The organism is Vibrio pacinii DSM 19139, from assembly GCF_000711795.1.
Taxonomy (GTDB): domain Bacteria; phylum Pseudomonadota; class Gammaproteobacteria; order Enterobacterales; family Vibrionaceae; genus Vibrio; species Vibrio pacinii.
Genome location: NZ_JONH01000013.1, coordinates 114,979 through 172,649 on the forward strand (window position 1 = coordinate 114,979; position 57,671 = coordinate 172,649).

General features: G+C 46.2%; 52 protein-coding genes (2 of these 52 only partly in view). 15 read left to right on the plus strand and 37 right to left on the minus strand.

The features are described from left to right. The 8 genes from mepA to queA form a co-directional block, all read right to left on the minus strand. Positions 1-91, minus strand: partial view of a penicillin-insensitive murein endopeptidase gene (mepA, locus tag BS19_RS09675; RefSeq protein ID WP_084185956.1) — the 5' end (the start) only. The gene continues 764 nt to the left of window position 1, outside the view; only the first 91 of its 855 coding nucleotides appear in the window; it begins with the start codon at positions 89-91; its stop codon lies off the left edge, out of view. Positions 92-116: 25 nt separating this feature from the next. After that, complete coding sequence (locus BS19_RS09680) at positions 117-449, minus strand: DUF1904 domain-containing protein (RefSeq protein ID WP_038174959.1); 333 nt, start codon at positions 447-449, stop codon at positions 117-119. Positions 450-545: 96 nt separating this feature from the next. Continuing rightward, on the minus strand, positions 546-1,049 hold the full coding sequence (locus BS19_RS09685) for a hypothetical protein (RefSeq protein WP_038174960.1): 504 nt from the start codon (positions 1,047-1,049) through the stop codon (positions 546-548). An 82-nt stretch (positions 1,050-1,131) separates the two neighbouring features. Further along, a complete protein-coding gene (gene secF, locus BS19_RS09690) occupies positions 1,132-2,079 on the minus strand; it encodes a protein translocase subunit SecF (protein ID WP_038174961.1) in 948 nt (315 codons plus the stop codon). Between the two features lie 14 nt (positions 2,080-2,093). After that, positions 2,094-3,950, minus strand: a complete 1,857-nt coding sequence (secD, locus tag BS19_RS09695; RefSeq protein ID WP_084185957.1) for a protein translocase subunit SecD — start codon at positions 3,948-3,950, stop codon at positions 2,094-2,096. 21 nt (positions 3,951-3,971) lie between these two features. Then, positions 3,972-4,301, minus strand: coding sequence for a preprotein translocase subunit YajC (gene yajC / locus BS19_RS09700; RefSeq protein WP_038174964.1), 330 nt, complete (start codon positions 4,299-4,301; stop codon positions 3,972-3,974). Positions 4,302-4,469: 168 nt separating this feature from the next. Continuing rightward, a complete protein-coding gene (tgt, locus tag BS19_RS09705; RefSeq protein WP_038174965.1) occupies positions 4,470-5,606 on the minus strand; it encodes a tRNA guanosine(34) transglycosylase Tgt in 1,137 nt (378 codons plus the stop codon). A gap of 163 nt (positions 5,607-5,769) precedes the next feature. Then, positions 5,770-6,831: a tRNA preQ1(34) S-adenosylmethionine ribosyltransferase-isomerase QueA gene (queA, locus tag BS19_RS09710; protein ID WP_038174966.1), complete on the minus strand. Its 1,062-nt coding sequence runs from the start codon at positions 6,829-6,831 to the stop codon at positions 5,770-5,772. 387 nt (positions 6,832-7,218) lie between these two features. On the opposite strand from queA, the gene BS19_RS09715 reads away from it, so the two are divergent. Beyond that, complete coding sequence (locus BS19_RS09715) at positions 7,219-7,659, plus strand: CBS domain-containing protein (RefSeq protein ID WP_038174967.1); 441 nt, start codon at positions 7,219-7,221, stop codon at positions 7,657-7,659. A 54-nt stretch (positions 7,660-7,713) separates the two neighbouring features. On the opposite strand, the gene BS19_RS19625 is transcribed toward BS19_RS09715, so the two are convergent. The 5 genes from BS19_RS19625 to BS19_RS09740 form a co-directional block, all read right to left on the minus strand. Continuing rightward, positions 7,714-8,847: a GGDEF domain-containing protein gene (locus BS19_RS19625; protein ID WP_051686519.1), complete on the minus strand. Its 1,134-nt coding sequence runs from the start codon at positions 8,845-8,847 to the stop codon at positions 7,714-7,716. Beyond that, the gene (locus BS19_RS09725) at positions 8,847-9,314 is read right to left on the minus strand and encodes a molybdopterin-binding protein (protein WP_211252997.1); all 468 of its coding nucleotides are present in this window, start codon (positions 9,312-9,314) and stop codon (positions 8,847-8,849) included. The genes BS19_RS19625 and BS19_RS09725 overlap by 1 nt, the downstream gene beginning before the upstream one ends. Positions 9,315-9,584: 270 nt before the next feature. Continuing rightward, on the minus strand, positions 9,585-10,898 hold the full coding sequence (gene aceA / locus BS19_RS09730; protein ID WP_038174968.1) for an isocitrate lyase: 1,314 nt from the start codon (positions 10,896-10,898) through the stop codon (positions 9,585-9,587). Between the two features lie 123 nt (positions 10,899-11,021). Further along, positions 11,022-12,665: a malate synthase A gene (aceB, locus tag BS19_RS09735; RefSeq protein ID WP_038174969.1), complete on the minus strand. Its 1,644-nt coding sequence runs from the start codon at positions 12,663-12,665 to the stop codon at positions 11,022-11,024. A gap of 622 nt (positions 12,666-13,287) precedes the next feature. Next, positions 13,288-14,193, minus strand: coding sequence for a hydrogen peroxide-inducible genes activator (locus tag BS19_RS09740; RefSeq protein ID WP_038174970.1), 906 nt, complete (start codon positions 14,191-14,193; stop codon positions 13,288-13,290). Positions 14,194-14,392: 199 nt separating this feature from the next. Between BS19_RS09740 and BS19_RS09745 the strand changes: the two genes are divergently transcribed. Together BS19_RS09745 and dapD are read left to right on the plus strand one after the other, a co-directional pair. Further along, entirely contained in the window at positions 14,393-15,004 is a 612-nt protein-coding gene (locus tag BS19_RS09745; protein ID WP_038174971.1) for a peroxiredoxin C, read from the plus strand. A gap of 422 nt (positions 15,005-15,426) precedes the next feature. Then, the gene (gene dapD / locus BS19_RS09750; protein WP_038174972.1) at positions 15,427-16,458 is read left to right on the plus strand and encodes a 2,3,4,5-tetrahydropyridine-2,6-dicarboxylate N-succinyltransferase; all 1,032 of its coding nucleotides are present in this window, start codon (positions 15,427-15,429) and stop codon (positions 16,456-16,458) included. Positions 16,459-16,541: 83 nt separating this feature from the next. Here the strand turns inward: dapD and BS19_RS09755 are convergent, their stop codons facing one another. Further along, positions 16,542-16,739, minus strand: coding sequence for a hypothetical protein (locus BS19_RS09755; RefSeq protein WP_038174974.1), 198 nt, complete (start codon positions 16,737-16,739; stop codon positions 16,542-16,544). A gap of 95 nt (positions 16,740-16,834) precedes the next feature. Here BS19_RS09755 and BS19_RS09760 point away from each other — a divergent pair, with 95 nt between their 5' ends. The 4 genes from BS19_RS09760 (at position 16,835) to glpD (ending at position 21,793) form a co-directional block, all read left to right on the plus strand. Further along, positions 16,835-17,368: a TetR/AcrR family transcriptional regulator gene (locus BS19_RS09760; RefSeq protein WP_038174975.1), complete on the plus strand. Its 534-nt coding sequence runs from the start codon at positions 16,835-16,837 to the stop codon at positions 17,366-17,368. Between the two features lie 214 nt (positions 17,369-17,582). Then, positions 17,583-19,103, plus strand: a complete 1,521-nt coding sequence (glpK, locus tag BS19_RS09765; RefSeq protein ID WP_038174976.1) for a glycerol kinase GlpK — start codon at positions 17,583-17,585, stop codon at positions 19,101-19,103. Between the two features lie 181 nt (positions 19,104-19,284). Then, positions 19,285-20,052: a DeoR/GlpR family transcriptional regulator gene (locus BS19_RS09770; RefSeq protein ID WP_038174977.1), complete on the plus strand. Its 768-nt coding sequence runs from the start codon at positions 19,285-19,287 to the stop codon at positions 20,050-20,052. 187 nt (positions 20,053-20,239) lie between these two features. Then, the gene (glpD, locus tag BS19_RS09775) at positions 20,240-21,793 is read left to right on the plus strand and encodes a glycerol-3-phosphate dehydrogenase (RefSeq protein ID WP_038174979.1); all 1,554 of its coding nucleotides are present in this window, start codon (positions 20,240-20,242) and stop codon (positions 21,791-21,793) included. A 57-nt stretch (positions 21,794-21,850) separates the two neighbouring features. Here glpD and BS19_RS09780 read toward each other — a convergent pair whose 3' ends face one another. Beyond that, positions 21,851-23,035 (minus strand): NnrS family protein, encoded by a 1,185-nt coding sequence (locus tag BS19_RS09780; protein ID WP_038174980.1) that lies wholly within the window; start codon positions 23,033-23,035, stop codon positions 21,851-21,853. 241 nt (positions 23,036-23,276) lie between these two features. On the opposite strand from BS19_RS09780, the gene BS19_RS09785 reads away from it, so the two are divergent. Continuing rightward, positions 23,277-23,837: a gamma-glutamylcyclotransferase family protein gene (locus BS19_RS09785; RefSeq protein ID WP_038175057.1), complete on the plus strand. Its 561-nt coding sequence runs from the start codon at positions 23,277-23,279 to the stop codon at positions 23,835-23,837. 131 nt (positions 23,838-23,968) lie between these two features. Continuing rightward, entirely contained in the window at positions 23,969-24,967 is a 999-nt protein-coding gene (locus BS19_RS09790) for a substrate-binding domain-containing protein (RefSeq protein ID WP_038174981.1), read from the plus strand. A 61-nt stretch (positions 24,968-25,028) separates the two neighbouring features. Here the strand turns inward: BS19_RS09790 and BS19_RS09795 are convergent, their stop codons facing one another. Next, entirely contained in the window at positions 25,029-25,910 is an 882-nt protein-coding gene (locus tag BS19_RS09795) for an aldo/keto reductase (protein WP_038174982.1), read from the minus strand. 193 nt (positions 25,911-26,103) lie between these two features. Between BS19_RS09795 and BS19_RS09800 the strand changes: the two genes are divergently transcribed. Then, complete coding sequence (locus BS19_RS09800; RefSeq protein WP_038174983.1) at positions 26,104-26,994, plus strand: LysR family transcriptional regulator; 891 nt, start codon at positions 26,104-26,106, stop codon at positions 26,992-26,994. 48 nt (positions 26,995-27,042) lie between these two features. Here the strand turns inward: BS19_RS09800 and BS19_RS09805 are convergent, their stop codons facing one another. Both BS19_RS09805 and BS19_RS09810 read right to left on the minus strand, forming a co-directional pair. Continuing rightward, positions 27,043-28,431, minus strand: a complete 1,389-nt coding sequence (locus BS19_RS09805) for an MFS transporter (protein WP_051686520.1) — start codon at positions 28,429-28,431, stop codon at positions 27,043-27,045. Between the two features lie 71 nt (positions 28,432-28,502). After that, positions 28,503-29,573 carry a cellulase family glycosylhydrolase gene (locus BS19_RS09810; protein ID WP_038174986.1) on the minus strand — a complete coding sequence of 357 codons (1,071 nt, stop codon included), beginning with the start codon at positions 29,571-29,573 and terminating at the stop codon, positions 28,503-28,505. A gap of 213 nt (positions 29,574-29,786) precedes the next feature. Between BS19_RS09810 and BS19_RS09815 the strand changes: the two genes are divergently transcribed. After that, on the plus strand, positions 29,787-30,794 hold the full coding sequence (locus tag BS19_RS09815; protein WP_038174987.1) for a LacI family DNA-binding transcriptional regulator: 1,008 nt from the start codon (positions 29,787-29,789) through the stop codon (positions 30,792-30,794). Between the two features lie 34 nt (positions 30,795-30,828). On the opposite strand, the gene galM is transcribed toward BS19_RS09815, so the two are convergent. The 4 genes from galM to galE all read right to left on the minus strand — a co-directional run bounded on the left by galM (position 30,829) and on the right by galE (position 35,254). Then, positions 30,829-31,893, minus strand: a complete 1,065-nt coding sequence (gene galM, locus BS19_RS09820; RefSeq protein WP_038175058.1) for a galactose-1-epimerase — start codon at positions 31,891-31,893, stop codon at positions 30,829-30,831. A 4-nt stretch (positions 31,894-31,897) separates the two neighbouring features. Further along, positions 31,898-33,058: a galactokinase gene (gene galK, locus BS19_RS09825; protein ID WP_038174988.1), complete on the minus strand. Its 1,161-nt coding sequence runs from the start codon at positions 33,056-33,058 to the stop codon at positions 31,898-31,900. Positions 33,059-33,133: 75 nt separating this feature from the next. Further along, on the minus strand, positions 33,134-34,189 hold the full coding sequence (locus tag BS19_RS09830; RefSeq protein ID WP_038174989.1) for a UDP-glucose--hexose-1-phosphate uridylyltransferase: 1,056 nt from the start codon (positions 34,187-34,189) through the stop codon (positions 33,134-33,136). A 54-nt stretch (positions 34,190-34,243) separates the two neighbouring features. Next, positions 34,244-35,254, minus strand: a complete 1,011-nt coding sequence (gene galE / locus BS19_RS09835) for a UDP-glucose 4-epimerase GalE (protein ID WP_038174991.1) — start codon at positions 35,252-35,254, stop codon at positions 34,244-34,246. Between the two features lie 510 nt (positions 35,255-35,764). Between galE and BS19_RS09840 the strand changes: the two genes are divergently transcribed. Continuing rightward, positions 35,765-36,121, plus strand: coding sequence for a DUF5329 family protein (locus tag BS19_RS09840; protein WP_038174992.1), 357 nt, complete (start codon positions 35,765-35,767; stop codon positions 36,119-36,121). A gap of 150 nt (positions 36,122-36,271) precedes the next feature. Then, complete coding sequence (locus BS19_RS09845) at positions 36,272-37,615, plus strand: MATE family efflux transporter (protein WP_038174993.1); 1,344 nt, start codon at positions 36,272-36,274, stop codon at positions 37,613-37,615. Between the two features lie 45 nt (positions 37,616-37,660). Here BS19_RS09845 and BS19_RS09850 read toward each other — a convergent pair whose 3' ends face one another. From BS19_RS09850 to BS19_RS09870, 5 genes are all read right to left on the minus strand, one after another. After that, the gene (locus tag BS19_RS09850; protein WP_038174994.1) at positions 37,661-39,775 is read right to left on the minus strand and encodes an alpha-galactosidase; all 2,115 of its coding nucleotides are present in this window, start codon (positions 39,773-39,775) and stop codon (positions 37,661-37,663) included. 24 nt (positions 39,776-39,799) lie between these two features. Next, complete coding sequence (locus BS19_RS09855; RefSeq protein WP_038174996.1) at positions 39,800-42,898, minus strand: beta-galactosidase; 3,099 nt, start codon at positions 42,896-42,898, stop codon at positions 39,800-39,802. Positions 42,899-43,031: 133 nt separating this feature from the next. Next, positions 43,032-44,258 (minus strand): ABC transporter substrate-binding protein, encoded by a 1,227-nt coding sequence (locus BS19_RS09860; protein WP_038174997.1) that lies wholly within the window; start codon positions 44,256-44,258, stop codon positions 43,032-43,034. Positions 44,259-44,354: 96 nt separating this feature from the next. Continuing rightward, positions 44,355-45,206: a carbohydrate ABC transporter permease gene (locus BS19_RS09865; protein ID WP_038174998.1), complete on the minus strand. Its 852-nt coding sequence runs from the start codon at positions 45,204-45,206 to the stop codon at positions 44,355-44,357. After that, positions 45,206-46,018: a carbohydrate ABC transporter permease gene (locus BS19_RS09870; protein ID WP_425425009.1), complete on the minus strand. Its 813-nt coding sequence runs from the start codon at positions 46,016-46,018 to the stop codon at positions 45,206-45,208. The genes BS19_RS09865 and BS19_RS09870 overlap by 1 nt, the downstream gene beginning before the upstream one ends. Before the next feature lie 448 nt (positions 46,019-46,466). Between BS19_RS09870 and BS19_RS09875 the strand changes: the two genes are divergently transcribed. Further along, the gene (locus BS19_RS09875; protein ID WP_038175000.1) at positions 46,467-47,549 is read left to right on the plus strand and encodes an ABC transporter ATP-binding protein; all 1,083 of its coding nucleotides are present in this window, start codon (positions 46,467-46,469) and stop codon (positions 47,547-47,549) included. A gap of 31 nt (positions 47,550-47,580) precedes the next feature. Here BS19_RS09875 and BS19_RS09880 read toward each other — a convergent pair whose 3' ends face one another. After that, positions 47,581-48,489 (minus strand): LysR family transcriptional regulator, encoded by a 909-nt coding sequence (locus BS19_RS09880; protein WP_038175059.1) that lies wholly within the window; start codon positions 48,487-48,489, stop codon positions 47,581-47,583. A 106-nt stretch (positions 48,490-48,595) separates the two neighbouring features. Here BS19_RS09880 and chrA point away from each other — a divergent pair, with 106 nt between their 5' ends. Next, positions 48,596-49,732 (plus strand): chromate efflux transporter, encoded by a 1,137-nt coding sequence (chrA, locus tag BS19_RS09885; protein WP_038175001.1) that lies wholly within the window; start codon positions 48,596-48,598, stop codon positions 49,730-49,732. Between the two features lie 49 nt (positions 49,733-49,781). On the opposite strand, the gene BS19_RS09890 is transcribed toward chrA, so the two are convergent. The 9 genes in view from BS19_RS09890 to BS19_RS09930 are tightly spaced (at most 28 nt apart) and all read right to left on the minus strand, a layout consistent with a single transcriptional unit that may run on beyond the window. Beyond that, complete coding sequence (locus BS19_RS09890) at positions 49,782-50,789, minus strand: tetratricopeptide repeat protein (RefSeq protein WP_038175003.1); 1,008 nt, start codon at positions 50,787-50,789, stop codon at positions 49,782-49,784. 11 nt (positions 50,790-50,800) lie between these two features. Further along, a complete protein-coding gene (locus BS19_RS09895) occupies positions 50,801-51,745 on the minus strand; it encodes a type II secretion system F family protein (protein ID WP_038175005.1) in 945 nt (314 codons plus the stop codon). A 2-nt stretch (positions 51,746-51,747) separates the two neighbouring features. Beyond that, positions 51,748-52,716 carry a type II secretion system F family protein gene (locus tag BS19_RS09900; RefSeq protein WP_038175006.1) on the minus strand — a complete coding sequence of 323 codons (969 nt, stop codon included), beginning with the start codon at positions 52,714-52,716 and terminating at the stop codon, positions 51,748-51,750. 9 nt (positions 52,717-52,725) lie between these two features. Beyond that, on the minus strand, positions 52,726-54,198 hold the full coding sequence (locus BS19_RS09905) for a TadA family conjugal transfer-associated ATPase (protein ID WP_038175007.1): 1,473 nt from the start codon (positions 54,196-54,198) through the stop codon (positions 52,726-52,728). Between the two features lie 28 nt (positions 54,199-54,226). Beyond that, complete coding sequence (locus BS19_RS09910; protein WP_038175008.1) at positions 54,227-55,450, minus strand: CpaE/TadZ family protein; 1,224 nt, start codon at positions 55,448-55,450, stop codon at positions 54,227-54,229. 12 nt (positions 55,451-55,462) lie between these two features. After that, positions 55,463-55,945 (minus strand): TadE/TadG family type IV pilus assembly protein, encoded by a 483-nt coding sequence (locus tag BS19_RS09915; protein ID WP_038175010.1) that lies wholly within the window; start codon positions 55,943-55,945, stop codon positions 55,463-55,465. Continuing rightward, on the minus strand, positions 55,942-56,397 hold the full coding sequence (locus tag BS19_RS09920; RefSeq protein ID WP_038175011.1) for a TadE/TadG family type IV pilus assembly protein: 456 nt from the start codon (positions 56,395-56,397) through the stop codon (positions 55,942-55,944). The genes BS19_RS09915 and BS19_RS09920 overlap by 4 nt, the downstream gene beginning before the upstream one ends. Continuing rightward, on the minus strand, positions 56,397-57,641 hold the full coding sequence (locus tag BS19_RS09925) for a pilus assembly protein TadG-related protein (protein WP_038175013.1): 1,245 nt from the start codon (positions 57,639-57,641) through the stop codon (positions 56,397-56,399). The genes BS19_RS09920 and BS19_RS09925 overlap by 1 nt, the downstream gene beginning before the upstream one ends. 15 nt (positions 57,642-57,656) lie before the next feature. Continuing rightward, a protein-coding gene (locus BS19_RS09930) for a hypothetical protein (protein ID WP_038175014.1) crosses the window boundary here: on the minus strand, positions 57,657-57,671 show its end. Its footprint extends 252 nt past the window's final position; the window shows 15 of its 267 coding nt (coding positions 253-267); its start codon lies off the right edge, out of view; it ends in the stop codon at positions 57,657-57,659.

Consider the following 57,671-nt stretch of genomic DNA (forward strand, 5'->3'; position numbering starts at 1 on the left):
GGATTTGCTCCCATGGCGTGGCATAGACGCCAACGCTTACCAGCGCGACGAGGAAACAAAGACAAAACCACACCGGATGACTGCGCTGCATTGTATTCCCTCGTTTTGATTATTGCTTAATAGTGCTTGCCATTATCATAGTAGCTGCTGGCATTGAGTGCGGTAAAAATAACCGCGACATCGACATCTTCACCACTCAGCTCACGGACTTGCTGAGTGATAATTTGCGCCACTTTATCTTGGATATCTTGACCGCGATCGAACCATAACACCTCAACAAAAGGGTAAGCCGCACTAACCTCTCCTTCATGGTAAAACGTGGTGTAAACATATTCAAAGGTAAAGTCCTCACGTGGACAGGCCATATGAGGTTGTAACTGATCGATAAGTGGTTTAGATAGAATCTGAACGGATTGAGGCTCAACCGCACGAAAGCGTAAATGAGGCATACTAGGCTCCTGTCGTTATATTGAAATTATGATACCAATGTAATGTCGAATGTCTCGCATGGCTTAACACTAAGCACCCGCTTGGCCAATCTTGTCTTAGTCCTGCGCATCATTATGGTAACGCAAAGTGATCATTTCACCATCACTGGTGAGCTCAACTTGTCTTTGCCCTGCCTGCCAAATCAGTACTCGAGGCGTTGATTGAGAAAATCGGTTAATAAATAGAATCACTCTTTTATCTGCCTCTGGACGAGTTAAACCAGTGAGCAGTGTATTGACATCAAGTGACTGCTGGTCAATGGTAGCTTTGATAAGCTCAAAGCCATCTTTACGCAAACCAAGTTGTACTTGAGATAAGCGGTGGGCACTGTATTGAGCAAGAAGTTCGATGTGTATTTGAGTTTCTTCGACCCGCGCCTCCGCGATAAAACTGTCACGGTAATAACTAAGCTCGTCTTCACACCAAGTCATCTCACCACATGCTTGCCAGCCCGAAACAATCGCTTGTTTTAGCGTGTCATCGTCATCGGAGAAAACAATACTCGCGGCCAACACTGACTGAGTAACGAATAGAGTGATAACACAGAGTGCACGCCACATAACCTTACCTGCAAAAAGAAGCCATACCTGTTAAAAAGAAAAAAGCCGCTGATAATCAGCGGCTTTAATAAGCGAATAAGCCTTATGGCATCTCGTCGAACTCTGCACCCTCTTTTTCAACTTGAGGTGGCATTAAGTGTTCTTTGGTGATACCCAACTTCAGTGCCAGTGCCGAAGCAACATAGATTGATGAGTAAGTACCAACGGTAATACCAAGCAGTAATGCGGTTGCAAAACCATGGATCAGTGCCCCACCTTGAGTGAACAGTGCAATAACCACAAACAAAGTCGTACCTGACGTAATCAAGGTACGGCTCAAGGTCTGCGTAATTGAATTGTTCATGATTTCCGGTGGCTCGCCTTTACGCATCTTACGGAAGTTCTCACGGATACGGTCAAAGACAACAATGGTATCGTTGAGCGAGTAACCAACAACGGTTAACAACGCTGCCACGATAGTCAAGTCGACTTCGATCTCCATCAGAGAGAACACACCCAGTGTGATGATCACATCGTGCGCAAGCGCCAATACAGCACCGGCTGCCAGACGCCATTCGAAACGCACCGATACGTAAAGCAAGATACACAGCAGCGACACGATAATCGCTAAACCACCAGCTTCGGTTAACTCATCTCCGACGTTCGGACCAACGAACTCGATGCGGCGCATTTCAACGCTTTCTCCAGTACCGTCTTTGATCGCGGCAAGAATTTGGTTACCCAAGGTTTCACCAGCAATATTGTCACGCGGACGCAGACGCACCATGACTTCACGCGCGCTACCGAAGTTTTGTACCGTAGCATCGCCAAAACCTTTCGCTTCTAATGCGCCACGAATATCTTCTAGATTGGCAGGTTGTTCAAACCCCACTTCAATAAGCGTGCCGCCCGTAAAATCTAGACCCCAGTTCAACCATTTGGTCGAAAGAGTAAAGATCGACGCACCGATCATCAAAATGGAGAACATAAATGCCAGCTTCGACCAACGCATAAAGTCGATCATTTTTTCTGCTTTTAGAATCTGAAACATACTAATTGCCAGCCTTAGATCGACAGTTTGTTGATGCGTTTACCACCGTACATTAGGTTCACGACACAGCGCGTTCCGACAATAGCAGTAAACATAGAAGTTAAAATACCGATAGACAGTGTCACCGCGAAACCTTTAATCGCACCAGTACCAACAGCAAACAGAATGATTGCGGTGATAAGAGTGGTGATGTTGGCATCGGCGATGGTACTAAAGGCATTGGCGTAGCCTTGGTGAATCGCTTGTTGTGGACTGCGTCCATCACGAAGTTCTTCACGAATCCGCTCGAAGATCAGAACGTTAGCATCGACTGCCATACCGACCGTCAGAACAATACCGGCAATACCAGGTAGCGTCATCGTCGCTCCGGGAATCATCGACATCACACCAATAATCAGTACTAGGTTCGCCATCAGTGCCATATTGGCAATCAAGCCAAACTTGCGGTAGTAGAACAGGGTAAACAGCATTACCGCGACCATACCCCAAATACACGCCTGAACACCCATATCGATATTCTGCTGACCCATAGATGGACCAATGGTACGCTCTTCAACAATCGAAATTGGCGCAATCAAAGCACCAGCACGTAGCAATAGTGCCAAATTGTGAGCTTCAGCGGCAGAGTCAATACCAGTAATACGGAAGTTACGACCTAACGCAGATTGAATCGTTGCTTGGTTAATGACTTCTTCATGCTTAGATAAGATGACGCGACCATCTGGCGTGCGGCGACCACTATCTTTGTACTCTGCAAACACCGTCGCCATAAGCTTACCGATGTTCTTCTTCGAGAACGCAGACATCTTGTTACCACCTTCACTATCAAGTGAGATGTTAACTTGCGGACGACCATACTCGTCAACACTGGAGCTTGCATCGGTAATGCTTGAACCACCAAGGATGACGCGTTTCTTCAACACGACAGGACGACCATCACGATCTTGCTTAATTTCGCTTCCAGCTGGCGCTCGACCACTAGCAGCAGCGGCAAGATCCGCTTTTGAGTCGACTTCGCGGAACTCAAGTGTTGCGGTCGCACCAAGAATTTCTTTAGCGCGCGCGGTGTCTTGAACACCCGGCAACTCAACAACAATACGACTCGCACCCTGACGTTGAACCAGCGGCTCTGCCACACCTAACTCGTTAACACGGTTACGCAAAATAGTAATATTTTGCTCAACAGCATAATTGCGAATTTCAACTAAGCGTTGCTCAGAAAAAGTCGCAACAAGAGCAAATCGACCGTCAGAGCCTGATTCAGTAAAGATCATATCTGGGTGATTTTTTTCGAGAAGTTGCTGAGCATCGTCGAGTTGCTGCTGATCACGCAGTAACACTTCCACCGCCTCTTTGCCCGATGGACGAATGGCTCGGTAACGAATTTTTTCTTCACGCAACTCACTGCGGAAGGCTTCTTCTTGCTGACCCACCAACTTTTCCATCGCCGCGTCCATGTCTACTTCCATTAAGAAGTGAACACCACCACGGAGATCAAGGCCGAGTTTCATTGGTGCAGCACCAATAGATTCAAGCCAGTCAGGCGTTGCTGGCGCAAGGTTAAGGGCAACAATGTTGTCGCTACCTAACGCTTCATTGATCACATCACGAGCACTGATCTGAGTATCAGTATCGCCAAAACGTACAAGAATAGACCCATTTTCAAGAGCAATGGATTTATGAGATAAGCCCTGTTTTTCGAGAGCTTGAGTGACAGAATCCAGCGTTGACATATCTACAGAGGCGCCGCGCGCCCCTGTAACTTGAATTGCCGGATCTTCACCGTAGAGATTTGGAAGTGCATACAGCGCAGCGATGGCAATGGTAAACATCACCATCAAATACTTCCATAACGGGTATCGGTTTAGCACAGCGAGGATCCTCTAGCTGTTTTACAGAGACTTAAGCGTACCTTTTGGTAGCACTGCAGTAACGAAATCTTTTTTGATCACAACTTCGTTGTTTGTATTCAGCTCGATAGTGATGTAGTCGTTATCTTCTGCGATTTTAGTAATTTTACCCACTAAACCACCGCTGGTCAGAACTTCATCACCCTTGCCCATCGACGCCATTAAGCCTTTGTGCTCTTTTACACGCTTAGCTTGTGGACGGTAGATCATGAAGTAGAAAATCACCGCAAACATGCCGAGCATGATTAGCATTTCAAAACCACCACCTGCTGGTGAACCTTCTGCTGCTGCGTGAGCTGGAGAAATAAACATTAAAAAATCCTCTATATATTATTTATTGATACTCAAATTGGGCATTCACGGTTTAGATTCAAGTAGTAAAGCGAGCAATAGAGATCGCTCTCTCAAAAATTGCGCGCGTCTGCCTATTTTATTAGCAAAAGCCTTTGGCACAATACCAAAGGCTTTAATTTAAAATCGTTACTGTTGTTTTGCCAATGGTGGTACTTCACGACCACGACGTTGGTAGAATTCTTGCACGAACTGGTCAAAACGGTCTTCATCAATCGCCTGACGGATGCTTTCCATTAAACGCTGGTAGTAGCGTAAGTTATGGATAGTATTCAAGCGAGCACCCAAGATCTCATTACAACGCTCTAGGTGGTGTAAATACGACTTAGAATAATTTTGACAAGTGTAACAGTCGCAATGTGGATCCAGCGCAGTGGTATCTGTTTTGTGTTTCGCATTACGGATCTTGATCACACCGCCAGTCACAAACAGATGGCCATTACGCGCATTACGCGTTGGCATAACACAGTCGAACATATCAATACCACGACGCACGCCTTCAACCAGGTCTTCTGGTTTACCAACCCCCATTAAGTAGCGAGGCTTGTCTTCAGGAAGCTGAGGACAAGTGTGCTCTAGGATGCGGTGCATATCTTCTTTTGGCTCACCAACGGCTAGGCCGCCCACAGCGTAACCGTCAAAACCGATGTCCGTTAGGCCTTTCACCGATACATCACGTAAATCTTCGTAAACGCCACCCTGAACGATACCAAACAGGTTGTTCGAGTTGTCGAGTTTATCGAAGTGATCGCGTGAACGTTGTGCCCAGCGTAGCGACATCTCCATCGATCTTTTCGCTTCATCGTGTGTCGCCGGGTAAGGCGTACACTCATCAAAAATCATCACGATGTCAGAGCCGAGATCTTTCTGGATTTCCATCGACTTTTCAGCGTCCATAAAAATCTTGTCGCCGTTGACCGGATTACGGAAGTGGACACCTTCTTCGGTGATCTTACGCATTTTACCGAGACTAAATACTTGGAAACCACCTGAATCGGTCAGAATAGGACCGTGCCAGTTCATAAAATCGTGCAGATCGCCGTGCATTTTCATCACGTCTTGACCTGGGCGCAACCATAAGTGGAAAGTGTTACCGAGCAGAATCTCAGCACCCGTACCTTTCACTTCTTCCGGCGTCATGCCTTTAACGGTACCATAAGTACCAACAGGCATAAATGCGGGGGTTTGAACGGTGCCACGTTCGAAGGTCAATTGACCACGACGCGCCACACCATCTTTTTTCTTGAGATCGAATTTTAACTTCACGAAGCCTCCGGTTGTCAGAGAAACAGTCTGACATTAAGTTCAGAGCATTAAGCTCTATTGAGGAGCGGTCGCCTTCCATGCGAGATACCAACCAGCCTTCTGGTTAGTGTCCTAGCGTTCTGCTAGCACTCGTAAAAACTATGTTTTAAAACGCTGACTAATGTTAGATACAGCTAGTGGTTTTTTTCTTGATGAACATTGAATCACCATAAGAGAAGAAGCGGTACTTATTCTCGACGGCATGCTTGTAAGCATTCATGGTATTTTCATAACCTGCAAATGCACTGACTAACATGATCAGTGTTGACTCTGGCAGGTGGAAGTTAGTAATTAAACAATCCACTAGCTGGTATTCGTAACCAGGGAAGATGAAAATCTCTGTATCACCAAAGAAAGGGGCTAATGGTGTGCCCTTGTTCAATGCATCTTGCGCTGCACTCTCTATTGAGCGCACCGAGGTTGTCCCCACGGCAATGATTCTACCACCACGAGCTTTAGTTGCATTGATCGCATCAACCACTTGTTGTGGGACTTCAACATACTCAGCGTGCATATGATGTTCAGTTATCTTGTCCACTTTGACAGGCTGAAACGTACCCGCCCCTACGTGCAAAGTCACGAAAGCAAACTCGACCCCTTTGGCTTTGATTTTTTCCAGTAGCTGCTCATCAAAATGTAACCCTGCCGTTGGCGCTGCTACTGCCCCTGGCTTTTGGTTATACACGGTTTGGTAGCGCTCTTTGTCTGAATCTTCATCTGGGCGATCGATATAGGGTGGCAACGGCATGTGCCCAATCTCTTCGAGAACCGTCAAGACGTTCTTGTCGCTGTTAAACACCAGTTCAAACAGTGCATCGTGACGTACAACCATCAAGGCTGAGTACTCGTCGTTTTCACCGATAAAAATGGTCGATCCCGGTTTGGGTGATTTAGAACAGCGCACATGAGCCAAAATACTCTTGTCATCCAGTACACGTTCAACCAATACTTCGAGCTTGCCACCTGACTCTTTACGGCCAAACATACGTGCAGGAATAACACGAGTATTGTTGAAAACCACTAAATCCCCAGGTTCAACCTGGTCAAGTATGTCGGTAAATGTACCGTCTTGTAGCGCTCCACTATTGCCATCTAACTGCAGCAAACGGCTTGCAGTACGCTCAGGTTGCGGATAACGAGCAATCAGCTCATCAGGTAAGTCAAAATGGAAATCAGATACTTGCATGTCACTAATCTTATGTCGTGTTTTCTTTGGTCGTGATGGAAGTCGAACTGATTCTGTCACAAACAGACGACGAGTTTTTCGCAGCCGACTAGTATATTCTGCATACTCGCAATAGCAAGGAAAGAGATGTGAATTATTGTAATCAAATACGATTTTATCCAGTCAGGAAAACTGGCCGGGATTGAGAGTGCTCGATGAGCAGTGAAACAGTTCATATTTCTCTACTGCAACCATATAAATTAGAATAAAACCCAACCAGATCTCACTATATTGCAGCAAAAGTTACTATATTAATAACAGAGACCGAGTAACCGTCTGGTCGAGCATACCGCTTTCCAATGTTGTCCGTTGAGGTTACCAGGCATAAACAAAAATCAGGAGGCAGTCATGATTAAAGTCGAAGACATGATGACGCGTAGTCCACACACTCTACTACGCTCTCATAACCTAGCCGATGCCAAAAGCATGATGGAAGCACTCGACATTCGTCATGTGCCTATCGTCGATGCCAACAAACAGTTACTCGGCGTCGTATCTCAACGAGATGTGTTAGCAGCCCAGGAGTCTAGCTTGCAAAACATCCCTGAAAACCAATCTTATACTCTCGATACTCCCCTGTATGAAATCATGAAGACAGGGGTAATGACCGTGGCACCGCAAGCGGGATTGAAAGAGAGCGCTATCTATATGCAAAAACACAAAGTGGGCTGTTTACCTGTGGTGGATCGCGGAGAACTGATCGGCATCATTACCGACAGTGATTTCGTTGCGATTGCCATCAATTTGCTTGAACTAGAAGAAGAGTCTGAGCCTGAAGAGACGGAATGAGCCACGTACTTACCTGTATTTGGAGTAAGGGTCATCGTTAGGCAACTTACTCCATTAACAGCAGACTAGGCAATTTCTACCACTGTTTTTGGCTTGATACATGCATTTATCAGCTCGCTTTAACAACTGATGGGGCTTAATCTTCTCAGCATAAACTTCAGTACAGCCAATACTCATCGTCAGTACACCACAAGGAGTACCGGGGTTGCGTAAGTTGAGTTCTTGTACCAAGGTTAACAACCTTTGAGCGATTTTTTTTCCTTGTTCTATATCCATCTCATGAAGAGTCACCACCAGTTCCTCTCCGCCATAACGATATAAATTATCATCATGTCGCAGGGCCATATTTAAGGCTCCAACCACTCTTTTAAGAGCGAGATCCCCTTCAAGGTGCCCCCAGTGATCGTTGTATTTTTTGAAGTAATCGATGTCACACATCAATAAAACAAAGGGCTTATTGTTGGTTCGATGATGTTCAATATAATTAGGCAGATCATCAACCATCGCTCGTCGATTTAGGACTCCCGTTAAATCATCTCGCCGGGCATTATCTTTCCAGCGCTGGGAAGTTTCTTTTTCTTCAATGATAATTCTGGCCTGAGCCATATAAAAAAGCCCAAAAAAAATCACGGCAAAGACACTACCTACCACCCCTCGATAAACAAAGTCATGGTAGGCATTTGTTTTGTCCAACAACTCCCCAACCAGAACGCTTCTTTGGTGTTCCTGCTGCGCTTCTATACTTGAGGTACAATCAATCGCGGCAAATAAGTGCTTGCCATAAGTTGAGGGGGAAAGAGGGGTATTGTCTGATTGATTGATGACTTCACCATTCAGTGTATCTAGGTGTTGCAAAGTCTCATTAGTGCATGGATATGTTGAAAGATAGGAACCAAAATTGAGCAGCGCGTAGGCCATATCTAACTCATAGGCGACCTCATCCACTGATGTATTTCCAGCGATAAGAAGCTCTAGCGCATTCAACATATGCTCTCTAGAGCGGAAGGCAAAAGGGCGTTCAGTAATTTTATCTGAGCTCTCAAAAAAACGCAGCACTTGCTCGGTTTGAGGCCGTATTGCGCCTAAGTACAAAAAAATCAACAATAACAGCACACAACAGCAACCCACACCACCTAAAACAGACCCTTTAAGCAGCACACTTTTAATGTTCTTATACCAAGGCTTCATTAATTAGCTTCTATCCTAACCACCATCCAAATCCAATTATTAAAATTCCTTAGATTGCTGGGGTCTCGCCCCTCATAGCTAGACTCAACCAGCCTGACCGGGCCGTGTTGCCTGAGTGTCAAAGGCTGTCCATTTTCATGTGTCACTAATAACCAGTGTTTTTTCAGCCAATCATCTAACTTAACGGCGTAACCGTCTAACGCCGTTAACGTTATAGAATTAGGCACTGCAGGAAAATGCTTTGCCAACAGATCCTCGACATAAACCCCTTTCATTGCAACGTCTTGACTTCGATAGGGAGCATAAATCGTCATCTCCGTATCAGCTTGCTCTCTCAACTCAGCAACCGAGACTCGAACGATCTCATTGTTGGCCACCAGTTCAATCATCTCAGTCGCGGCGTAACCTTTAATAGAGAATAGTAATGATAATAACAACAATATAGCGCGAGGGGCGAATTTACTCATGTCAAGCACCGTAAGAAAACCGTGTACTAATAACAATAGTCAAATATATTCACGTTTGAAAAGTATATTGATACATTTAAATATAATGTTCATTATCAGTAGGGTAAACAGTACGAATATCAGTACTAAATGCAATAAGCCCAAAATAAAAAAAGAGCGGCCTGCACCGCTCAAAAGCATGTCAACGTTTATGCCTAAACAGAATACCAATAGCCAATCACTTGTCAGTTTTAGTCCAACAATGACAAGTGATGGCTAAGCGGCAAGGGATTAAAATTGGTCTTCTTCGGTTGACCCAGTCAATGCCGTCACTGATGAGTTACCACCTTGAATGGTGTTGGTCATCTTATCGAAGTAACCTGTGCCCACTTCTTGTTGGTGAGCAACGAAGGTGTAGCCTTTCTCCGCCGCTTGGAACTCAGGGCGCTGAACTTTCTCAACATAGTGACGCATTCCTTCTCCTTGCGCGTAATCATGCGCAAGTTCGAACATGTTGAACCACATATTGTGAATACCCGCCAACGTAATGAACTGGTACTTGTAGCCCATGTCCGATAGCTCTTGTTGGAACTTAGCAATGGTGTCTGCATCAAGGTTCTTCTCCCAGTTGAATGAAGGAGAACAGTTGTAAGCCAGCAGTTGATCTGGGTATTCAGCGTGGATTGCCTCAGCGAACTGACGAGCTTCTTCTAGACAAGGCGTTGCCGTTTCACACCAGATAAGGTCTGCATATGGCGCGTAAGCAAGACCACGAGAAATCGCTTGGTCGATACCAGCACGTACGCGGTAGAAACCCTCTTGAGTGCGCTCACCCACAATAAAGTCAGCATCGTAAGAGTCGCAATCAGACGTGATAAGATCCGCTGCGTTAGCATCTGTACGCGCAATCACTAAGGTTGTAGTACCAGCGACATCTGCCGCCAGACGCGCTGCAACAAGCTTTTGCACCGCTTCTTGAGTTGGAACCAATACCTTACCACCCATGTGACCACACTTTTTCACTGACGCGAGTTGGTCTTCGAAGTGCACACCGGCAGCACCGGCATCAATCATCGACTTCATCAGCTCATAAGCGTTAAGTACCCCGCCAAAGCCCGCTTCAGCGTCCGCTACGATAGGTAGGAAGTAGTCAATCGCGCCTTCATCCGCTGGAGACTTACCACCAGACCACTGAATTTGGTCTGCGCGACGGAACGAGTTGTTGATGCGTTTTACTACCGAAGGAACCGAATCCACTGGGTATAGTGATTGGTCTGGGTACATGGTTGATGCAGTGTTGTTATCTGCCGCTACCTGCCAGCCTGAAAGGTAAATCGCTTCGATACCCGCTTTAGCTTGCTGCACTGCTTGACCACCAGTTAGTGCGCCCAGACAGTTTACGTAACCTTTCTTAGCATCACCGTTGACCAGTGACCATAGTTTGTCAGCACCACGCTGAGCGATGGTATTTGCAGGTACCATTGAGCCACGTAGTTCAACAACCTCTTCCGCAGAGTAAGGACGTTTTACATTTTTCCAGCGTGGATTGGTTGCCCAATCTTTTTCTAGAGCTTCAATTTGTTGGCGGCGAGTTAAGTTAGTCATCGGTCTATCCCTCTGTTGATGAGCGCTTTTGTGGTCGGCGCTTTGTTTTTATTGCCTTTGGCAGTACTTCCTTCTCTGCCATTGAGCATTCACGTTATTGTCAGGTTGTTGAGTTATTATCTGTTAGTCGAGGTAGTCATAACCTGGAATGGTTAAGAAGTTACTCAGTTCATCACTAGTGGTCAGCTTGGCCATCAACTCGGCCGCTTCAGCAAAGCGTCCCGTTTGATAGCGCGCCACGCCGACCTCTTGTTTCACCACCTCGATCTCTTCGGCAAGGTACTGTTCAAACAGCGCATTGGTCACGATTTGACCGTTATCGAGCGCCTTGCCATGTTGAATCCATTGCCAGATAGAAGCGCGAGAGATTTCGGCTGTCGCGGCATCTTCCATCAGGCCGTAAATCGGCACACAGCCATTACCCGAGATCCAAGCTTCGATGTATTGCAGCGCCACGCGAATGTTATGACGCATTCCTTGTTCGGTAATCGCTCCATCACACGGGGCAAGTAGGTCTGCCGCTGTAATGGGTGCATCTTGCTCACGTGAAACATTTAATTGATTGGTGCGCTCGCCTAATGCCTGATCAAATACCGCCATTGCAGTATCGGCAAGCCCGGGGTGCGCAACCCAAGTGCCATCATGGCCATTGCTCGCTTCAAGTGATTTGTCGTTATAAACCTTGTCGAGCACTTGCTGATTGGTCTGCGGGTCTTTGGCTGGGATAAAGGCGGCCATCCCTCCCATCGCGAAAGCGCCACGCTGGTGACAAGTGCGAATAAGCAAACGCGAGTAAGCATTCAAAAATGGTTTGTCCATCGTCACTACCTGACGATCTGGCAGTACTCGTTCTGGGTGTTTTTTCAATGTTTTGATGTAGCTGAAGATATAGTCCCAACGACCGCAATTGAGGCCAACAATATGCTCTTTGAGTGAAAAAAGAATTTCATCCATCTCAAATACTGCGGGCAGAGTTTCAATCAGAACCGTGGCTTTAATCGTACCAGTATCGAGGCCGAAGTAATCTTCAGTAAAATGGAACACATCACTCCACCACTGCGCTTCTGTATAGGATTGAAGTTTCGGGATGTAGAAATAAGGGCCACTGCCTTTATTAAGTAACGTGGTGTAGTTGTTATAAAAATAAAGCGCAAAATCAAACAGAGCTCCCGGGATAATCTCTCCGTTAAATGTGACGTGCTTTTCTTTTAAGTGCAGGCCACGAACACGGCAGACAAGCACCGCAGGATCATCCTTCAACTCATATTGCTTACCGTTTGCTGGATTGGTGTAACTGATTTGCCCTTTTACCGCATCACGCAGATTTATCTGACCATCTAATACTTTGTCCCAAGCCGGTGACATTGAGTCTTCGAAATCAGCCATAAAGACTTTTACATTAGCGTTTAAGGCGTTAATCACCATTTTACGATCGGTAGGACCAGTAATTTCGACACGACGATCCTGAAGATCGTTAGGGATGCCTTGAATTTTCCAACTGCCTTCTCTGATATCTCGCGTATCTTCAAGAAAGTCAGGCAATTCACCAGCATCAATGCGCGCTTGCTTTTCTTCTCGCGCCGCAAGTAGTTGCTCTATACGACCCGAAAACTTACTGCACAACAGAGATAAAAAGGTTTGGGCTTCAACAGGGAAAATCGTTTGATGTTGTGGCAAAAGAGAGCCCGTAACATCAAGTACGCCTTCGGTATGAAAACTTTCGTGGTCTTGTGTTGTTTTTTCTCTATCAGGCGTGTTGGCAAGCATAATTTCATCCTTAACTATCCGTAATGGGTACAACAGCGACTTTGGACGTTAACCCAGTTACATTTGTAACTATAAAACAACAATCAAACATCCTTACTGACTGCAATTCGTTTTCGTTTTCCGTTTCGTTGGCTGTTAGATTGACTGAGCTGAACGTGCTTTACAATCTAGACATAAGTCTTACTAAACCTGCATTTAAACTATACCAACATACGTTAGAGTAAAAGTACTAAAGTAAACAAAACGTTAAATTCGAAGTTTTATTCCGTGGCGGTTAAGTACTTGATTTGGATCACCAAAACGTAACTAGTTACGTAATTTAATTACAGTAAAATTAGGACTGTAAAAACGTTTCAAACGCACGTTTAACTTTTAATAAAACCAGACAAGGCTCAGTGTGGTTGGTCGAAGCGAGGGTTAGTCTATGGGGTATCAAACAGTAGGAAAAATGAGTGTTGTAAAATTCACACTGTGAAATTTCACAATTTAATGAAAGCTTCATTAAGATTTGTTTGTAAAATTTTACAAGTCAAAGTTTACCAGCAGCATAAAATGCTAAAAAGCACACTAAAACCAGTGTGCTTTTATAAGAGAAAACCGCGAGTAGCACTAAGACTTATCGCTAAAGTAACTCTGACACCACATCAGCTAAGTGATTAAACGTATTCACTCGCGATGAACTTGGTCGCCAAACCAAGCCAATATGGCGATGAGCTTGCTGCCCTGGGGCATCAATAACCACCAAGTTTTGTTTCTCAATTAAACCATGATTAATCGCCATCTGAGGAATAAACGTGGTCCCCATCCCATTCGCAACCATCTGAACCAACGTGTGTAGACTTGTGGCAGAGAATGGATTGATCTTCTCTTTATCGGTTAACTGGCAGGCTGATACCGCATGCTCGGTTAAACAGTGCTCTTTTTCGAGTAAGAACACGAATTCATTCGGCAGATCGGCGTACTTAATCGGAGTACGAATGGCATCCGCTTGATTCTGGCTGATGATCATGCGAAACGGATCACTACCAACAATACGGCTATCCATACCGTGAATGTCGACTGGCAGAGCAAGAATAAGCACGTCTAACTCTCCATGACGCAGTGCATCAAGCAAGTTTGTCGTGGTGTCCTCTCTTAGTAACAGATTTAATTGGGGGAAGCGCTGATTGACAACCTGAACTAACTCACACAATAAGAAAGGTGCAATAGTTGGAATACAACCGACTCGCAACTGCCCTTCCATCTCATCGCCCTGACACAAACGACCAAGCTCGACTAAATCTTGCCCTTTCGCCAGCAGCTCTCGGCCTTGTTGAACGACCTGTTCGCCAGCATGAGTGAAAACCAGTGGACTTTTCTTGTCTTTCTTTTCATATAAAGGGCAACCAATCAACTCTTCAAGGTTCTGTATCCCTTTACTTAAGGTCGACTGGCTAACAAAGCATTTGTCAGCGGCATCGCCAAAATGGCGGGTTTCATGGAGAGTAACCAAGTAATGTAACTGTTTGAGGCTAGGCCACTTATTCATAGAAGTATCGATTAATTATAGTGAGATATTGACCAAGTTAATAAAACACGACTTATCGCTTTTCTCGATTAACTTAATCTATTTAATTCGCTTTTTTACATACTACAATGTGTACTATAGTTTGTCGCGTACAAACACGGACCGAACCAACGCCTAATAGGCGGGTTTGGAACAAACCATATATTTTAGGAGCAAGAAAATGGTACTAGTAGGTCGTCAAGCCCCAGATTTTACTGCTGCAGCTGTTCTAGGTAACGGTGAAATCGTTGATAGCTTCAACTTTGCAGAGTTCACTAAAGGTAAGAAAGCGGTTGTTTTCTTCTACCCACTAGATTTCACGTTCGTTTGCCCATCTGAGCTAATCGCATTCGACAACCGTTTCGAAGATTTCAAAGCGAAAGGCGTTGAGGTTATCGGTGTTTCTATCGATTCTCAGTTCTCACACAACGCATGGCGTAACACTGCTATCGAAGATGGCGGTATCGGTCAAGTTAAGTACCCACTAATCGCTGACGTTAAGCACGAAATTTGTAAAGCATACGACGTTGAGCACCCAGAAGCAGGTGTTGCTTTCCGTGGTTCTTTCCTTATCGACGAAGACGGTCTAGTACGTCACCAAGTGGTTAACGATCTACCACTAGGTCGTAACATTGACGAAATGCTACGTATGGTTGACGCACTAAACTTCCACCAGAAGCATGGTGAAGTTTGTCCAGCACAGTGGGAAGAAGGTAAAGCAGGTATGGACGCATCACCAAAAGGTGTTGCAGCGTTCCTATCTGAGCACTCACAAGACCTAGGCAAAAAGTAATTGCCTGACTCATACCCAAGCTCAACGGGTATGAATGGTTGGTAAATATAAAGCTACTATAAGCGCAAAAAGCGCAGCGCCAATCAGTGATAAGTAAAGTCGAGATAAAGAGCCCAAAGTAATCCTTTGGGCTCTTTTTTTATTGCTCGACATTGATGACGCACTGCTGCACTCTCGCACAGATGATAAGCAAAGTTCGAGGGCATCATTCCTTGCAGGCTCAAGATCAGACAAACAACGATTATTTGACAAACAATATAGTTAAAAAGACAAAGTGTCGCTAAAGAGACAATGCGTATCGGCTTACAGACTTTATCGTCGTACGCTCTTTAAAGTCTTACGGGCTGTTATTATGATGACGCTAACTTAATTTAAGACAGAGCAAGCAGGCTCTCTCAGCAAACATAACATGGAGATTTAACATGGCTTACTTTTCTCTCGCCTTTGGTAGCGCGACCAAAAATCGCGATGAAAAAATCATCGAAGCATTTTTTCCAAACCCAGTCCTTAACCCAACGGATGCTCTTGTTGACGCGGTAGCAAAAATTTCGGGTTACGAGCAAGGCAACCAAGCTATCGAGATCTCAGCAGCACAAAGTGCAGAGCTAGCAACAGCATTCGAAGCAAATGGCGATGCAGCCAACGCCTCTTTCGCAGCAAAAGCCGCGCAATCTGCGCAGCCACTGGTACTTGTTGTTCTGGCAACAGATGAAAAACCAGCTTCGGTTGCAGAAGGCTTCCTTAAACTGCAACTTATCTCGAATCGACTTGTGAAGCCACACGGCACGGTACTTGATGGTATCTTCGGTCTACTGCACAACATCGCATGGACTAACGAAGGCCCAATCGACCTGCCTGAACTTGCTGAACGCCAAATCGAAGCGCGTCTTGCAGGTCGTACTTTAAGCGTCGATTGTGTGGATAAGTTCCCGAAAATGGTCGATTACGTAGTCCCAGCAGGGATCCGTATTGCTGATACCTCACGCGTACGTCTTGGCGCACACGTTGGTGAAGGCACCACTGTAATGCATGAAGGCTTCATCAACTTCAACGCCGGCACCACGGGTGTGAGCATGGTTGAAGGTCGAATTTCTGCTGGCGTGGTGGTTGGTAATGGTTCTGACATCGGTGGTGGCGCTTCTATCATGGGCACCCTATCTGGTGGCGGCACTGTTGTTGTCTCTATCGGTGAGAACTCTCTGCTAGGTGCGAACGCAGGCCTAGGCTTCCCGCTTGGTGACCGCTGTACCGTTGAGTCAGGCCTTTACGTCACCGCTGGTGCTAAAGTTCTAATGCTCGACTCATCAGGTAACGAAGTCGAAGTGGTTAAAGCTCGTGATCTTGCTGGCGTTTCTGACCTACTATTCCGTCGTAACTCAGTGACTGGCCAAATTGAATGTTTAGCCAACAAGACCGCGGTTGAGCTGAACAGCGAGTTACACAGCAATAACTAAACACGCCTGAGAGCAAATACCCAGCCGAACCTAATCAGGTTCGGCTTTTTTGTTTTTAGCTATTACTAAAGCCACGCATATTTTCATAATATACGCTGCAACATTTTGACTAGCTCTGCACGTACTTCCTTGCCACCAATAACGGCCAGAAACACCAAGCCTCCAGGAATTAAAACCAACATCAGTATCGGTCTTAATACATACGAGAAGCACATTAAGCTTGGAATAAATATTAACCATTGCGTCGCTTTCACAACACCTCTTACTAACCAATCTGACATGTTTTTTATCCTAGACTAAAAATGAGCGCGCTCAGTTTGTCAATAAGCAGTGACGGAGGTATTATCCACCTATTGATATTTGGGATGAGAAAAGCATGAGCAAAAGAGAGCAAACTCGAGAGCGAATTTTAAGCGCAGCCTGGCATCTGTTTGAGACTCAGGGTTATCAAGAAACCTCAACTCGTCAGATCGCACGACAAGCAGGTGTTGCGGATGGCACTGTATTTAGTCACTTTGAAACGAAACTCGCGATTTTACGTGAAGGCATGCTAAGCCAACTCACTCGCCTCTCAGAGCAATCTCGACTGGGCTTAGATAGCACTGTAAACAACCAAATCGAGCTGGGAATGCAATTTGCCAACACTTATTACCGCTACTATTTTGCCAATGTAAATCTAAGCCGCGCACTACTCAAAGAAGTCATCTGGGACATGAACTATTATCACTCTTTTAACCAAGACTTATTCGACGCCACTGACCTCTCCACCACCATTGTTAAAAAAATGCCCCTTATACTCGACTGTTATTTCATGACTTTAATCACTCATCTAAGTCATGACGAGCCTAAATTAGATGCCGCGCTTAATGATCTAGAAAGTAAGTACCGCTTATTACTCAGCGACGATTAATCTCATCCCCAACTAGCCAGTGACAGCTCAATCAAACGATTTCGTTTAACATTTTTGTGACATTTTTATGCTCGAACGCTCATTTTGAGTGTTTTATTGTTTTCGTATTCGCCTGAGTATGGAGAATGTACGCCATCAGCCAATCACAATTTATCGGCTTCCTATCGTATTAACTCGCTAAAATAAACATAGGATGCTTAAAAGGACATTTACTATGACTGAGCAAAAATACATTGTTGCCCTAGACCAAGGAACAACAAGCTCTCGTGCGGTAATACTGGATCATGACGCCAATATTGTCAGTATCGCCCAACGTGAATTTACTCAGATCTATCCTCACTCAGGATGGGTAGAGCATGATCCTTTAGAGATTTGGGCGACTCAGAGTTCAACCTTAATTGAAGTGCTCGCCAAATCAGGAATTAGCAGTGATCAACTGGCTGCGATTGGCATTACCAACCAACGTGAAACAACCATCGTCTGGAACAAAGAAACGGGTAAACCGATCTATAACGCCATCGTGTGGCAGTGTCGACGTACCGCAGAGATTTGTGAAGAACTCAAAGCGAATGGTTTGGAGGAATATGTACGTGAAAGCACTGGCCTACTGCTTGACCCTTATTTCTCCGGCACCAAAGTTAAATGGATTTTAGATAACGTCGAAGGCGCTCGCGAAGATGCCAAAGCCGGTAAATTGTTATTTGGCACTGTGGATACCTGGTTAGTCTGGAAGATGACTCAAGGTCGTGTTCATGTGACCGATTACACTAATGCATCACGAACCATGCTGTTTAACATCAATGAACTACGCTGGGACCAAAAACTCCTCGATGAACTCGGCATTCCCGCATCAATGATGCCAGAAGTAAAACGTTCATCTGAAGTTTATGGCCAAACCAATATTGGTGGTAAAGGCGGAACTCGTATTCCAATCGCCGGTATCGCTGGTGACCAGCAAGCCGCGCTTTACGGTCAAATGTGTGTCGAGGCCGGTCAGGCAAAGAACACTTATGGTACGGGCTGTTTCCTTTTGATGAATACTGGCAAAGAGAAGGTCAACTCAACCCACGGCTTATTGACCACACTGGCTTGTGGACCTAACGGTGAACCCGCTTACGCATTAGAAGGCGCCGTATTTATGGGCGGTGCCGCGATACAATGGCTGCGTGACGAAATGAAACTGCTCGCCGACGCCAAAGACTCAGAGTACTTTGCCACTAAAGTTGATTCGTCCAATGGCGTCTATGTGGTGCCGGCGTTCACAGGATTAGGCGCTCCATATTGGGATGCTTGGGCACGTGGTACGATTGTCGGCTTAACCCGCGGCGTCAGCTCTAACCATATAATTCGCGCGACATTAGAAAGCATCGCCTATCAAACACGTGATGTACTTGATGCTATGCAGGCAGACTCGGGAATCGAGTTGGCCAACTTGCGAGTCGATGGCGGCGCCGTCTCAAATAACTTCTTAATGCAGTTCCAGTCAGATGTGCTTGATACTGACGTCGTCAGACCTAAAGTAACCGAAGTGACCGCGCTTGGAGCCGCCTATTTAGCGGGGCTCGCCGTGGGCTATTGGGGTAGTATCGACGAATTGAAGCACAAAGCACAACTTGATCGCACATTTAAACCTCATCATGACGAAGAGAAACGTCGCCGCCGCTATAAGGGCTGGAAGCGAGCCGTCAAATGCACCCAAGTCTGGGCAGAAATGCACAGTGAAGACGATGAATAATCCTCTATTGCTCACATTTCACTTTCTGTAACAGCGCCGAACGGCGCTCTTTTTGCGTCTTACCGCGGATTCTTTGCTTTACTCCCTTCTCTCAACGCGCTAATTCGCGCACAATAACATCAGTAAGCATTTTCGAATTTGGTGTAATGAGCATTGAGGCTGGTTACCCCGGGAGTTATCAGTGAAACAGATCCCACGTCACCAGCAAATTGTTGCCTTGGTGCAAAAACAAGGCTATGTCAGTACCGATGAACTGGTGGAAAAGTTTAATGTCAGCCCACAAACCATTCGCCGCGATCTCAATGAATTAGCGGATGAAAACAAAATTCGTCGTTACCACGGCGGGGCGACGATCCCACTCAGTTCTGAAAATACCTCTTACAATACCCGTAAGAGCATGAACTACAATGAAAAAGATGTTATTGCCGAAGAGGTGGTAAAACACATCCCAGATGGCGCAACACTATTTATCGACATAGGCACAACGCCAGAGGCGATTGCTCGCGCATTAAGTAAGAACCACAAGCAACTGCGCGTGGTGACCAATAACATCAATGTCGCCGCCATATTACTGGCCAACCCTGAATTTAAAGTGATCTTAGCCGGTGGTGAAGTTCGCAATCGTGATGGAGGCATTGTTGGCGAAGCCACGCTCGATTTTATTAAGCAATTTAGGTTGGACTTTGGCATCTTGGGTATTAGTGGCATCGATTTTGACGGATCCTTACTCGACTTTGACTACCATGAAGTGCGCGTAAAACAAGCCATCATAGAGAATAGCCGCAGTGTTTTCCTTGCCGTTGACCACTCTAAGTTTGGCCGCAATGCGATGGTCAAGTTGGGTAATATTTCTCAGCTACACATGCTGTTTACCGATAAACAGCCGCCTAAAGAAATTCTGTCGATTCTTAAACAACAATCCATTCCCTTCCAAGTCGTCGAGCGTTAATTTACTCACAAAGTCATTACCAATCGACAACAAAACAAAAACCTCCATGTTCGTATGGAGGTTTTTTTATGCCTAAAACACATAAACACTCAAAAACGAAAATAGATCGTGATCTTAAACGAAAGGTGATATAGGATAATAATTCGTTCCTAAATGCTCGTTCGCTCACTACAAGGTCAAGAAATTTATGGATACCACTTCTAACGCAGTACACACAGATAAAACTTTCGATTTGATCGTAATCGGTGGCGGCATTAATGGCGCAGGTATTGCTGCGGATGCGGCTGGGCGCGGCTTATCGGTCGGTCTATATGAAGCACAGGATTTTGCCTCTGCAACCTCTTCGGCAAGTTCAAAATTGATCCATGGTGGCTTGCGCTACTTAGAACATTATGAGTTTCGCTTGGTTTCGGAAGCACTCGCTGAGCGTGAAGTACTGCTCATGAAAGCGCCACACGTCGCTCAACCGATGCGTTTTCGCCTCCCTCATCGTCCATTCTTAAGACCTGCATGGATGATCCGTTGTGGATTGTTTCTGTACGATCATTTGGGTAAGCGCACCACATTACCGGCCAGTGAAAGTATTGACCTTAGTCAGTCAGGTTTGTTGAAGCCAGAAATGAAAAAAGGCTTTGAGTACTCAGACTGTTGGGTTGATGATGCGCGCTTGGTGTTGCTTAATGTCTTAGCCGCGCAGGAAAACAGCGCAGAAATTCGCAATTACTGCCGAGTAGAAAATGCCCGTCGAGTGGGTGATTGCTGGCATGTCACGATTAAAAATGGCATCACTGGAGAAACCTTTACCCGTAAAGCAAAAGCATTGGTCAATGCCGCAGGGCCTTGGGTTAAACAGTTCTTTGATGACGGCCTTGAGCAAGCTTCACCGCGTAACATTCGTTTGATCAAAGGTTCACATATTGTTGTACCACGCATTCACGACGAACCTCAGGCTTATATCCTGCAAAATAAAGATAACCGAATCGTATTTATGATCCCTTACCTTGATAAGTTTTCGATCATTGGGACCACCGATGTCGAATACCAAGGCGATCCACGTAGCGTTGCGATCTCAGCCGATGAGGTTGACTATCTTATTGATATCGTCAATCAACATTTCGTCACCCAGCTCAGCACAAAAGATGTGGTATGGAGCTATAGCGGCGTACGTCCACTGTGTGATGATGAATCCGATTCACCGCAAGCGATCACCCGAGACTACACACTTGAATTAGAGGCAGAGCTGGACCAAGCCCCTTTACTATCGATCTTCGGCGGTAAACTCACCACCTATCGTAAACTCGGTGAAGCCGCGCTTGAAAAACTCAAGCCGTATCTGCCCCATATGGGAGCGCCTTGGACGGCCCATCACGCACTACCAGGTGGTAATTTTAGTTGCTCTCGAGAACAATTGGCGAACACACTTCACGCCTCCTACCCATGGATGCCCTATTCGTTGCTGCTACGTTACGTGACCCAATTTGGCACTTATACTTGGCAACTGCTTAAAGGCGCAACCTGTACAGACGATCTTGGCAATGAGTTCTCTCAGGCGGCGCAGGGAGTTTATCAGTGTGAGATCGATTATTTTATTGAGCATGAAATGGCGGTAAGTGTTGAAGATATTTTGTGGCGTCGAACTAAGCTCGGCTTATACCTCTGCGAGCAAGAACAGCAAGCGCTAGCGAAATATGTCGAAAGCCGACAAGCAAAGCCTTTAGTTCAACTGTCTGAAGTTGGCTAAAGCGGAAACTCAATCAGGCTTGGTCGTCACTCCAAGCCTGATTAAACCAATGACTGGTTAACCGGGGTGCCCATCCACGCGTGGCTGAACGAGCATTTTGCCAAACTGAGCAAGGTAGAGTACAAACGCCAGTACCCACAAACCACCACTCAATGTAATCAATTCCATCCAATAACTTGGCAACCAAGTGACACCGATACTGCGCACTAACGCTGCCAACACAATCGCCATAAACGCGACACTCATGTTTGGTCCTTGATAAATGGCTCTGCCAGTATGGCCCATTGTCACGCGAGTTATCATGGCTAATATCACTCCACCTAACGCCCCTATCGCAAATAAATGCACCATGTTGTGACTTGCAAACGGATCAGACAGCGCCCCGCGGAGTATCAAGCTGAGCGGAATACACAGATAAGTAGCATGCAGAGACCAAACCAGAGGTTCACTTAATGTGCGCCACGGCTGCCAACGCATCACACGAACTAAATGAGCGGCACCAGCCAACAACATAAGTCCAGAGCCTAGCTGAGCAAAGGTCATGGGGAAGAAACTCAATAGGAACAGCGCAACCAGCGGGAAGTTGGCGGCCGCATCTAGCCAGACCAAAGGTTTTGCTTGATCAAAATTGAATCGTCTGGCAGTAAAGAAAGGGATCACGCGTCCACCCATCACCGAGAGTAATAAGGTAAACCACCACAACATAGCTTGCCAAACTGCGCTAGAGGGGAAAGGAGGCAGCCCTTTTATGGTCGCATAACTGGCGAAATTGGCGCCTATCGCCAATAAAAACAGCGGTACAAAGAACAGATTACGCCACCCTTTCGCTTTAATCACTCGACTGCCAACTTCATAAGCCGCACAAGCAATAAACAGTGCTTCAATTGAGGCCGTTACCCACAGCGGAACTGGTGTCCAGAGCAATATTCTTGGCGCGATCCATAACGCGACCAACCCTGCCAGTCGATGGCTTTTAGTCCCATTGATCCCGGTCCAGTTTTGTACCGCAGTTAACACAAAGCCCACCACGATCGCCATGGCAAAACCAAACAACATTTCATGGACATGCCACCAAAGTGCAGGAACCTTTAACGCGGCTGGCTGACCTGTCTGTAGCATCCAGATCCACAGTACGATTGAAAGCGGTGCGTAAATAGCGCCAAGTAAAAAGAAAGGTCGAAATCCTAAACGTAATACCGGCGCTATCGCTTGTTCTACTTTGTTGTCAGTAATATTGAGCACTCAATGACTCCTAAACAAAATCAGCTAATAAAAACAAACTCTTCTATCGCAAGAACCATTCCACTTTATCAACCTGCGTCAATCAAGGGTTCACGACTTTACAATGGACTATTCGAGTCATTTTGACTTAAAGTTAACAAGTCATTTTGACTCATTAATGATTATTTACATCGCGACGGTTTGCAAACCCGCTCGCTTAGGTTACAACGTTAAGTCAGCACGCCACGATAAAGGAGACAATATGGCGAACTATATCTTTGGTTACGGCAGCTTGATGAACTCCGCATCTCGCCAGCTTACCGGACAAACCTCACAGGCGACGCCTGCCACGGCCCATGGTTTCAAGCGCTATTGGGGCAAAGTCGATGACAGTTATATCTTGTCCCCTCTGGTCGTCAACAAAGGCCAAGGGCAGGTCAATGGCGTTCTACTTGAAGTCAGTGACCGTGGTCTCCTAGAGTTCGATGTTCGTGAACGAGGTTATCATCGTGTGGTGATTGAACCAGACCAACTTGATGCGCCACTCTCGTTAAGCTCTAGCGATCAAGTTTGGGTCTATATCAAAGATAACCCACAGCCCCCGTGCTCGCTGAGTCCCATCATGCAAACTTACGTTGATACTGTCCTCGCAGGTTGCTTAGAAATTTCGCAACACTTCGCCGAGCAGTTTGTACAACACACCGTAGGTTGGCATTTCCCGCTAGAAAATGACCGTCACCAACCTAAGTACGGCAATCTTGCAGGTGTCACCCCAGCTGATCATCCGACCATTGACGCTCTAATTGCCGACGTAATAGGGTAACGTTTACACCTACTGCAAACACTTGTACAGCAAGTGTTTAACTTCGCAAATTGCACACGTCACTGCTATATAAATTGCCTTATTTACATTATCGATGTTAAATAGCAACAGCAGTCAATTTCGAGGTTAATATGGCCACTATCAAAGACGTCGCCAAAGAAGCAGGCGTCTCTATCGCCACCGTTTCGCGCGTGATCAATAAATCGCCGAAAGCGAGCAAAGCATCCGTCACATCGGTGACTCAGGCAATGGCCAAACTCGGTTATCGCCCTAATGCGGCAGCTAAGGCTTTGGTCAGTCAAAGCAGTAATACCGTTGGCGTGTTAGTTGGCGATGTCTCCGATCCTTTCTTCGGTACGTTAGTCAAAGCCGTCGACAATGTTGCCCATCAACATGGTAAGCACATCTTAATCGGCAATGGTTACCATAGTGCAGAAGAAGAACGTCAAGCGATTGAATTACTGATCAACAACCGCTGTGATGCACTGGTGATTCATTCCAAAGGCTTGTCTGATGAAGAGCTCATCAGCTATGCAAAGGAAGTCAAAGGGTTAGTTTTTATTAACCGCTATATTCCGCAGGTGGCTGAGCGCTGTATTGCACTTGATAACCACAAAGGGGCCTACCTTGCAACTGAGTACCTGATTCGTCATGGTCATACTAAGATTGCGTGTGTTGCCTCATCGCACCAAATTGAAGACTCAGACCAACGCATACAGGGCTACTTGGCCGCCCTCAAAGATAATCATATTGAACTACCATCAAGCTATATTGAATATGGTGAACCAAATAGCGATGGTGGTGAAATCGCCATGACCAATTTGCTAACCAAGTCGCTAGAGATGACCGGTGTCGTCGCCTATAACGATTACATGGCAGCAGGCGCCCTCTCTGTTTTGGATGAAAATGGCATCAAGGTGCCGGATCAAATTTCCATGCTCGGCTTTGACGATGGTTTGATTGCACGTTACATCAGCCCACGCCTGACAACCATTCGTTATCCTATCGCGATGATGGCAGAACGCGCTGCACGACTGGCATTGAGCTTGGCGAAAGAGCAAAACAACCATGAAGAAGCGTTGATGTTTACCCCGACCTTAGTAAGACGAAATTCAGTCGAAAAACGCTAAATAAGAGCAGAAACAACAAAAGGCATGATTTCTCATGCCTTTTGTTATTATCCATTTGGCTTTATGCCACGCCGTGGCCTTTCGAAGCAACCCAGATGCGATACCACTGTTCATGAGTCAGAGAAAGATCTAGAGCACCTGCCGCTGCGCGTACACGCTCAATGTTACCACTGCCAATGATCGGCACTGGCTTCGCAGGTAAACGCATCACCCAAGCAAAGATCACTTGGTCAATTGAGCTTGCGCCAATCTCTTCCATTACCTGAGCTAATGTTTCACGTAGACGCGTCATCTGCTCACTATTTTCAGTAAAGATACGTCCGCCAGCCAAACATGACCAAGCCATCGGACTGACTCGCATGCGTTGCAACTGATCAAGAGTGCCGTCTTCCGTCACCTGTAGGTTAACCGGGTTGATTTCAACTTGATTGGTCACCAAAGGCTGATCTAGGCGAGATTGCAATAACTCAAACTGAGTCGGGGTAAAGTTAGACACACCAAAGTGCTTCACCTTACCTGCCGCACTGAGCTCAGCAAAGGCCTCAGCGGCGTCATCGGCATCCATTAGTAGGTCAGGGCGGTGCAACAGCAGCACATCAAGATGATCAGTGTTGATACGCGACAGCGACTCATCAACCGAGGCAATGATCGCCGCTTTACTGCTATTGTAGTGGTTAACGGTTTTACCTTCACCACGATAAATACCACATTTTGATACGATTTCTATCTGATCACGCATACTGCTATCAAGAGCGAGAACCTCACCAAACATACGCTCACAAGCCGAGTCCGGGCCATAAACCGGGGCATGATCGACCGTGGTAATCCCCATTTCAACGTGCTGTTTAAGAAACGTGTGTTGTTGCTGAGTGGTCATTCCCCACTCCGCCATGCGCCAATAGCCTTGGATCAGCGGAGAAAAGACCGGATGTGACTTTTGCATAATGAAACCCTTTAGTGATTCTGCCGTCGTCTGATAACGCGCCAGTGACTTAACCTCAGTATACTCACTCCTTATAAGGTAATTAAACACATCAAGGCGAAAAGATAATTCGTTATAGAGCACAATTTATCAGGTTTAATTTTCTATATTGAACGATATACTCAGGCAATCCGCCTTCTATTGAGATTTTCCCATGCATAAAAAACACAAACGTTTCGAGCGCTATACGCTTTTTGGTGAAGTGGCGAAACAACTGAGTTTTTCTAAAGCAGCGGATACTTTGGGCATTTCGCGAAGTTATCTCTCTTCGCAAATCAATCAATTGGAACAAGAGTTAAACACGAGCCTATTGATACGCTCAACGCGCAGCGTACGTTTGACGGCTGCTGGTGAGAAAATACTGGCGAAAATGCACATCATTAATGCCTCAATTGTGGAGCTGGAGAAAGAGTTAGAGCACACCAAAAGTGATGTCAGTGGGCTACTGAGTATTACCGCCCCCACCATTTTTAGTCACCGTTTTCTGATCGATATTTGCGCCGAGTTTCAAGCACTGCATCCACAAATAGAATTCGACTTAGACATTGGCTACAACCGTCAAGACTTGACCAAAAGCCCTTTCGATTTAGCTATTCGCGCCACCAACACACCACCTGAAAATATGGTGGCCAAAAAGTTGATGCCCTATCAGCATCTTTGCTGTGCCTCGCCACAATACATCGCCAAGTATGGGGCTCCGAGCCACCCTAATCAGTTAGTCTCGCACAACTGCTTATCTGACCCTCATTTACGTCATTGGCAATTTGAAGCGCAGCAACACATTATCAATGTCGAGACCAGTGGTAATCTCTATATCAGCGATAACCTACTGCTACTCAAGGCGGCGGAACAAGGCCAAGGTATCATCAAAATGCCTTGTTATTTGGTCACCCCTGCGCTAGAAAGTGGGCGTTTAGTGCGCTTATTACCTGACTACCAACTGGCGCAAAGCCAAATCTATCTGATTTTCCCGCCTCAGCTGCGCCGTAGTACTAAAATGATGGCGTTTGTTGATTTCGTTCAGCAATGGTTTGCCCGCAGCTAGAACGAAAAAAGCCCGCGAACAGTGCGCGAGCTTAATGGCTAATTCAGATTAGCTCATGACTTGTTGAGGTTTAGTCGGCTCAACATCCACGCCTTCAGCAAATTCACCGCGCTGCAGTTTTTCTCGCAAAATGGCATGTTGATCTTCAGTAAAGGTGTAACGAGACATAATAAAGATACGTACTATCGCCCCCAATGCTGGTAGCAATGCAATACAGAAAAACATACCGTTCAGTACAGTGTCAGTTTGCTCAACGTTAGGCACATAGCCAATCGTCGTTAAAATAACCCCCGTCAAGCCACCAGCAACCGCGACCGACAATTTGCCAGTAAAGGTTTGACCAGAGAAAGTGATTGCCGCGGTACGCTTGCCACTGTGATAGTAAGAGTACTCAACCGTATCTGCGATCATTGCTGAAATAAGCGGATTGGTCATCATAAAGATCGCGGTAATCACCGCCAGCCAGATCATCACCGTGGTTGGATTGTCATAACCAGTCAAGTAGAAGCCGATACGAGCAATAACTTCGAGCACACATAAGGCGATGAAAATATCACGTTTCTTAAAACGCTTAGTGAGCATTGGCGTCGCTAAACATGCAATCGCACTGACCAAAGTAATGGTACCGATGACCGAGACCAGCCCTGCATCGCCCATGTTGTAGGTGAAAAAGAAAATGTACATGCCATTAACAAGGTTAAAGAACACATTCATAAAGAATGCCGCCAAGATAAAGAACAGCGGCTTGTTCTTGCGCACAGCTTGGAAGGTTTGCTTAAGCGTGACTTTTTCACAGTTGGCCGTCGAGATGCGCTCCTTAGTGTGATAGAAACCGTTAAGCATGAACAATAAACCAGCAATCATGAGTACGATTACCGCGGGTAGATAACCTTGATCGGTGCGGCCATCGGCAAAAAAGGCGCTCAGTTTTGGGAAGATAACCAAAGTCGCACCGATACCCGCATTGACGCCCAACATGGCACAGGTTGCCGCCTTAGCACGCTCTTGCGGTTCATCGGTCATCACTGAAGACATTGACCAAAACGGCACATCCGAGATGGTATACAACGTTCCCCATAAGATGTAAGTAATACCCGCGTACATCACCTTAGTCGACATGTCCGCATCGATACTATAAAACGAAGCAATCGTTACTAGCACGATTAAGAATGGAGTAAACAGCATGTAAGGGCGGAATTTACCAAAGCGTGATTCCAACGTATCCATGTAGCCTGCGATAAGCGGATCGTTGACCGCATCCCAGACACGCGCAATCAAAAAGATACCACTCGCCGCAATCGGAGAAATGCCTAAAATATCGGTGTAAAAGTAAAGAATAAAGGAGCCGACCAGGCCAAAGCTAAAGCACTGGCCTACCCCGTAGCCGAAGTAAGACATCAGCTCCTTGTTGGTTAATCTGTTGCGTAGAGTAGTCATAAGTTCACGTCTCAATTAAATTGATTATAGATTGGCTGCCGACCTATGTCTTTAGGCCGGCTCACAAGCAATTAATCCACTTCTGCGAGTGTTTTGATTAACTGCACTTCGCTCGGATCATAGGGTTGCCCTTGCTCATCCAGCAGGTCGTGGAACCACTGACTGGCATAATTTTCATCATTGCGTTTAATTTCTGGCCAAGGCAGGTGAGTCTGAGTTTTACCTTTGACTAGCCCCCACTGGTAGCAGCCAATATTTTTCTGTTTGAACAGTGGCAGTTGTTCATGAAGATGAGACTGGGCGTGACGCGCTAACCACTCGGTACACATCATCGGCCGGTTGTGCGCCTCTACCACTTCCAATGCTTTATGGAATAGATCAATCGGTAAGTATGCGTGGAAGGTAATAATGTCAGACAGTTCCATTGCTCGGCGATCAGTCGGATGCTCAAAAATAGGTAAGCTGCGGTCAAGAATGCTAGGGCAATGCCATGCACCGACGGTTAATGGCTGAGTTGGGTTCACATCACGTGCCCATTCAAAAGCTTTTTCCATCAACTCATGGCTGAATGTTTCCATCTCTTGGTCATATGCCAATTCACCAGTGGTGGTGAAAATCATCCGGTTGGTTGGCTCATTGTAGAGATCCCAAATCACGATGCGTGAGTCATTTTGGTAGCTCGAGATGATATCGCGAATATAAGCTTCAACTTCACCCCACTGCGATTTATCCATCACCACATTTCGACCAGGGCTCGCAGCGGCCTGGCTATTATGCAGATCGGGAACTGGCGCTTTTTGCTCGCCAAGGAAGGGATGATCGCCTGAGAATCCACAGTCATCCATCGGTGTCATCATCACCTTGATATCGTTGCGCTCACAGATATCTAAAAAGTGGTCGATGCGAGCGTGCAAACCATCACGGTCTGCTTGCCAAACAATAAACGGCAGGTTGGTGCGCAGTGTGTTGTAACCCACCTGCTTTGCCCACGCTAACTCTTCTTCCATGATTTCTGGCGCAAAACTGTCTGCTTGCCACATTTCGTTCCAGTTAACCGCCGTCCTTGGTAAGTAATTAAATCCACGTAGCCAACCGTGCTGTTTTTGCCACTGCCACGTTTTGTCTTCTGACCATCTACCCATCTTACTTACCTCAAAAATAATTTATTAACTAATATTATTAGCTAATAATATTTAAATCTCTATTGTTGGCTAGGAATGAAAAGGGAAAGCGTGCGAACAATCACAACAATACGATGAGTGCGACGAACTTTTGTGATCTTAATCTTTAACAGATGATCAAAATTCGATAATTAGCTAATATCTTTAGCTAACGAAATTAGGTTGAAATTCAAGATGGCTAAAAAAATAACCATGAGTGACATTGCCGCAGCAGCGGGGGTGTCTCAATCAACGGTATCGCTGGTACTCAATGGCTCAACGTCAGTTAAAATTGCGCAAGCCACTAAACGAAAAGTGCTCGATAGCGCCGAATCCCTTGGTTACAACAACAAGAAAGTGGCTCATGCATTAGGGCTGCCAAAAAAAATTGCGATAGTGATCAACGGATTAAGCAGTTATGACCCCTTCATAGATGCCATCAATGCAGCGCGTGAAGAAGCGTGGAGCAATGACTATATTTTGGCCACGTTTAACTACGGTCATGATGAAGTGATGGCGAGTAAGATTGAATCTGAGATTAATGGTGGCGACTATGCCGGTTTGATTTACGCATCAAGCATGACTCGTGAACTGAGCCAACAACGGGTTAACACTTCACTCCCTACGATACTGCTTAACTGCACCAACGAAAGTAACTCGGACACACCGAGTATTCTGCCGGCCGACATGATCGGTGCTTACAAGGCGGTCTCGCATCTGACCAAACAAGGTTACCGTCGCATTGCGATTTTATCGGGTGAGAATTGGATGCTGGCCAGTCAGCAACGCAGTGAAGGTTATCGTCAAGCATTGATCGACGCCGACATTTTACCTAACGACGACTATTGTCGAGAAGCAAACTGGTCGTTAAAAGAAGCGCACCAGCAAACCTTAGATTTGTTCCAATTAGCCCAACCTCCACAAGCAATTTTCTGCTGCAGCGACTTTATGGCGATGGGATGCTATCAAGCCATCGCCGAATTGGGTCTAAAAATCCCACAAGATGTCGCAGTGGTTGGCTATGACAATCAACAAATTGCCTCAGAAAGCTTTCCGGCACTCACCTCGGTCGATCTGCCTTATTCGGATATGGGCAAACTGGCGGTTGAGTCTTTGTTAGCACAGATGGAAGATCAGCCTCTGCTTTCACATCGGCGTAAAGTGGAAGGTGAATTGATCGTTCGAAGCTCGTCTAGCCAATAAAAAAGGTAGGCATCACAGCCCACCCAAATGCTATCTAACATTCAAACTGATAAACGGTTTGATGCTGATAGCTTCCCCCTGGTGTCAACACCCCACGGTTGACACCCCAATCTGGCTTGTTTGGCCCATCGGGAAAAAACTGGGTTTCCAACGCAAGACCATCATACAACTCATACGTTTTACTCAACCCTGGCGTTTCCGCTAGGAAGTTACCTGAATAAAATTGCACTGCTGGCTTGGTGGTTTTGACCTTCATCGTCACATCTTGCTGTGGTGAACGCAAAATGGCGGCAACGGTTTGACCATCTGTTACTTGAGGCTCAAACACAAACGCGTGATCGTAGCCACCTGCGGTTTTCTGATCAGGCTCAGTTAGAAACTCACTACCAATATTCTTAGGTTGAGTAAAATCAAAACTGGTGCCCTGCACGGCTTTGATTTCGCCACTAGGAATTAACCCACTGTCGGTAGGCAGATATCCCTCAGCATTCAATTGGAGTTGATGATCTAAGCTCTTAGCCCCACTCCCCTCCCCCGCTAGGTTAAAGTAGGCATGGTTGGTTAAGTTGACCGGACAGGTTTTATCCGTACTGGCTTGATAACCAATCACCAGTGCGTTTTCATCTGTTAACGTATAAGTCACGCTCACGTCGAGATTGCCCGGATAGCCCTGATCACCATCGGCAGAATGGAGGCGAAATACCACATGATTGGCACTGTGTTCGGCCACCGCCCAGCGGCGTTTGTCGAAACCATCTATCCCGCCATGTAGGGAGTTTTCGCCGTTATTAACCCCGACTTGATACTGCTTTCCTTCAATTTCAAACCGACCAAGTGCGATCCGGTTTGCAAACCTGCCAACAATGGAACCAAAGTACGCACTCTGCTTAATGTGCTCAGCCATGTTAGGCGAACGCAGCAGAATCTCTCGTGACTCGCCCTTGACTGGCAAGGTACAACTTAACCAAGTTGCACCAATATCCATAAACGAGACCGTCATACCATTGTCATTGGCTAAATGGATAAGCTGCGCGACTTGACCATCAAATGAAGGGGTTTGATCCATCGATTGTTCGAGCTGTTCAAAATGACTAGCCATCATACTAAATAACCTCGACTAAGCCTGCGCCATCTTTCGCTTGGCATACGTAAATCGATTCTTTCAGTCCTGTTGCTGCCTGATATTGCGCTTCGACAGCGGCTTTAACAGGTTCAACAAGTTGCGGAGGCATCACAGCAACAATACAACCACCAAAGCCACCACCTGTCATACGCACACCGCCTTGATCTCCAATCACTTGCTTGACGATCTCAACTAAGGTATCGATTTCTTGCACGGTAATTTCAAAGTCATCGCGCATCGAGACGTGTGACTCGGCCATAAGCTCACCGATACGTTTCATGTCATGGGCACGCAGTGCCTCTGCCGCTTCAAGCGTACGATCATTCTCTGTGATGACATGACGAGCACGTTTTGCCACCATACTATCTAATTCAGACACTTTCTCATTGAACTGTTCAATCGTCACATCACGCAGGGCTTTGACGCCAAAAATGCGCGCCGCAGCTTCACATTGCTCACGACGAGTGTTGTATTCACTATCAACCAAACCACGCTTTTTATTGGAATTGATGATCACCACCGACATCTCTGCGGGCATCGAAACCGCTTGAGTCTCTAAGCTTCGACAATCCAGTAACATGGCGTGATTCTCTTCGCCCTTCGCTGAGATCATTTGATCCATAATGCCGCAATTACAACCAACAAATTGGTTTTCGGCTTGTTGACCATTTAAGGCAATCTCAGCCTGAGAGATGTTTAGGTTGTAGAGCACTTTGAATGTCTGACCAATCACCACTTCGAGGGCGGCTGATGAGCTTAGACCTGCGCCCTGTGGAACGTTGCCACTCACCGCTATATCTGCCCCTTTAAAGTTATATCCGCGAGCAAGTAAGCACTTAACCACACCGCGAATATAATTCGCCCACATTTTATCTGATTGAAAAGTAATGTCGCTTGTGATGTCGAATTCATCCACGGCGTTATCGTAATCCACAGAGACAACACGAACGATATTGTCATCACGCTGAGTCGCAGCGACAACGGTTTGGTAATCAATCGCACATGGCAAGACAAAACCATCGTTGTAATCGGTATGCTCACCGATCAGATTGACCCGACCCGGAGCTTGGATGATATGAGTCGGTTGGTAGCCCAACAGCTGCTCAAAAGAGGTTTTTACCGCTTGAATTAGTTCAGACATAATTAAATCTCACGCTCAAAATTGGTTGAGACTCCAAAGCTAAAGCTAAGGCTCTGGAATCAATAAAATCTATCGTTATTTTTGCTCTTTGTAGTGAACATCACTGAGTTGACGAAGGCGCTGCGCCGCTTGCTCTGCGGTCAAATCACGCTGGCTTTCCGCTAACATTTCATAGCCGACCATAAACTTACGCACACTCGCGCTACGCAGCAGTGGTGGGTAGAACAAGGCATGCAATTGCCAATGATCGATGTCGCTACCTTGTTCAAAAAATGGCGCATAGTGCCAGCCCATTGAGTAAGGGAATGAACATTGGAAGAGATTATCGTAACGACTGGTCAGCTTTTTGATTGCGACAGCAAGATCATCACGCTGCTCTTCACTGAGCTCACTCATACGGCGGATGTGAGTTTTAGGCAGCAACATGGTTTCGAATGGCCATGCGGCCCAATAAGGAACCAGCGCTACCCAGTGATCGGTTTCGACAACTATTCGCGAACCATCCTTTAGTTCAGCTTGCACATAATCCACCAGCAAGTTAGTGCGGTTTTCTTGGTAGTACGCTTTTAGGTAGTGCTCTTTACGTTCAATTTCATTGGGTAAGAAGCTATTAGCCCAGATTTGACCATGTGGATGAGGCTGAGAGCAGCCCATGGTTTCACCCTTATTTTCAAACGCTTGAACCCAAACGTACTCTTTTCCTAACTCTTCAATTTGGTCGTTCCACGTGTCGATCACGCCGCGGATTTTCTCAACCGGCAGTTCAGGCAGTGTTTTGCTGTGATCTGGTGAAAAACAGATCACTCGACTTAAGCCTCGCGCGCCCTGCGTCTTGAACAGTGGGTTGTCAGATTGCGGCGCATCTGGTGAGTCGACCATCAATGCCGCGAAGTCATTGGTGAACACATAGGTGCCTTGATAATCAGGATTAACATCGCCAGAAATGCGCTCATTCGTTGGGCAAAGAAAACACTTCTCGTCATAGGGTGGTAATTCCGCTGTCGCGGGCTTTTCATCAGCGCCACTCCAAGGACGTTTGGCACGGTGTGGTGACACTAATATCCACTGACCAGTTAACGGGTTATAACGACGATGGGGATGATCCACAGGGTTAAATTCAACATTCGACATCTAAATTACTCAACGGTTTAATATGGTAAATTCGCGTCTTAAGACGCTAAAAAATTAATATCCCTGCGGGTTTTTCGACTGCCATTTCCAAGTATCGGCGGTCATTTCTGCCACGCTGCGGGTCGCTTTCCAGCCAAGTTCTCGCTCAGCTTTATCGGTACTCGCCCAACACTCAGCGATGTCGCCAGGTCGGCGTGGGCATATCTGATAAGGAACAGCGCAACCAGATGATTGAGCAAAGGCATTGACCATTTCTAGAACACTGGATCCTTTGCCTGTTCCTAGGTTGTAAATGTGCAGCCCCGCTTGTTGACCAACCGCATTAAGTGCAGCGACATGCCCATCGGCTAAGTCCATCACATGAATATAGTCACGCACACCAGTACCATCTGGCGTGGGGTAATCATTGCCAAACACCGACAGCGATTCACGTCTGCCCACCGCTACTTGAGCAATGAATGGCATGAGATTATTCGGTATTCCTTGCGGATCTTCGCCCATGGTGCCAGAAGGGTGGGCGCCGACTGGGTTGAAGTAGCGAAGTAGCGTAACGCTCCAATCATTTTCTGCGTTAAACAGATCGCTTAAACATTGCTCGACCATGTATTTACTGCGGCCATATGGGTTGGTGGTCGCCCCTGTTGGTGAGTCTTCAGTGATCGGCACAACGTCAGGGTCACCGTAAACCGTTGCCGATGAGCTAAATACGATACTTTTCACGCCCGCTTTACGCATACTGCGCGCCAGCACTAAGCTGCCGTTGACATTGTTGTCATAATACTCCAGCGGCTTTGCGACGGATTCACCGACCGCTTTCAGTCCCGCAAAGTGGATCACGGCGGCAATATTATGCTCAGCAAAGACACCATCAAGAAAAGCTTGGTCACGAATATCGCCCTGATAAAATCGCGGCTTGTAGCCAGTGATCGCTTCGATACGATTCAATACTTCTTGTTTGGCATTTGAAAGATTATCAACAATGATCGGATGCATACCGGCTTTGATCATCTGCACGCAGGTATGGCTGCCGATATACCCCATTCCACCTGTCACTAGTATTTCCACGTTTACCTCTCCCAAATTTATCCGCTGCACTCGAAGTGAGCCCGGGCTTGCTTGTCTATGTTTAAAAGTCTACCAATCAATATAGCTCAAGATCCGTGATCAAACCCTCATAGTGTAAACGTTTCCACAAAATATTACACTTAGCACCAAAAATAAACCAAGTGTGCAATATTTAATAAAGGGTAGCTGAGAGCTAAAACAGGTCAACTTACAATTAAAAACAAAAACTTAACCATAAAGTCATTGTAAAAAAAAGAATATGGATGCTATGAAGAGTGGGTAGTAAAGAGTGTCACTAGCTGCCTACCTGACCTAATCTCCCTATTTTAGATCGGTAATTACTTGGAAAAATCGCGCTTAAAACGCGATTAGATTCGCGTCCCCCTGACTTTAATGTAAATGTTTTCACTTAAATAATATAAGGTCAAACCGCACTGAAATGGGTTCGCTGAGGGAACTTGCCAAGCAACCAACACTCAAACTTGGTGAAACTGACAATAAGGAACGGCAATGAGGCTTGGCACGATTTTCCTGTTCATCACACTGACAAGCTTTGGCGTGATAGCAGGCGTACAACAAGATGTGGATCTGCTGATCAGACAAATCGAGCAATCACCTTGTACTTTTATTCGCAATGGCCAAGCTTATACGCCCCACCAAGCGGCAGAACATATGCGCACTAAGTGGGATTACGCTCAAGACAAGGTGAACGATATCGAGGTGTTCATTAATAAAGTCGCCTCAAAAAGCTGGTTTAGCGGCAAACCCTATATGGTCGAATGCTCCGATGAGCGAATAACCAGCGAGCAATGGCTAACGTCCCTGTGGCAGCAAGCGCAACGCGCTCCCTTAAGCAAAGCGCCCTAATTCGCGCAGCCCATAGACTGAAAGTACTGGCGAGTTCTATTGACCTTATCCAAGACCTCACCAAACTAAATTGTCATAAATCGAAAAATTCATACCCACATTCAGTACAAGGCTATACAATCAGCGACTTGCTTTTGTATGGTGGTGCTGATGTCTACTTCAACCAATTCTATCGATAAACGGATGAACATCGTCGCTTTGACATGGCCGTTATTTGTCGAAATTTTGCTACGGACAGCACTTAACACCAGTGACGTTTTCATGCTCAGTGGCTATTCCGATAAAGCCGTCTCTGCGGTCGGTGTTATCGCGCAACTGTCATTTTTTCTGATCATCGTCTCTTCTATGGTGAGCAGCGGTACGGGGATTTTGATCGCCCAGTACAATGGTTCAGAGCGCGCTCAAGAGTCGAGCTATGTCGCTGTCGCCAGTATTGCGCTTTCGTGCTTAGTCGGTGTGTTACTTAGCTTGATTGCCGTGATTGGCGCCTACTCCTTTTTGCCCCTGTATGGCCTCGAAGCGCAAGTTGAGCAGTACGCTCAAGAGTATCTGTTGATCAGTGGCGTAATGACCTTCAACATTACCCTAGGCATCGTCTTCACGACTATCTTGCGTAGCCATGGCTACTCGCGCTCACCGATGCTGGTCAACCTGTTGAGCGGCGTGATTAATATTATCGGTAATTATATTGCGCTCTATCAACCGTTTGGTTTGCCAGTGTACGGCGTGCAAGGGGTAGCCATTGCAACGGTGATCAGCCAAGTATTCAGTACGATTATTTTATGGCAGGTGTTAAAACGCAGCGATATCACTTTGCCGTTTAAACAGTATCGAGCTATCCCACGGCTTATCTATTCGCGTATCATTAAAATTGGTGCGATGAATGCCGGAGAAGTGCTGTCGTACAACATGGCACAAATTTGCATCACCTTCTTTATCGTGCAGATGGGCACCGCCTCTTTGGCAGCGTTTACCTATGCGCAAAACATTGCTCGTTTGTCATTCGCGTTTGCATTAGCGCTCGGCCAAGGCAGCCAAATTCAAGCCGGTTACTATATTGGCCGCGGATGGATTGATTCGATTCTAACACGAGTACAGCGCTATTTTGTCATCGGCTTTGTGGTCTCGACAGCAGTAACCGTGATGATCTACTTGCTGCGCGACCAAGTGATTAACCTGTTTACCCAAGATCCCAAAATCGCGGCGCTGACCGCAAGTTTGATTGCCGGATCTATCTTGCTCGAAGCTGGCAGGGTGTTTAACTTGATCTTTATTTCCGCACTCAAAGCCGCAGGAGACATCCAATTTCCGGTCAAGATGGGGATTGTTAGTATGTGGGGATTGGGCGTGGGGATGAGCTATCTATTTGGAGTTTATTGGGGCTACGGCGTACTGGGTGCGTGGATGGCAATCGCCCTTGATGAGTGGTTTCGCGGCATTATTATGGCGCGTCGCTGGCGCTCGAAAGTGTGGACCCGCTATACCGTGCAATAAGTAAAATCAGCAGGGGCAATACGCACCCTGCTGTCGGTTTGATAATCAGACCTTCTCAACTTTAATCAGCAAGCACGACTCTGGGTCAAGCAGCGGCAGGCTCAGACCAAGTTGCATTAACCACTCACCTGAGGCATTGATACTTCCTTCTTGCCACCAGCCTTGGCCCTCTTTCATCAATTGAGTGCTTGATGGCGGGTAATCGAGCAAGGTTACTCGATAGTGACAATCTGCTTGGAGATAATCTAGTTGTAACGGTTCGGGAAGTGCATAATCTGGCATCGCGAGTTGACATACGGTGAGTAGCATTTGACTGCCATCGCTGACTCCATAAGCGAGGCGTCTATGATCGAGACCGTCTAAGTAAAACATGTCACCACTGTGCAATAACGGACGGTAAGCTTTGTGCAGAGCGATGTACTTGGCAAAAGCTTGCTTCTCTTGTTCACTCTCCTTGACCGGATCAAGCTCTACCCCCATGTGGCCAGCTAGCGCGGTCAATCCGCGTAGATTGATAGCATGAGTGCGTCGAGTGGTATGACTATGGTAGGGTCCAATGTGTGTTCCCATTACCTCAGGAGGGAAAAAGATCCCCATGTGCTTTTGGATCGTTTGGCGCTCAAGCGCGTCATTGCAGTCTGAAGTCCAGAAACGGCATGTTCGTTTAAGAATCTCGTAATCTACTCGCCCACCACCGGATGAACACGATTCAATTTCAACCTCAGGATGCGCAGTGGTGAGCTTATCTAACAAACGATAAAGTGCCTTGGTTTGGCCATGAACAGCGCCACGACCATTATGGATTGGTTGAACGAGTTCACGGTTCATGTCCCATTTTAAATAGCCAATATGATGCTCACTAAGCAAAGTATCTAAACAACGGTACAAATAGTCAAAACAGTCCGGATGTTGCAAGTTCAGAACATACTGATAACGCCCAGTCGGCGCTAGATACCCCTCAGCCGCAAGCAACCACTCTGGGTGAGCGCGAAACAGATCCGAGTCCGGGTTAACCATCTCTGGCTCAACCCAAAGACCAAATTCCATTCCAAGCCGATTGACATGATCGATAACAGGGCTCAGTCCGTCTGGGTATTTTTCACGATCTAACACCCAATCGCCGAGAGAAGATTTATCATCATTACGGCCTTTAAACCACCCATCATCAATGATAAAACGCTCAACGCCGATCGCGGCAGCTTGAGTTGCCATCTGACAAATGTAATCAGGATCATGTTCAAAGTAGATCCCTTCCCAAGTATTGAGATGAACCGGCCTTACTTTGCTACGAGCAAAAGGGAGCACTTGCTCACGCACAAAGTGGTGATGACAATAACGCAGTCCATTGATACCTTGAGTACTGAAACTTGCCAATAACTCAGGTGTGGTATAGCTTTCACCACCAGTAAGCTCAACCTCGCCAGGTAATAACCACTCACCCGATTGAACAAAACGGCGTCCATCGCTTTTCACTTCGGCGCGCCACTGATGGTTACCACTCCAAGCAAGGTGAAAACCCCACACTTCACCATGCTGATCGGAAAAGCCCCTACTCCCCAGCAAACACCCCGGAAAATATTCATGCGAGGTACGACCGCGCCGGTTCTCCACCACCCATGCCCCATGATGGAGGGTCTGTCGATGCACTTGAAATTCGCGGCTCCAACGACCGTGATAACTCTCAAGTTCACAGGCGCGATGAGGAACAGGTAGCGTCATCACCAACCTATTAAGTGTATAGGTTTGCTTGGCTAGGTTGGTGACGGTCACCCTCTGACGGAGTACACCGCTAACGTCCAGTTCAAAGCAAAAACTCAACCCAAGTTGCGCCTGTTGATCCTGACATTCAATAACAACCTGATTGTCGCTCTGAGTGTGAGAGACATAATCAAATATTGGCATACTGGCTAAGCCACTGCGGTGTCCTTCAAGGCCAGAAGCCCCAAAACAGCCTCGCCCGAGCTCTGGACACAGCGTTAAAGGAACATCGCAGTCCAAACGCGCTTGCGGTACCGCGCGCTGCTGACTTTTCTGCAAGGCCTCAAATTGCTCAGATGAAAGCGGCGTTATCGTCCTGCCCCAGTGAATCACTTCAAGCGTTGGGGTTAATTGAATCACCAGCGACACGTCGCCGCGGTGCAGTTGAACAAACTGACCCATAGTTCCCCCCCCCCCCCCCCCCCCTTAAAACTTGATCATCAATTGATAGTGATAGCGTGGCTCACTGAGTAGGTATTCTTTGTGGACACTTGGCGTCCATGAATCATCGCCACCAACCCCCATATGAAACCCATCAACCCGGACAAAAATAGCGTTTTCCCTGACCAACTCATTGCTGTGTTTTGCCTGTGCTAAATTTGCTTGGCTATACTCGCTGACAGAGAAATGGAAGCGTCCATTGAGCTCAAGCTCACCAATCTGAGCCTGAGTGACATCGCAGCGCAAACCGTTTTCTGAAGGGAAAATATAGTCGGTGTGCATCTCAGCCAGCGATAATTGATAACGACCAATATGTGCCGACTGTTTTCTATCAGGATAATTTTCGTGCGGGCCACGACCAAACCAACTCACCGTCTGCTGATGTTCTTCATCATGATCATATAAGGCTAGCTCGAGTCCGATACGCGGCAAAGGTGGTAAACCATGTGCAGGCTCAATATCGATATCAAGCGCCACCTCACCTTGGTCACTAACCAGATAACGCCAGGTCGAGATCAACATACACGCGCCTTGATAATGGTAGGCAATTTGCGTCACCACTTGCAGCCCAGCTTTGGTTTCAAACCATTCAAATTCAAGCAACTCTCGCTGCCACTGCTCTAGACCGATAGATTGCCAACGCGCGAACCAAGAGTTAGGGTCGAGCTTATCGGCTTCGCTGGTACCAATGTCATTATCGAGCGGCGCGCGATAAAAATTATCTAAAATTGGCTGACTCAGTTTTTCATTACCATTGATTTGCCAACTAACAATCGCGGCGAGTTTTTTATCGAACTCAATAGCAAAAAGATCACTGTAGACTAAAAGCTTATCAGGACTATCCGAGCTATTGGCCTGCCATGATCCTTTTGATTTTGGCAAGACTAAATTCGGCGTTACCGCCAGTTCAAACTGTTCACTGGCCGTAATGTGCCCAGCCTCAGCCCAAGCCGTTGCATGACGAAGAACCACCTCAATGTTAAGATGATAACGAGCGCCCGTCTGATTGAGCGGGTAGCTATTGTCTATCACGACATCAATGCATTGCTCACTGCCGATCAATAAGTCAATGTCACCACTATTCACCACCATGCCCTGCTCGAGTAGCGACCAGCGCAAAACTTCGCCTTCGCTGTCAGTGAACAGTTTTTCACAATTTATCTGCACGGTGAGCGGTTGTTGATCAATCAATTTAAATTGATAAAACTGCTGAGCTTTTTTAACTTCCATAAGTGTTGGATGAGGACGCCTATCGGGGAAAATTAGGCCATTGATACAGAACTGACGATCGTTAATCTCATCACCAAAATCACCGCCATAAGCCCAGTAAGCAACACCGTTATCGTCCACTTTAGTTAGCCCCTGATCGACCCAGTCCCAAATAAAGCCACCTTGTAGACGCGGGTGATCGCGAAAAGCTTGCCAGTAATGGTTAACACTCCCCAGGCTGTTGCCCATCGCATGGGCATACTCACATAGAATAAGCGGCCGATGCTCGCCAGGTAGAGCGATGGCTTTTTTTATACCAACGCGCGGCGTGACGTGAGGCTGGTGCTTAACTACTGGTAAGTCCCAATCAACCCTAGCGTACATAGGGCAGATGATATCGGTCGCTGCGGTCATCGAGCCGCCACCCTCATATTGCACCGGCCGAGAAGGATCTCGCTGTTTGACCCATTGGTACATGGCATGATGATTGGCACCAATCCCCGATTCGTTGCCCAATGACCAAATGATCACTGAAGGATGGTTCTTATCTCGCTCGACTAAGCGAGTCATACGGTGCATGTAGGCGTTGAGCCAATCACTATCGTCGGAGAGTCGGCACATAGGAAATTGACCGTGAGTTTCAATATTGGCTTCATCAACCAAATACAAACCATACTGATCACACAGCTGATACCAAACAGGATGATTGGGATAATGAGCAGTGCGCACAGCGTTAAAGTTATTTTGTTTTAGTAACTTGATGTCATGCAGCATATCGTCATATGTCATAACATGGCCAAGCTCAGGGTGGTGTTCATGACGATTGACGCCACGAATCAGCAATGGCTTACCGTTAACCTTGAGCTGACCGTTGCTAATTTCAACCTGTCTGAAGCCAACATCGTATGCTTCACAATCGAGCAATTGTTCATGTTCATCAAGCAAGCTGACCACCACTCGATAGAGCGTCGGAGACTCTGCGCTCCAAAGCTCTGGTTGATGAATCGCGATCTTGTGCTCAACTTTATCGCACCATGGCCCTTTCTCATCGACAAACGGATGCCCTGGCACTTGTCTTTGCTCAGCAACTAACTGTTTATTCACGTCAAAGAGTGCCACATCAACATGGTGAGGCAGATTTTTTTCCGACAAAATAGTGGTTACGCTAAGCTGTGCATCGCGATAACTGCTGTCCAAGTGCGTGATGACCGCGACATCTTTAATATGAATCTTCGGCTTGGTAATCAAAGTGACATCACGGAAAATGCCGCTCAACCACCACATATCTTGATCTTCTAAATAGGAACCATCACTCCAACGCAACACCATTACACTGAGCTGATTAGTGCCTTGTTGCAGATAGTCGGTTAAATCGAATTCTGCCGCGAGTCTTGAGTCTTGTGAATACCCGACCCAGCGACCGTTACACCACAAATGAAAAGCACTATTTACACCATCGAACACAATGCGGGTTTGCCCTTCACTTGGCAAAAAATCAAAGCTTAACCGATACAATCCTGTCGGATTATGTTGTGGTACATACGGCGGTATATCGGCAAACGGGTATTTGACATTGGTATAAATCGGCTTATCAAAACCTTGTAATTGCCAATTGCTCGGCACAGAAATTGAAGACCAGTCACTGTCATCAAAACTCTTTTCAACACACGCCTCATTGACCATTTCGGGTTGATCAAACAAAGTGAAACGCCACTGACCATTCAAACTGCGCCGATTGCTCGAGGGTGATTGGTTGAGTGCGTCGGTTTGATTGCAGTAGGCGTATAGAGGAGCGTGCGCGGGTAAGACATTATGGGCAACGACATGTTGGTTTTCCCACTCACGCGCCGCTATGATCTGGGCAAAAGTTCTCATCACAGTCCCCTTGTGAAACTGTACAAAAAAAAGCGCAGCCGCTTAGCAAGGCAGCGCTCGAAAGATAGGGCGCTCCATTGATTGGCAAAGTGGCGCCAATCAATAGAGCGTTAGCTTACAGGTTCAGTCTCACTTACTTAAAAGTACGCGCACTGACCTTATCCAATTGCTTCAAGATTTTATCGATACGATCTGGGTGAACCATGAATTGTTGAAAACCTTTCATGCCTTCTTTCGCCATCGCAGGATCCGTATCGCGATCGTAGAACTGCGCGGTGCCCGAAGCGGTATTTAGCATCTCAACGCCTTTATTGAGGAACGGATCATCCTTCACTTCCGCTTTGTTGTTGGTCGGTATTTGCAACATCATCTGGTTGATAAGCTGCTGATTTTCTTTACGAGCAACAAAAGCGAGGAATTTACGTGCGTCGTCTTTGTTCTTCGCTTTGGCAGGAATATGGATGGTATCCATCGGTGCGTCTTCGGCCTTAGGAATACTTGAGTCGATAATCGGGAACTGGAAGAAACCCATTTTATCTTTAACATCATCAGGGAAGTTAGCCGTTAGGAAGTTACCCATCAAATACATCGCCGCTTGACCGTTGTAGAGGAAAGGTTGCGCTTCTTGCCACGAGTATGAAGCGTGGTTTTCGAGGAAATAACCAGGTTCAACTAGTTGCGCCCAGTTAGCAAAGGTCTTTTTTACCCGCTCATCGCTATAAGGCACTTTGCCATCCATCAACTGAATATGGAAATCTAAGCCATTGGTGCGCATGTTGATGTAATCGAACCACCCTGCAGCCGTCCATAAGTATTTAGTACCTATCGTAAACGGCGTTACCCCGTTGTCCTTTAACGTTGCAGAGGCTTTTAGTAGCTCATCCCAAGTTTTGGGCTCACCAATACCATATTTATCGAAAATATCTTTTCGGTAGTAGATGCCCCATTGGTAGTAGGTATAAGGCACACCATATTGCTTATCTTTAATCGTCATCGCAGGCTTGGCAGAGGTAAAGTCATCGTACATACCATTTTGTTGCCAAATGTCGGTAACATCTTCAAACAAGCCTCGATCAACAAAGGTTTTCATGCGGTTTCCAGCATACCAAAACACCACATCTGGTGGCGAAGTCACTAACCAGTTACGAATAGTGGTCTTATATGCTTCGTGATCATAGAGATTGTACTTAACGGTAATATCTGGGTATTCCTGCTCGAATCGTTTAACGATTTCACCCCATGCTTGTTTTGGCGCTGGATCAGAGGCGTCAGAGTTGATCACCAACGTCCCCGCCCATGAAGCGGTTGATAGTGTTGCCCCGAGAATCGCGGTAGCAGCGAGATGTTTCACGTATTTCATATTCAGGTCCTTGTTAGTGAGCCAAAGCTCATGGGTCCGATTGTTATATTTATTCACTTACCTAAATAGCGAACCAAAGAAAGCCCGCAATATTGATTAACCTTTCGTTGCACCAAGTGTTAAGCCCGCAATAAAGTGACGCTGCATAGTAAAAAACAGTACCACTGGTGGAATCGCAGCAACAATGGCGCCAGCTGACATCAACTGCCATGAAGCAAGCCATTGCCCTTGCAGTGAACTTAGGCCAGCCGTGACAGGGCGCACTTCATCACTTTGCACCAACACCAAAGCCCAAAAAAAGTCGTTCCAAATAAAAGTAAACACCAGTACCGCCAATGCGGCTAATGCAGGGCGCACTAAAGGCAAGACCACATGCCAGAAAATTTTCCATTCACTGACACCTTCAACACGTGCGGCCTCAATCAGAGCATCGGGGATGCCAACAATAAAATTGCGCATAAATAAGGTGCAAAAACCCGCCTGAAAAGCGATATGGAAAAAGATCAACGCCAAGTGGGTATCATAAAGACCAAAACTGATGGTCAAGTCGCGCACGGGGATCATTAAAATTTGGAACGGGACAAAGTTACCCGCGATAAACATGGCAAAGATCCAGACATTAGCCTTGAAGTTATATTTGGCTAATGCAAAGCCTGCCAGAGTCGACAATGCGACAGCGCCAGCCACCGCTGGTAGGGTGATAATCAAGCTATTGATTAGGTATTGGCCCATGGCTGTCGACATGAAAACTTGAGTGTAGTTTTCAATTAACTGAATCTCGCTCGGCCACCCCCAATAGTTACCAGTGTTAATGTCTTCCATACCTCGGATCGAGGTCATCATTACTGCGATCAGTGGCAGTAGCCACATCACAATAGAAATCGGTAATGCTACTCGATAGCTGATATTGGCAAAGCGTCCCGCTTTTTGAATCGGTTGTGGGTACATTATTTCTCACTCCTCAACATACGCCATAAGAAGTACGCGATATACACGTCCATGATGAGGAACAACACAACGGAAACTGCCGCGCCATAGCCCATTCGATAGTTGAAAATTGACTCTTCGTACATTTGATAAGCCAATACCGTTGAACTGCCCCAAGGCCCGCCTGCGGTCATCGTGGCAACAAGATCAAAGGACCGCAGCGCGCCAATTACAGTAACAACAATGGCAATAAAGGTTGCCGGACGAAGTTGTGGGATCACCACATACCAGAGCATGCGCCATTTCTTGGCGCCATCAAGACGTGCAGCTTCGAGCTGTTCAGGATCGAGATTATTCAACCCTGTTAAGTACAAGATCATGCAGTAGGAGATTTGTGGCCAAAGGCCTGCGGCAATAATACCGTAAGTGACATAGTCTTCATCGGCGAGAATCGAAATCGGCTCAATGCCGAAGGCGCCAAGTACTATGTTAAACAAACCAAATGAGGGATCGTAAAACCAAGCGAATACTAAGCCTACCACCACCTGTGAGATAACAAACGGGAAAAAGAATAACGACTTAACGACACGAATGCCTTTCACCTGCTGATTCAAGAACAGCGCTATCGCAAGTCCAATCGGTTGTGCAAGCATAAAAAATACCAACCATAGGGTGTTATTTTTTAGTGAGGTATAGAAAGCGTCTGAATCAAACAGCTCACGATAGTTTCCCAACCCGACCCACACTTTTTCTCCGAGTCCATCCCATTGATAGAAACTAAGCCAGATACTATCCATAATTGGGTAGATAACGTAAACCGAAAAAATGAGCATTGCAGGGGCCAAAAATAGCCATGGCGAAAGCTTAGCACTTACCCTTGCCTTACGCCTTGCCGAAGGAAGGCGGTTTTCTGGGTATATCGTTTTCACAGATTGCTCCATTTTGTGTGACTCCTTGTCACATCTTCCATTCTTAACCTCGATAAATACTTTAGTAAAAGTAGCCGAAAAAAGAACATAAGATGAAATTTTGTCTAATCTACAGCCATATATTAATAACTATGCTAATTAAATACACAGAGATGAATTGATTTTGTAAACGTTTCCACAAAATTCACACTTTATCCGTAAATAACCATGATCATGATCAACAATTTTTCTACACTCTCTAACAAATTCTGATTAAACGCGTATGTTTTATAGACAAGACGAAAACAATAGCGAATAAGTGAGCGCGAACTGCTCACAAACGCGTTTTTTAGCCATAAGGCAAGGAGTAGGTATGGCTGACATCAGCTTAAAACAGGTCATCAAACGCTTTGGTGATGTCCAAACGATTCACGGGGTCGACCTTGAGATTGAGAATGGTGAGTTTGTCGTCTTTGTCGGGCCATCTGGCTGTGGTAAATCAACTTTATTGCGCATGGTCGCAGGCCTTGAAGAGATAACATCAGGTCAGATTCACATTGATCATCAATTAGTCAATGATGTTGATCCTGCTGAGCGCGGCGTTGCCATGGTATTTCAGTCATACGCACTTTATCCGCACATGACCGTAGAAGAAAACATGGGATTTGGCCTAAAAATGAATGGACAGCCAAAAGAACTCATTCAAAAGCAGGTGCAAGGCGCCGCAAAAACCCTACAACTTGATCAACTGCTCAAACGTAAACCCAAAGAGTTATCTGGCGGTCAACGCCAGCGCGTTGCCATCGGCCGTGCGATCGTCCGTAACCCAAAAGTATTCTTATTCGACGAACCGCTCTCGAACTTAGATGCGGAGCTTCGTGTTGATATGCGTTTGCAAATAGCCAAGCTGCACCAAGATCTGCAAAACACTATGATTTATGTCACCCATGATCAGGTCGAAGCCATGACGTTGGCCGATAAAATTGTTGTGTTACGTGATGGTCGAGTTGAACAAGTTGGTTCGCCACTCGCGCTTTACCACAAACCACAAAATGTGTTTGTCGCAGGCTTTATCGGGTCTCCTAAGATGAATTTTATTCCTACCCAGGTGGAATCGCATAATGAGCAAGGTTTGCAACTTGTCAGTCAAGATGGCTCACTGTTTAACCTTCCCTCGGTCAAGCAACCGCTCAACAGTGGCGATACGATTACGCTAGGCATTCGCCCAGAACATTTGGCGATTGATCTCTCTGGAGATATTCACTTAGGGTTCCAAAGTGAAGTTGTCGAGCGTCTAGGCAATAGTACCTATATGTTCGGCCAGGCTTGTGGTGTAGATGGTTTTAAGGTTCATTTGCCTGGCGATCAAGAAGTGACTAAGTTTCAGCAACTCAAACTGAGCTTTCAACACCAAGATTGTCACTTATTTGACCATAATGGCTTAAGAGTCGAGTGATGATTGAATTGATCGCTAGTAACTTTGGTTACTAGCGAACCACCGCCTTAACTTGTGCTCGCATGAAGAGACTCTTCTCTTCATGCTGATTGGCTTTAAGATAGAGTAAGCTGATATCAAAATCAGGGATCTCGAGCGGTGGGCAAATCGCTTTTAACCCATGCGCCTCAATTTCCATCTGCGCAAAACGCTTAGGCACGATACAGACTAAGGCTCGCCCTAACAACAAACGGCGTACGGTGAGAAAGTTTCGTGAAGCCACTTTAACTTGACGCTCATAGCCTAGTTTATGCAGTCGCTTATCCACTTGGGTTTGTAAACTGCCATCGGGGCTAACCAACGCATGTTCATGACCGACAAATTCATCTAAGCTCATCGCGTCATTGGTCGTGATCACTTGCGGGTCAAACAGACACAAGTGTTGCTCAGTATAGAGATGCTCACTTAAAAAACGTCGATTGATATTCTCAATACTGCCAATGACCACATCGAGATTTTCTTGCTCGACGATATCGACATAGTTACTGCGGTTAACGTTATAAAAGCTCACCTGTGCCAGCGGAGAAGCTTGTTTTATCGAGTCATACAGAGCCGGAGCAAACAGTTGCTCGGCATAATCTGTTAAACCAATCTTCCATACGCCAGAGTACTCTATCGGTGAAAAATGTTTCTTGACCAATAGATCGCATTGAATACTCATGAGCAAAGAATCTATAACCGAGGCGATATCTTGAGCATGCTGAGTCGGCTCCATTTGACTACCAACTCGCTCAAACAAAGGGTCATCAAACAGCAATCGCATCCGTTGCAAAGTATGGCTCATGGCACTTTGACTGACAAAACAGCGCTGCGCGGCAAGGCTGACACTATGGGTTTGATAAAGCGCTTGAAACGCCACCAGCAAATTTAGATCGACCCCTTTCCAATTAAATTCTTTCATCAGCCAACCCATTTAATTCATAGTTAATATCAAGACTATTAATTTGAATCATCCTATCGCATTCCGTAAATTATCGGCACTGTTTATTGAATAAGAAGCCAACGCCATGTTGTCTATTTTTAAAACCTTTTTCTGGTTAGGGTGGATTAGTTTTGGCGGCCCTGCCGCTCATATTGGCTACTTTCGTCATACTTTTGTTGAGAAGCTAAAATGGCTTGATGATCAAGAGTATGGACAAATCGTCTCTCTGAGTCAGTTTTTACCGGGGCCTGGTTCTAGCCAAGTTGGTTTTGCATTAGGGTATAAACGCGGCGGCTTGGGCGGTGCGTGTATGGCGTTTTTAGGCTTTACGCTTCCTTCCATTGTGATCATGCTGGCACTCGCCGTGTTAAGCAGTCAATTGACTGACACTAACGCGTTTCACAATGTCGTTCATGGCTTAAAACTGCTGGCGGTGGTGGTGGTTGCCGATGCGGCTTGGGGAATGTATAAAAATTTTTGCCAACAGCGCTTATCTGCCAGCATATGTGTGTTCACTGCAATCGCTTTGCTGCTTATTCCTAGTATCGCAACGCAAATAACCGTACTGATCATTGCCGCGTTGATTGGCGTTCAATGGCTAGGAAATAGTGACCACCGCGATTGCGCCCCATTCAAGCCCTCTGTCTTGCCGCTGGCGATCTTTTTAGGTTTGTTGCTTGGTCTGCCAATTGCGGTGCAGGTAATACCACAACTTGGGCTATTTAATGACTTCTTTCAAGCGGGAAGCTTAGTGTTTGGTGGTGGTCATGTTGTTCTGCCACTGTTGCAAAATATTGTCGGTGACCAACTTAGCCAAGATGCTTTTCTAACCGGCTATGCCGCCGCTCAGGCAGTGCCCGGGCCAATGTTTACCTTCGCAACTTACATCGGTTATCAATTACTGCCAAACGCACCGATCTTAGGCGCCATAACGGCCACTTTAGCGGTGTTTCTTCCTGGCTTTTTGCTGCTGCTTGGGGTACTAAAAAACTGGCAATCTTTAGCTCAAAATCCCAAAGTGTCTGGCGCGGTAAACGGTGTCAATGCAGCTGTGGTTGGTCTGCTAATTGCGGCTCTTTATCAACCTGTTTTTGTTAGCGCTGTATTCAAGACGACCGATATCGCCTTGGTTCTATTCGGGTTCTACCTACTCAAACAACACAAATTACCTATTATTTGGATGGTGGCATGCTTCATCTTCGCAGGACTGCTGAAAGGCTAGACAGACCACGCCACTAACCAACAGCACGTGAGGAGAGCAAGACTCTCCTCTATTTTGCTTGTTTTTGCTGCTCTTCTCTGACCATCGCAAGCGCCTTTTCAAGATTTTCATTCGCCACTTTATAGTAAGTTGCTTTAGCACTAATCGCCTGCTGCAAATAAGGAATCGCTTGCTCGGGCTTGCCTTGTAAGGTAAGAAAATACCCAACATTATTTAGCGCTTCTGGTCTGCCCATGTGTTGGTTAAAAACGTTCAACGCGCGATTAATTTCACCTTTACCAAGGTAGATTAAGGCTAAGTTGTTGAGCGCTTTTTCATTGCTTGGATCTTTGTCTAGTGCCTGTAAAATAAAACGTTGAGCTTTGCGGTAATCCCCATCCATATAAAACGAATAAGCCACGTTAGTTAGCGTTTTGATTGAATTAGGATCAATGCTAAGCGATTGTTTATAAAAGGCCTGTGCAAGTGCGTGCTGTTTATCAAGATCCGCAACAACCCCCAACCCCATATACGCATATTCTGGTGAATATTGATCAACTTTCAGCTTAAGCACCGACTCCACCGTCATTAAGTCGGCTCCTTGCAACGTCTCACCTGAAGCGAAACGCAATTGATCAGCGTTGACTGCGCGTAAGAAGTAGCTTTTACCTTGGGTGATATCGCCATTACGACTGTATAAAATCCCTAATTGTTCGAGTACTTTGGTGTTATTAGGGTTTTCTTCCACTGCAATTAAGTAGGCCTTTTCAGCTAAGGCAAAGTTGCTTCGTGATTGGTGAATGCGCCCAATATTGAACAATGCTTTATCTCTGAATTGGCCATTTTCAAACGACAACGAGCGAATGTATTCATACAGCGCCAAGTCCATATTGTTACCACTGAGCGCCAAATCACCTCGAGATATTGCTTCTTGCTCAGTCTTAGGTGGCTCATCGAGTGACAAGGTGTCTATCGGCTTACCATCATAAAGAGAGGTGTCCAACTGAGGCTTGGTATTAGAGCAAGCAACCAGTAACGAAATACATACCAGTAACACGAAATAGCGTAATACTTTCATAATAGCGTTCCTTACTTCCCTAGCGTGGCCGTTAGAGAGAGCATTGAGGGCCCAAGAGCGACAATAAAAAAACAAGGCCAGATGAATAGCAGTAACGGGAAAATCATTTTAGTCGGTATTTTCGCTGCGATTTCCTCAACTTCTTGATTACGCCTATCACGAAAATCTTCGGTATACTCACGTAACGTTTGCGACAAACTGCCGCCAATTCGCGAAGCATGAGACAACATCGTCACCAACCCAGCGATCTCTTTGACCCCCGTTCTTTTGACCAGCTCATTGAACGCATCCGACATTTCCACCCCCGCTTTAATTTTGCCACATACGGTATCCAACTCATCGGCAAAGTCAGGGTGAGAAATCATCAACTCGTCGGCAACTCGACGCAATGCTGCATTAAAACCCAGACCGGATTCGGTACACACAACCAACAAATCAAGCGCATCTGGCACCCCGCCACGAATTCGAGATTGACGCTTATCAACTTGAAGTTTTAACACCACATTCGGTACATAAAGCCCAGTCGCAACACTGGCCAACATAAAAAGATTCAACTGAGACAAATTAGGCAAGAAAAAATACATCGCGGCAGCCATCGAGAAACCAATCAGCACGGTGACCCCTTTTAAGGCATAGAAAACCGTGAGGGCATTGGCATCGTGATAACCCGCATGCATTAACTTAGCGCGTACCGACTCAGTTTCTTTGCTATTGGATGGCTGCATTACCGGTGCTAGTGACTCTAGAGTGTTATCTAAACGACGGCTTTTCTTTAATCGCCCACTGCCAGAGCTTTTACGTATCTCTTCGAGCTTACTGGAAAGTGGCGATTTGGAACTGAGCAGCAACAGAAAAGAAGTGAAGATAATCAATACCGTTGCAATCAGAATCAGCGCTAAAAATGCGGTTTGCTCATCAATTCGTAACTCGTTAATAATTCGAATGAGGTCTTCCATGGTCATACCTCAAAGTTGATAATTTTTCGAATCCACATCGAACCGATAAATAAACTGACGACCCCAAGGCTGACTAAGTCCATACCACGAGGATCTGTGTATAAAGGTTCAACATATTCTGGATTAATGAAAGTGAGAAAAAGGAACAAAATAAACGGCGACAACACCAATATCCATGCGGATAACCGACTTTCTGCCGATAGCGTTTTTATTTTACGTTGCAGTTTGAATCGTGCCCGCAGCACCCGAGACACTTTCTCTAGATTTTCAGATAAGTTGCCTCCGGTCTCTTTTTGCAATAACACCGCACTTGAGAAAGCCAACATCGAGACGGTTGGCGTTCGTTCTGCCATTTGCATGATGGCTAAGCGCATATCGTAACCGTAATTGAGCAAATTAAAGGTGTTTTTGAACTCGACACCAATCGGTGCTGGCATCTCAGAACCGACTTCGTTGAACGCTTGAGTGACAGGCTGGCCAGCTTGTAGCATACGGCGCATGATATCGAGCGCTTCGGGTAATTGCTCTTCAAAGGCAGACAGACGATCTGAGATTTTTTTGTTGAGCCAAAAATAGAGAATAAACCAAATGCCGATGGCGGCGACAACGCCGACATAAAGTGGCTGACCAAGTAACATGGCGCCTAAAAATAGCAGCACTGAACAGAGTAGCGTAACGGACAATGTTTGACTTAAGCTCCAATCATAACCGGACAGTTCTATCAGCTTTTTCAATGATGAAAACGCGGAGAATTTCACCAAACGGCGATCAATAGGCGTTAAACTCTTCATATAGTGATCGTGTAATAACGATCTGGCTTCTTCATCAAGGTTAGTTTGGGATTCTTTTAATCGTTGTGACAGCTCTTTGTGTTTCGCTTTACTGCCCGCGGCAGGAAGAATTAAAGCTTGTGAAATAAACACAACCGCAAAAAAGAGTAGAACAAAAAATAACGTCGCATCCTGCTGCATAATGCCCCCTTATGAGTAAGTCTCATTGAAGATGTCAAAAGGAAGATGCAACCCCTTTTTGGCTAATTGGTCGTGGCACTGAGGCACAACCCCCGTAGCAGTAAAGTAGCCTAATACATTGCCTTCTTCATCCATCCCCTGACGATGGAAACGAAACAGTTCTGACATGGTAATAATTTCACCTTCCATGCCATTGATCTCGCAGATACTGACCATACGCCGCTTACCATCCTCTTGACGCTCCATTTGCACCACTAAGTGAATAGCAGAGGCGATCTGCGAGCGAAGGTTTTTGGCCGACATATTCCAGCCCGCCATGGCGAACATATTCTCTACCCTTGATAACGCATCTCGTGGAGTATTGGCGTGAATTGTCGCTAATGAACCATCATGACCGGTGTTCATCGCCGCCAACATATCAACCGCTTCAGCACCACGAACCTCACCAAGCACAATTCGGTCAGGGCGCATCCGTAGTGAGTTTTTCACTAAGTCACGTTGCGTGATCTCGCCTTTCCCTTCTAAATTAGCCGGACGAGTTTCGAGCCTGACAACATGTGGCTGCTGCAGTTGTAGCTCTGCTGAGTCTTCGATGGTGACGATGCGGTCATCTGAGGGGATAAAGTTAGAAAATATATTCAAAGTGGTGGTTTTGCCTGAACCAGTCCCTCCTGATATCAAGACGTTTAACGCACCAGTGACCGCGGCTTCAACAAATTTAGCCATCTCTGGAGAGATTGAATTGAACTCAATTAAGTTGTCCATTTTGAGCTTTTCGACCGCAAAACGACGAATAGACACCGAGGCGCCATCTAAAGCCAGTGGCGGTATGATGGCATTAACACGTGAACCATCAGCAAGGCGCGCATCAACCATCGGAGAAGCCTCATCAATACGTCGACCAACCTGACTGACAATCCGGTCAATGATGTTACGTAAATGACGTTCATCAAGAAACGTGTAAGGGGTGAGTTCGAGTTTGCCTCGTCGCTCTACAAATACATGCTTAGGTCCATTGACCAAAATATCCGAGACAGTGGCATCGTGAAGTAGCGGCTCTAACGGCCCAAGACCAAACACCTCATCTTCAATTTGTTGGATCACGCGCTTGCGCCCTTCGGCACTGAGTGCATGAGTCTGGTCATCTGCCATCAACTGGATGATGGCATCATGTAAATCAGCCTTTGCCCTATCAGGCTGAAGGCTTGCCAAAAGTCCAAGGTCTAAGGTTTCGAGCAGTCTTTGGTGATAATAGTGTTTGACCTCTTGTTCTTGAGTGAGCTGCTTACGCGTCTCATCAACTACCTTTTCTTTTGCATCATGCTCGTTTTTTTTTCTTTCTTTCAGCTGGTTAGAGTCAAGTTTTTGCTCCGAGTCACTATGTTCTCCCGGCTCATTAAAGCGATTAGTTTGCTGCTGTAGCTCAGAGGCAGCTACCTTTTCCTGCAATTCAGGATTTAAGTTTTTACGTTTAAAAAACATGCTAGCTCTCTTTCATTTCTGTTCAAATTTAAGAAAACAATCGTCTTAACCAGCTTTTTTTGCTTTCAGGTTGAGGAGTCAATGTCTCAACAAATCGAGTAATCGACTTGGCAATAGCGCTACCTTTTTTGCTTTCGATGAACGGCTTACCAAGATTGGCACTTTCAAGTGCAACCTTAAATTCGTTCGGCACCGTGTGTAGCGGCAAGTCCCCTAGCGTACCTTGGATATCTTTGAGCCCAATTGACTGGCGTTTTTCATAACGATTAATCACCACTTCCATTTGATCTTTGTTTAAGCCAAATTCAAACGACAACAACTTGATCATTTGCGTGGTATTTTTAATCGCGACTAAGTTTTGTTGCGCGATCAAATAAATCTTACTGGCAGGCGCAAGTACCGGAGCAAAAAGTCGGTCTAAACCACGCGAAAGATCAACAATCACAAAGGGGTAATGCTCTCTTAGAAGCGGCAGTAACTTGTTTAACTGTTTGGCTTTCTCATAGTTTTCATGACTATTTTCACGTTTAAATGACAGAACATGTAACCCCGACTTATGCTTAGTCACGAATGTCCCTAAAGAAACCTCATCTAAATCCGACACATTGGCCAACGCATCCGTCATGCTGTACGTCGGATGAATACTCAGATAATCGTTGACGACGCCAAACTGAAGATCAAGATCGAGCAACAAGACTTGATCAGTATGCTGACTGGCCATTTTGATCGCAGAGTTGAGTGCGATAGTTGACGCACCAGAGCCCCCCTTGGTATTCATGAACACCAGTAGCTCGCCCAAATTACGACTGGCCACTTTCTCTTCTGCGACATTCTTCAATAACGGAATCAAGTCATCAATCTGCGCCGTATTCGACACAAAATCAGCCGCACCGATACGCAATGCAATTTTTAACGCGCCATTATCACTTTCATTGCCAAAGACAATTAACGACGCTTCATGACTGTCCTGATTGATATCAGGTGCTTCGTAATGCTGCAGCTCAACAATCTTCTGTGCCCAGTTAGGGCCGGTCTCCACGAAAATCAGATCAGGTGGTGAAAAGTGCGCAAGGTTCGCCACCACAAGGCCATGAAACGAGATCATTTCATAACTAATGCTTTGGCATTTAGAAAGCTCATGGCTAATGTGAAGATGAAAAGCATCTGACGAGTAAAACACCCAGATCGTCAGATTGGTTTTCAGTCTTATCGGGCTTGCGCCGCTTGGTGCTATCTTCACCGCCTCTCCCATATATGTTGCCTCCTAGCAATCAGAACTGCTCTCGGTGCCATCAGAGCGTCGATGGTGACCTAAATTCTCTCTTGGCCGGATGGTTTCAAACTCAGGAACCTCCAGCAAGCCAGTTAAATTGATGAAGCTTAATAACCCTGTGAATTGATAACTAAAATTAACCACTCTCGCCCTGACATATCTAATTGTAGAAAAGACATCGTCATCTGTCAGAGTTCCTGTCACCACGTTGCCGCTCTCATCAAGGTAATCAATAACAATATTATCAACACTCAATCCTCCCGGCGCATAATCAGGAATAGCCAAAGCGGGAATGTCATTTCTATCTTCAACACGGCAAACAGTCGCAAGCCGTGCCGCTACTCGGGTGATTTCGTTGATGGTCTGCAAAGAGTAGACATAACGCCCAACCTCAATCACAGAGAAGATGATCAACATTAGCGTGGTCGCGATCAGGGTGAACTCGATAATCGTGACACCTTGTTGTTTTCTCATGCTCCTGTCCTCATCACTGCTGAAGCGATAAGCGGCACATTAAACGATGTCTCAGAAGAGAAAGAGCCAATAACTGGCGTGTACTGATGATTAATCGTAATGGTGACGTATTTGCCTGTGCAGCTCATAGTGACGTCCTCAGCCGTTACTCCATCCATAACAAGGTTAGCATTCGCACTCACTGTTCGCCCATAGAGCACGACACTCATGGTATCGGCTACCGTGGTCGCGTTGTTACAAGGCACGGTACTCCCTGTCCCTAGAATTTCAGCCGTGGCATGCCTTACTCCATTTTGCGCCATCTTATTTAGCGTGTTGTACTGGATAAACGCATTACCAAATTCGGTAATTGCCAGCAAGATAACCACCAATATCGGCACCGTTATCAGCATCTCGACCGCAGCCAAACCGCTTTGCTTGAATGTTAATGGCGTCTTGATTGGCTTAATCATCACGATTCCCTCCGATCAGGATCGTCATACAACACAATCAGATAAGGACCTTCTGCGTCCGAGTTCTGCCCTGGCGTACCACCATAGGCAGAGCAATCATGCAAAAATTCACCAAATACCGCTTCTTTGCCGCTATTTGATGTTGGCGCTTGTTGCAACAAAAAGAAGCAGCCCAAAGCGGTAACGGTAAAGGTGTTGGTCCCGCCGCTTGCGACAGAGCAATCAACAATGGGAATGACTAATATACGCCGATCAAACTGTCCTCCAGATTCGATTCGACAAGCACTGTCTCCGGTACACGGCATCGCGCTGTCGTAATCTTGATGACTCCAACCTTGACCATCAGCACCTGAAGTATCGTTGTAGACTATATTGCCGTTACTATCTAACGTCGCCTTTGAAACGGGTTCTTTGACATAAACATCCGTTGGATGCTCCGTTGCAGAGAGTCCGCCGCCACTATAGTCACCAAAACGCGTGTTAAGCCCCTGTCCTACAGGACCAACAGTATTGCCGGGTTTAGTGACGACGGTATCACCAATACCAACTCGCCCTTCAAAGCCCCCCGCAAGAGCGCTACGTACTGTATCGGCCCCTGAGCCAAAATCGAGTAGTTGATAGTTACCCGCTCCCATCTCCGTTTGATTGAGGTCGGCAATTTTCAAGGCGTATAGTTTTCCCGTGTCGTACCCTTTGCTGCCGGTCGCCGATTCGTCCTGACAAACCGCCATCGGCACAACGTTCACCGCAGGGGCACTCGGGCTTGGGCCCGCCGCCGCCGAAACATTTAACGATTTATCAATACCAAGCCAATCTGCAAAATAGTTTTCTAATTGATAGTTACTGATGATCACTCTGACAAAGGTGTCTTGGCTATCATCAAACCCTGCGCTCTGAATGGCTGGCGGAGTGGGAAAGGAAGTAGGGTTATTAGTAAATTGCACTATCACCGAACCGGCATCAAATGACATTTCGCCATTACCGGTGGCATTGGCAATATTGGTGATGGTGTTATTCGCAGCGGTCGTGGCATCTAAAACAGAGCCATCACTATCTATGACGACGGCGGCGGCAAGTGCGGCGGCATCAGCGCTGTTTTGCAAGCGTGACTTATTCATCATTGCGTGGTTAACGTCAATAGATAGCGCTGCGACGCCTATCAGAGCAATCATCGTTGCTGTAACCAGTACCAAGACTAGACCTTTTTGCCGATTCAATGATCGACAACCTTGATTCCGATTCATAGTAGCTCCTTGAGTTTAGTTACTAAACCC

Bases quoted from the DNA above. Each gene is read 5' to 3' on its own strand.
- BS19_RS09795 (WP_038174982.1), bottom strand. From the start codon at position 25,910: ATGCAAAAGTCACATCCGGTCTTTTCTCCGCTGATCCAAGGCTATTGG.
- yajC (WP_038174964.1), bottom strand. From the start codon at position 4,301: ATGTTTATTTCTCCAGCTCACGCAGCAGCAGAAGGTTCACCAGCAGGT.
- BS19_RS09840 (WP_038174992.1), top strand. From the start codon at position 35,765: ATGAGGCTTGGCACGATTTTCCTGTTCATCACACTGACAAGCTTTGGC.
- galM (WP_038175058.1), bottom strand. From the start codon at position 31,893: ATGGCTAGTCATTTTGAACAGCTCGAACAATCGATGGATCAAACCCCT.
- BS19_RS09895 (WP_038175005.1), bottom strand. From the start codon at position 51,745: ATGGAAGACCTCATTCGAATTATTAACGAGTTACGAATTGATGAGCAA.
- BS19_RS09900 (WP_038175006.1), bottom strand. From the start codon at position 52,716: ATGCAGCAGGATGCGACGTTATTTTTTGTTCTACTCTTTTTTGCGGTT.
- aceA (WP_038174968.1), bottom strand. From the start codon at position 10,898: ATGACTAACTTAACTCGCCGCCAACAAATTGAAGCTCTAGAAAAAGAT.
- chrA (WP_038175001.1), top strand. From the start codon at position 48,596: ATGTTGTCTATTTTTAAAACCTTTTTCTGGTTAGGGTGGATTAGTTTT.
- BS19_RS09760 (WP_038174975.1), top strand. From the start codon at position 16,835: ATGAGCAAAAGAGAGCAAACTCGAGAGCGAATTTTAAGCGCAGCCTGG.
- BS19_RS09805 (WP_051686520.1), bottom strand. From the start codon at position 28,431: ATGACTACTCTACGCAACAGATTAACCAACAAGGAGCTGATGTCTTAC.
- BS19_RS09845 (WP_038174993.1), top strand. From the start codon at position 36,272: ATGTCTACTTCAACCAATTCTATCGATAAACGGATGAACATCGTCGCT.
- glpK (WP_038174976.1), top strand. From the start codon at position 17,583: ATGACTGAGCAAAAATACATTGTTGCCCTAGACCAAGGAACAACAAGC.
- BS19_RS19625 (WP_051686519.1), bottom strand. From the start codon at position 8,847: ATGAAGCCTTGGTATAAGAACATTAAAAGTGTGCTGCTTAAAGGGTCT.
- BS19_RS09850 (WP_038174994.1), bottom strand. From the start codon at position 39,775: ATGGGTCAGTTTGTTCAACTGCACCGCGGCGACGTGTCGCTGGTGATT.
- queA (WP_038174966.1), bottom strand. From the start codon at position 6,831: ATGCAAGTATCTGATTTCCATTTTGACTTACCTGATGAGCTGATTGCT.
- BS19_RS09680 (WP_038174959.1), bottom strand. From the start codon at position 449: ATGCCTCATTTACGCTTTCGTGCGGTTGAGCCTCAATCCGTTCAGATT.
- galK (WP_038174988.1), bottom strand. From the start codon at position 33,058: ATGTCTGAACTAATTCAAGCGGTAAAAACCTCTTTTGAGCAGCTGTTG.
- BS19_RS09890 (WP_038175003.1), bottom strand. From the start codon at position 50,789: ATGAAAGTATTACGCTATTTCGTGTTACTGGTATGTATTTCGTTACTG.
- BS19_RS09905 (WP_038175007.1), bottom strand. From the start codon at position 54,198: ATGTTTTTTAAACGTAAAAACTTAAATCCTGAATTGCAGGAAAAGGTA.
- BS19_RS09725 (WP_211252997.1), bottom strand. From the start codon at position 9,314: ATGAGTAAATTCGCCCCTCGCGCTATATTGTTGTTATTATCATTACTA.
- BS19_RS09785 (WP_038175057.1), top strand. From the start codon at position 23,277: ATGGCGAACTATATCTTTGGTTACGGCAGCTTGATGAACTCCGCATCT.
- BS19_RS09925 (WP_038175013.1), bottom strand. From the start codon at position 57,641: ATGAATCGGAATCAAGGTTGTCGATCATTGAATCGGCAAAAAGGTCTA.
- BS19_RS09810 (WP_038174986.1), bottom strand. From the start codon at position 29,573: ATGGGTAGATGGTCAGAAGACAAAACGTGGCAGTGGCAAAAACAGCAC.
- BS19_RS09870 (WP_425425009.1), bottom strand. From the start codon at position 46,018: ATGCTCATTTTTTCGGTTTACGTTATCTACCCAATTATGGATAGTATC.
- BS19_RS09800 (WP_038174983.1), top strand. From the start codon at position 26,104: ATGCATAAAAAACACAAACGTTTCGAGCGCTATACGCTTTTTGGTGAA.
- BS19_RS09755 (WP_038174974.1), bottom strand. From the start codon at position 16,739: ATGTCAGATTGGTTAGTAAGAGGTGTTGTGAAAGCGACGCAATGGTTA.
- BS19_RS09815 (WP_038174987.1), top strand. From the start codon at position 29,787: ATGGCTAAAAAAATAACCATGAGTGACATTGCCGCAGCAGCGGGGGTG.
- secF (WP_038174961.1), bottom strand. From the start codon at position 2,079: ATGTTTCAGATTCTAAAAGCAGAAAAAATGATCGACTTTATGCGTTGG.
- BS19_RS09875 (WP_038175000.1), top strand. From the start codon at position 46,467: ATGGCTGACATCAGCTTAAAACAGGTCATCAAACGCTTTGGTGATGTC.
- BS19_RS09715 (WP_038174967.1), top strand. From the start codon at position 7,219: ATGATTAAAGTCGAAGACATGATGACGCGTAGTCCACACACTCTACTA.
- BS19_RS09685 (WP_038174960.1), bottom strand. From the start codon at position 1,049: ATGTGGCGTGCACTCTGTGTTATCACTCTATTCGTTACTCAGTCAGTG.
- BS19_RS09865 (WP_038174998.1), bottom strand. From the start codon at position 45,206: ATGTACCCACAACCGATTCAAAAAGCGGGACGCTTTGCCAATATCAGC.
- BS19_RS09860 (WP_038174997.1), bottom strand. From the start codon at position 44,258: ATGAAATACGTGAAACATCTCGCTGCTACCGCGATTCTCGGGGCAACA.
- glpD (WP_038174979.1), top strand. From the start codon at position 20,240: ATGGATACCACTTCTAACGCAGTACACACAGATAAAACTTTCGATTTG.
- BS19_RS09830 (WP_038174989.1), bottom strand. From the start codon at position 34,189: ATGTCGAATGTTGAATTTAACCCTGTGGATCATCCCCATCGTCGTTAT.
- BS19_RS09745 (WP_038174971.1), top strand. From the start codon at position 14,393: ATGGTACTAGTAGGTCGTCAAGCCCCAGATTTTACTGCTGCAGCTGTT.
- BS19_RS09910 (WP_038175008.1), bottom strand. From the start codon at position 55,450: ATGGGAGAGGCGGTGAAGATAGCACCAAGCGGCGCAAGCCCGATAAGA.
- dapD (WP_038174972.1), top strand. From the start codon at position 15,427: ATGGCTTACTTTTCTCTCGCCTTTGGTAGCGCGACCAAAAATCGCGAT.
- BS19_RS09790 (WP_038174981.1), top strand. From the start codon at position 23,969: ATGGCCACTATCAAAGACGTCGCCAAAGAAGCAGGCGTCTCTATCGCC.
- aceB (WP_038174969.1), bottom strand. From the start codon at position 12,665: ATGCTTGCCAACACGCCTGATAGAGAAAAAACAACACAAGACCACGAA.
- BS19_RS09915 (WP_038175010.1), bottom strand. From the start codon at position 55,945: ATGAGAAAACAACAAGGTGTCACGATTATCGAGTTCACCCTGATCGCG.
- BS19_RS09855 (WP_038174996.1), bottom strand. From the start codon at position 42,898: ATGAGAACTTTTGCCCAGATCATAGCGGCGCGTGAGTGGGAAAACCAA.
- BS19_RS09920 (WP_038175011.1), bottom strand. From the start codon at position 56,397: ATGATTAAGCCAATCAAGACGCCATTAACATTCAAGCAAAGCGGTTTG.
- BS19_RS09880 (WP_038175059.1), bottom strand. From the start codon at position 48,489: ATGAAAGAATTTAATTGGAAAGGGGTCGATCTAAATTTGCTGGTGGCG.
- BS19_RS09740 (WP_038174970.1), bottom strand. From the start codon at position 14,193: ATGAATAAGTGGCCTAGCCTCAAACAGTTACATTACTTGGTTACTCTC.